This is a genomic window from Curtobacterium sp. 9128 (genome assembly GCF_900086645.1).
In the GTDB taxonomy this organism is placed as follows: domain Bacteria; phylum Actinomycetota; class Actinomycetes; order Actinomycetales; family Microbacteriaceae; genus Curtobacterium.
On record NZ_LT576451.1, the window covers coordinates 1,988,067 to 2,043,110 of the forward strand.

Below are 55,044 nucleotides of genomic sequence, written 5' to 3' on the forward strand. Positions count from 1 at the left end.
CCGAGCATCCAGGCGGGCAGGTCGATGCCGAACTGGCCGACCAGGAACCCGACGTAGCCGGAGATGCCGATCGCGACCACCGCCACGATCGCGGTGTACTCGAGCAGCAGGTCCCAGCCGATGAACCACCCGACGATCTCGCCGAGGACTGCGTACCCGTACGTGTAGGCACTGCCCGCCTTCGGGATCATCCCGGCGAACTCGGCGTAGGACAGCGCCGCGGCGGCGCTCGCGACCCCGGCGACGAGGAACGAGATCAGCACGGCCGGACCCGCGATGCCGTGCGCGACGGTGCCGGCGAGGGTGAAGATGCCGGCGCCGATGATGCCGCCGATGCCGATGGCGGTGAGCTGCCAGAGGCCGAGGTGGCGTTTCAGGCCGTCCTCGCCCCCGGTCTCGTCGTCGATCTGGTCGATCGGCTTGCGGCGGAAGAGCGAGGGCTGCGGCGTCGTTGTCACCCGGCCACTCTGCACCCTGCGGCGCTCCTGCGCGCGCACTGCGCGCCTGGCCTGCCAGGGGGCGGTCACGTGCGCGATGCCGGACGGGAGGCTCGTGGCGGGCCCGCCACGAGCCTCCAGGCCGTCAGCCGGCCAGGTACGGAGCCCAGGGTGGCGGCGGGACCGCGCCGTGGGTCGCGATGGCCAGCATCTGCCACACCAGGGAGATGAGACCGGCGCCACCGATCACGATGCCGACCCACGCCGCGATGCGTGGCCCGATCCGCCTGCCGGCGATGGCGATCGCCCGCCACCCGCTGAGGACCGCCACGATGCCGAACACGGCGCACAGCACGACGTGACGGACCATCGACTCGGCCGGGATGACGACGCCGAGGTAGGCGGTGACGAGGCCGAGGACCACGGCGACGAACGCGGGTGCGGCTGGTGGCTCCTGATCGCGGGTCCGTGCAGCCATGTCCTGACCGTACCCGGGCTCTCAGACGTCCGGGAGACGCCGGTTCAGGGGGTACCACCGGGCGTCCGTCCATCGAGACGGGCATGCTGGGTGCATGCGTTCCTTCGTCCGTGTCCTGCTCGGTCTCGCGCTGGTGTTCGCCGGCACGTCCCACCTCACGTTCGCGCGGCAGGAGTTCCGTGCGCAGGTCCCCGAGCTCGTGCCGATCGACGAGGACACCACGGTGTTGGCATCCGGTGTCGCTGAGATCGGCCTCGGTTCCGCGTTGGTGCTGGCCTCCCGCCGTCGTCGGCTCGTCGGGACGGTCGTCGCGCTCTTCTTCGTCGCGGTCTTCCCCGGGAACATCGCGCAGTGGCTGAACCGGCGGGACGGCTTCGGCCTCGACTCCGACGAGAAACGCATCGCTCGTCTCTTCGGCCAGCCGCTGCTGGTCGCCGCTGCGCTGTGGTCCACGCGTGGCGGGTCGCGTCAGCGGTCGTGATCGCCGTGCCCGTGCAGTCCGGACTGGAGGCTCGGCATCAGTTGACGGGTGGCCGTCGCGTCGCGGACATGGTCGCCACCATCGCCGTCCTCACCATCGCGACGGCGGCTGCGGTGGTCGCGGGGTGGGGGATCGTGTTCCTCTCGCTCGCGTTCCACTCGTGCACCGCACCGGGGAACCGGTGTGACGAGACGCTCGGCGGGGTCGTCGTCTACGCGGGGCCGGTGGCGGTCGCGTTGGTCCTGGTGCTCGCGATCCTCTTCTCGGTGCTGCGGATGGTGCGACGACGCCTGGCGTGGCCGATCGCGGTGATCGGCTTGGCGGCGGTCGTCGCGGCGTTCTTCGCAGCGCTGCTGCTCGTGGACAGCGCCATCTCCCACGGGATCTGAACCGGTTCCTCCACAGGGGGTCGCTCTGCTCGGTCCGTCCACCGGGTCCGATCCTGGCGCCCTGCTCGGGGCCTCGTTCCGCGACCGTTGAGCCATGCCAGACACCGACGTGCTCGACCGACTCGAGCGAACCGCAGTCCGTACCGATGACGACGTCGTCGACCTCGTCGTCGCGCTCCTCGAACGCCCGCACCGCCGACAGTGCTGGGTGCTGTTCCTCGGCGCCGATGCCGTGCCGATCCGTTTCGTCATCCCCATCGGGGACTTGCCGTACCAACCGGACGACCACGTCGAGGACTTCGGCGCCCTCGTGGCGGACATCGTCGAACAGGTCGGCGCGGCAGATGTGATCCTGGCCTGGGAACGGCCGGGGGCCCTGCATATGTACCCGGTCGACTGGGAGTGGGTCGACGCGATGGCGTGCACGCTCGACGAACACCGGGTCCGGGTCCGCGGGCAGGTCGTGGTGCACGACGGCGGCGCGGCGTTCGTGGAGCTCGACGAGGACGAGGTGACCGAGGCCGCCGCGTGACGGTGGCGGTGACGTCAGCCCTGCGGAGCGGTGTCGGGGACGGTCTCGCCCGTCAGACCCTCGACGACCTGCTTCGCTGTCGGCCAGAACTTCGCGTAGTGGTCCGGGTCGGCGTTCACCTGCACCGCGTGCGCCATCTGCGTCGGCGTCATCGTCTTCCAGCCGGGGACCTTCACGAGCTTCGCGTAGAACATCGACGCCGCGGTGTACGGGTCCATCCGCTGTTCGTAGGTGCCCCAGGCGCCGTTGTCCCGCTGCTGGAACAGTCCGCGGCTGTCGGGCCCGACGGCGTCGCCGTGGTCCAGGTTCTGCAGCCCGGACTCGCCGATCGCGGTCATCACGCCGACGGCCTGCGTGTGCGGCCCGATGCCGAGTGCCCGTGCGGCCTCGATCACGGCCGCTGCGTTGACGAGCCGGTCCTGGCAGTACCCGGCGACCGGTCCCTCGGGCACCGCGATACCGCCGACCGTCTTCGTGGCGGCGGCCGGGCAGGTCACGGCTCGCGGCGTGGACGACGAGCCACCGATGCCGGACAGGGAGTTCACCGCGATGACCACGAGCACGACGACACCGATCCCGACGGCGACGATCCCCGCACCGAACACGGACGCCAGGGTGATGCCGACGCGGTGCATGCGGGGGTCCTCTCGTCCGGGTGCCTGAACGAGGGTACGAGGGCGACCTGGGAAGCGCCGCCCTCGTACCCGCCCCAGTTCGGGTCAGTTCCGGTGGTCTCCCTCGTGCGAGCCTCCCTGCGCTCCGTCGTGGACCACGCTCGTCGGTTCCGTGACGAGGCCGGTCGGCGCCTTGTCGGCCTGCTTCCTGCCGTGCGTGAACCACGTCACGATCCACAGCAGGATCCCGAGCGCGAGCAGGGCCCCGGCGATCTGGTACTGCTCGATGTCACGTCCGGACGAGAACGGCAGGACGAGCCACAGGCACGTGACGACACCGATGACCGGGATGACGACGCCCGCTCGGAAGTGCTTGTGCCCGACCTTGTCGCGGCGCAGCACCAGCACGGACAGGTTTACGACGGCGAACACCGAGAGCAGCAACAGGGACGTGGTGCCGCCGAGCACGACGACGATGGGGGAGTCCGGGCTGAGCGAGACCCAGCCGATCAGCGCCAGCGAGATGAGCGTCGTGAAGACGATCGCGGTGGACGGGGTGCGACGGGTCGGGGAGACCTTCGACAGGAATCCGGGCAGGACGCCCTGCTTGCTCATGCCGTACAGCAACCGGGACGCCATCATCATGTTGATCAGGGCGGTGTTGGCGACGGCGAACATCGAGATGAACGGCAGCAGGTCCGCGATCGGGAAGTCCGGGGCGGCGGTCTGGACGACGGTGACCAGCGGCGTCTCGTTGCCGGCGAGCTGCCCGATCGGCACGACGGCGACGGCGCAGATCGACACGAGCACGTAGATCACCGCGGTGATCCCGAGGCCCGTCAACATCACCTTCGGGAAGATCCGGGACGGGTCCTTCGTCTCCTCGGCCATGTTCACCGAGTCCTCGAACCCGACCATGGCGAAGAAGGCCAGCGACGTCGCGGTCGACACCGACAGCAGCAGGCCCTTGTCTTCGGGAGTGTCGAACATGACCACGCGCGAGAAGTCCGCGTTGCCCCCGGCGATGGCCCAGAACCCGATCATGATCACCATGACGAGACCGCTGAGCTCGACGAGCGTCAGCACGACGTTGGTCTTCACGCTCTCGCTGACGCCCCGGAAGTTGACCGCCATCACCAGGAGCATGAAGCCCATGCCGATGAGCATCACGACCACGTTCGGCAGTTCGAGCCCGAAGCCCGCGCCGAGGTTCGCGGCGAACGCGCGGGATGCCGTCGACGCCGAGGTGATCCCCGAGCACATCACGATGAACGTGACGATGAACGTGACGAAGTGGATGCCGAACGCCTTGTGCACGTACAGCGCGGCTCCCGCGGTCTGCGGGTACTTCGTCACGAGTTCCAGGTACGAGAACGCGGTGAGCAGGGCGACGGCGAACGCGATGAGGAAGGGGAGCCACGCTGCTCCGCCGACCTCGGCCGCGACCTGACCGGTGAGGGCGTAGACGCCCGTGCCGAGGATGTCCCCGACGATGAACAACAGCAGGAGTTTGGGGCCGATGACCCGACGGAGCTCAGGCTGCTCCTGCTTCGGGGCCTCGGTGTTCGTGGTGGTCATGCACCACCCTCTTCCGGGGGACAGCATCCTGTCCGGCTTCACAGGGTTCTCCCCGCCGATCGCAACACGAACGTGTCCTGCTCGAAACCGGGCAGACGGCGGACCGCACGGATACGCTGCGCACCATGTACGACGAGTCGAACACCACCGAGGAACCCGTCGAGTTCGCCGACTTCAACGCGAAGCTGCTCGTGCTCGACGTGCTCTGCTACGACCTCGACGTCATCGAGTCGTACGACGGGGAGTCCGCTGACGAGACCGAGGAGGACCTCGACGTCGAGGGGCAGGACGACCGGGCCCGCGAGTACTACGACGACCTCGACCTGCTGCCCTCGCACCTGTCCCTCGTCACCGAGGTCACGTTCGACCCAGACCTCGAGATCCTGCAGGACGTGCACCCCGGGTGGGACGGGTCCGACGACCGCTACGACCCGCAGAACTGGGACGACCTGCTCGAGCTCCCCGCGCTCACGACCGTGTACGCGACGACGAGGCTGCCCGCGCACGTGGCGGATGCTCTCGCCAGCAAGGGCGTCGAGGTGCAGTCCGCCTGACGCTCCGGTGTCGCCGAGACGCCCCGGAGTCGCCCGGACGCCGCCGAGTCGCCGAGACGCCGCTGGTTTCGGCGGCGTCTCGGGAGCACGGAGGTGTCTCGCGGGCAAGGAGGCGTCTCGCGAGCAGGGAGCCCGGCACGACGGCGGCCCGCGGGCCGCCCATCAGCGGTTCAGCGCCGCGAGCTGCTCCGTGAACTGCGTCGCGCCGCCCTGCGCCGGGTGTCGGACCGCGATCGCCTCGATGCCGGCGAGCGCGAGCGCCCCCTGGGCCTTCCGCCCGACGGCGATCACGCGCGATGCCCCGAGCGCCTCGATGAGCGCGAGCGCGACGGGCGCGCCGTCGCGGACCTCGGCCGGACGCGGCGTCCGGTTCGTCAGCCGGTCGGGTGCGACGAACGGGTGGTGCGGGAAGATCGCCCACGCGACGGGCAGTGGTCCATTCCAGCCCGCGAGCGCCGCGTGCACGACCCGCGACGACGCCTCCCACGGCGCGGTCGGCTCCGGCGGCATCTGGTAGGTCGGGCCGAGTTCGCGGACGCTCGTGAACGGCACCCCGGTGTTCGTCATGCCGCGCCACCCTGGGGCCTCGGCGACGAGCAACGTGTCCGCGCCGGTGCCGACGTCGGACAGGTACCGCGACAGGTTCGCTCGGCGCAGTCGCCCCTCCGCGGTACGGACGTCGTAGAGCGCCTCGGCGTCGTCCGCCACCGGCACCGCGTCGAGCGCTGCCCAGAAGCCGTCGAGGTCCGGTGCTGTCACGAGCGACCGAGCACCCGACGGTAGACGTGCTCGAGCCCGGCGGCCGAGCGTTCCCAGCTCAGGTGCTCCGCGTGTTCGCGCCCCGCTGCCGACAGCTCGGCTGCGTACGATGGCTCGGTCAGGATGCGCTCGATCTCCGCGGCCCAGACCTCCGGCGCCCGGGACTCCAGCACGACGCCGGTCTCCCCGTCGACCACCGCCTCGCGGAGCCCACCGGCAGCGGCGGCCACGACGGGCACACCGGACGCGGATCCCTCGAGCGCGACGAGGCCGTACGTCTCCGAGTGCGACGGGACCAGCACGGCTGCCGCGCCACGGAACAGGAACGCCAGGTCGGCCCGTGACTGCGGTCCGATGAAGGTGACGCGGTCGGCGATGCCGTGCGCGGCCGCGAGCCGACGCAGTTCGGCGAGGTAGTCGCCCGCTTCGCTCGAGGAGTCCCCGGCGATGACGAGGGTGGGACGGGCCTCCTGGCTGATGCCGGCGATCGCCTCGATCGCCAGGTCCAGGCCCTTGAGCGGCTGGACGCGCGCCGCGGCGACCACGTACGGGACGTCGGCGCGGCGGGCGCCGGCGGCAGCCGGTCGGAACACCGAGCCGTCGACGCCCGGGGGCACGATCCACAGGCGGCCGGGGTCCCCGCCGAGCCGGGTGCGGACGGTCTCGGCCTCGGACTCGCTGACGACGACGACCGCGTCGGACTCGCGTGCGAGCATCGCTTCGCCGGCCATGCGACCAGCGGACTCCGGCCGTTCGCCCTCGGACAGCGGGGTCGCGGAGTCGGCGGCGATCGAGTGGAAGGACTGCACGTGCGGGATGCCGCGGTCTCGGGCGACTGGCAGTGCGGCCGCGCCGGAGAACCAGTGGTGCGAGTGCAGCACGTCGAACGGCCCGAGCGCTGCGAGTCCGTGCCGGAACGGTTCGATGAACGCGTCGTGCTCGCCCTTCGGCACGGGTTCGGCCGGCCCGGCGGACAGGAACCGCAGGCAGACACCGGGCACGAGCGACACGGAGTCCGGCTGCGCGGGTGCCGAGCGGCGGGTGATGATCTCGACGTGGTGGCCGCGGTCGGCGAGGGCCTCCGCCTGGTGCCGGACGACGACGTTCATGCCGCCGACCTCGCCGGAACCCGGTTCGTCGCCGGGGGAGGTGTGCAGCGAGACGAGCCCGATGCGCAGCGGTTCGGTCGTCGTGCTCACGACTCCAACCCTAGCCGCGGGCGCCGTTGCGACTCACGGGCCGGGGCCACGACCACCGGCTTCCGGCCCGCCTCGTCCACCGGGTCGGACGGGAGGCTCCGATCACCTCCCAGCACCTGCACCCGTTGGTCGCCGTGCCGGTCCCAGAACGCGGCCGTCCAGGCGCACAGCACGCCGTCGAGCAGGTCTTCCCGGTGCTTGTGCGTCGGACCGTGCAGCACGGACGGGTCGGCGAGCGCAGCCGTCAGCGGGTGCGAGTCGAGGGCGAGGGGTGGGTCGAGCGGCGTTTCGCGAAGTCGTCGCACGAGGTCGTCGAACGCCTCGGCCCGCCGGGCCCTGGCCGTCGCGGGCGGGATCCTGGTGTCGAGGCGCTTGTACCGGGGGCGTTCGTCGTCGTAGCCGAGCTCCTCGATCCCCACGAGCGTCGTGTAGGGGTAGCACTCGAACAGCACGGGCGTGGTCCGCGCGTGCATCCCCGCGGTGTCCGAGACGTACCCGACGCCGAGCGCGGTGAGCCGGTCGAGCAGCCGGGCGCCGGCGCTCGCCGCTGATGCAAGGTTCGTCGGGTTGGCGGCGACCTTCCACCGGCCGTAGCGCTGTCCGACCTGTCGTTCGGCCTCGCGGATGCCCGTCGCGTTCGTCACGACGAGCGAGGCGTCCACGCCGATGAGGGTCCGAGGGCCGAGGTGTTCGACGACCCACGCGGTCACGGCGTCCACGCCACGGGCCCACCCGGCGTCGAGGACGTTCCCGTGCTCGTCGAGCGCCGCGAGCCCTGTCTCGTTCGCAGCTCGCCGTTCGGTCCCGAGCCCCCACGCCAGGTCCACTCCGAGGTACGCGCTCACACGCCCATCCTCTCGCGCGCCGCTCCCTCGCGGGCGTGCGGGGTGTGGGCGTGGGAGTCGGTAGGCGCGGCCGGTGTAGGTTCCGCTGCATGGCGAGCGAAGCGACGACGCTGACCGTTCCGGGCCCCGACGGCGACCGGGAGGTCCGACTGACGAGCCCGTCGCGCGTGCTCTGGCCGGACGCCGGCGTCACGAAGCTCGACCTCGCGAACTACCTCGTCACCGTGGGAGACGCGTTCGTCCGGGCGAACGGGGACCGCCCGGTGTCGCTGCAGCGGTTCCCCGGTGGTGTGGACGGCGAGCAGTTCTTCTCGAAGAACCCGCCGAAGGGCGCGCCCGACTACGTCCGCTCCGTGACGGTGACGTACCCGAGCGGTCGGCAGCACCCGCAGCTCGTGCTCGACGAACCGGCCGTGGCGGTGTGGGCAGCACAGATGAACACCGTCGTGTTCCACCCGTGGGCGTCCAGGGCCTCGGACAGCGACCACCCGGACCAGCTCCGGATCGACCTCGACCCGCAGCCCGGCACCGACTTCCACGACACCGTCCCCGTCGCCGAGGAGCTGCGGAAGGTCCTCGACGAGGTCGGGCTCACCGCGTGGATCAAGACGAGCGGGAACCGCGGGCTGCACGTCTTCGCACCGATCGTCCCCGAGTACGAGTTCCTGGACGTCCGGCACGCCGTGATCGCCGCGGCACGCGAACTCGAACGGCGGATGCCCGACCGGGTGACGACGGCGTGGTGGAAGGAGGAACGGGGGAGCCGGGTGTTCGTCGACTTCAACCAGGCGAACCGTGACCGCACGATCGCGGGTGCCTACAGTCCTCGGGCGTTGGCGCACGCCTCGGTCTCGGCACCGATCACGTGGGACGAACTCGCGGATGCGGACCCGACCGCGTTCACGGTGTTGACGATGCCCGACCGGCTGCGGGGAACAGGGGACCCGTGGGAGACGATGGGCGCGGAGTCGGCGTCGATCGCGCCACTGCTGGCGTGGTGGGAGCGTGACCTGGAGAACGGTCTCGGTGAGCTGCCGTTCCCGCCCGACTTCCCGAAGATGCCCGGCGAGCCCCCGCGCGTCCAGCCGTCCCGGGCGAAGAAGGCCTAGAGCGCGGAGTCGTCCGGGAGCACGTCCTCGACGCGGGTCGTGTGCATCGGCAGCACGATCGTGGCGGAGTGCAACCGCGCCAGCTTGGACCACGTGGGGCGGTGTGCCTCGCTGATGCCGTCGACGATCATGCGCCGAGCCCCATCGTGACGAGTGCGAGCGCGGTGGCGGTCACGCCGGCGATGCCGCTGACGACTGCGCTGAGCTGCAGCATGCGCTGGTGACGTGCTTCGCGGACCTCGCTCAGCGGGCTGCGCTGGGTGTGTCGGACGAGAGTTGCGTTGCTCATGTCGGTCCGCTCCGATCCGTGGTGGCACCCCTGGTCGGCTGCCGTGATCCGATCATTCCACGAAGTTACTAGTTTGACTAACTAGTTCGGAGATCGGACATCACGAAGCGGCAACACCGTCAGGACAGCACGTCGCGCAGGTCGTAGGCAGCGGGGACCTCGAGCTGCTCGAAGCCGCACGACCGGGCATCGCGGTCCGGCCGCCAGCGCTCGAACTGCACCGTGTGCCGGAACCGCGCGCCCTCCATCTGGTCGTACCGGACCTCCAGGACCAGCTCCGGCGACAGCCGAACGAAGGACGTGTCGCGACCCGACGAGAACCGCGACTTCTCCCCGTCACCGGTCACGGGCCTCCCGTCCGCGTCGCGGAGGACCACCGGGTCGAGCTCCTCGACCAACGCGAGTCGACGCTTGTCGGAGAAGGCGGACACGCCACCGACCTGCCGGAGCTCGCCGTCTTCCCCGTACAACCCGACCAACAGCGAGCCGACCCCGCTGCCGCCCTTGTGCACGCGGTACCCGATCGCGACGACGTCCGCCGTCCGGTGGTGCTTGACCTTGAACATCGACCGTTTGCCCGGCTCGTACGGTCGGGCCCGGGGCTTCGCGACGACCCCGTCGAGCCCGGCCCCCTCGAACGTCGTCAGCCACTCGCGCGCCAGGTCCACGTCGAGGGTTGTCCGTGTCACGAACAGCGGGTCGGCGAGCTCGTCGGCCAGGGCCTCCAGCCGGGTACGCCGTTCGTCGAACGGCAGGTCCACGAGCTCCTCGCCGTCCGCAGCCAGCAGGTCGAAGGCCACGAACTGCGCAGGGGTCTCCGCACTGAGCTTCCGGATGCGGGACTCCGCCGGGTGGATGCGCTGGGACAGTGCTTCCCAGTCGAGCCGTTCGTGTCCGGGCTCGCCGGCGCGCAGCACGACCTCGCCGTCGAGGACCACCGGGTGGTCACGCCCGCCGAACTGGGTGCGGAACGCCTCGACCAACTCGGGGAAGTACCGGGTGAGTGGCTTGGCGCCACGACTGCCGATCTCGACGTCGTCGCCGTCGATCGTCACGATGCCCCGGAACCCGTCCCACTTCGGTTCGTACCGGAGGCCGCCCGTCACACGGTCCGGTTCCGGTACCTCGGGGACGGCCTTGGCGAGCATCGGTGCGATCTCCATGAGTCATGTGTACGCGCTGTCGTGCACGCGGCCTGGAGGCTCGGGTCATCCGGGTGCACCGGTCCGGCTCGCTAGGGTGGCCGGGTGACGACCGTTCCACCGGCTGCGCCGAGTCCGACGCCGATCAGTCCCGTGCAGGCCCGGGCGCTCGCCGAAGGGGTGCTGCCCCCGGTGGAGGAGATCCGCCCCGGCGTCTGGACGCTCGCCGTCCCGTTCCGGTTCGGTGTGCCCGACGCCACGCTCGTGTACGTCGTCGAGGCCACGGACGGCTCCCTGGCGCTCATCGACCCCGGGTGGAGCGACGACGGTGCGCTCGACGTCCTGGACGCCGGACTCCGGTCGATCGGCCGGTCGGTGCAGGACGTCGGACTGGTCGCCGTGACACACCTGCACGCCGATCACCTCGGCGCCGCGACTGCCGTCCGACGGATGTCCGGGGCGCCCATCGCGATGCACGCCGCCGAGGTCCGGGCGCTCGACCACGAGCGCGACGACGCCGCAGCGCACGAGGCCGAGATCGCCACGTGGGGCGTACCGCACGAGCTGCGCGACGGACTCACCGCAGCGTGGGGAGCTGGTCGGCACATCGGGCTCGGCGCGATCGAGCCGCCGTACGCCGACGTCCTGCTCGATGACGGGGACCTGCTGCCGATCGCCGGGCGGACGATCCGGTCGCTCTGGACGCCGGGCCACACCGCAGGGCACCTCTGCTTCCTCGACGAAGCCGACGGGCTGCTCTTCACGGGCGACCACGTGCTGCCGCGGATCAACTCCGGCATCGGGCTCGGCGGCCGCACCGACTCGAACCCGCTGGGGGACTACCTGGCGTCGTTGGCGAAGCTCGACCCGTACGTGGACCTCGAGGTGTGCCCGGGGCACGAGTACCGGTTCCGCGACGTGGTGTCCCGCGCCCGCACCCTCGCTCGGCACCGGGAGGAGCGGAGTCGCCACGTCGCCGAGGCGCTCGACACGCTGGACGCCCCGACGCTGTTCGAGGTCGCGTCGCGCGTGCCGTTCAGTGGCGGCATCGATTCGATGACGGGGTTCCTGCTCGCGAGCGCGCTGACGCAGACGGCGTTCCACGCCGACCTGCTCGGGCGGGCCGACGAGATCCGCCCCACCTGAGCCGGTCAGACGACCGTGGTCAGACGACCGTGGTCAGACGACCGTGGTCAGACGACCGTGGTCACACGACCGTGGTCGCGAGGCGCTCCAACGTCGTCTTGGCGTCGTGGAACTCGGCGGCCGCGTGGTCGGCCAGCGGTGCGAGCGCCGGGAGCCGGTCCGCGAGCGTGGCGCTCACCGTGATCGGGTACTGGCGCATCCCCAGGGCGGTCCCGAGGATGAGCTCCAGCACGGGCGAGCCGTGGTCCCAGTGCTCGGTCGGCGTGCCGGCGTCGTAGGTCGCCCCGCGGCTGACGATCGTCACGACGGGCTTGCCGGCGAGGGGCTGTGCGTCCCCGTCGAACGCGGGTGCGAGGACTCCCGGCACGTGGATGCGATCGATCCAGGCCTTGAGCGACGACGGCACCGTGTAATTGTAGAGCGGCGATCCGACCACGACGGCGTCCGCGTCGAGCAGCTCGTCGATGATCTCCTGGCGGAGCGCTTCGGCCTCGGGAGCGACGGACTCCTCGGCGGTGCGGTCGGCGGCTGCCCAGTGCAGTGCCGAGCTCTCCAGGTGCGGGAGCGGTGCCGTGTGCAGGTCCCGGTGCACCACGGTGTACTCCGGACCCCGAGCGCGCCACGCGTCGGCGAACGCAGCGGTCAGCGCACGGGAACGGGAGTGGGAGAGGCCGGCGGACGAGTCGATCTGGAGCAGCGTGGGCATGCCCCAACGCTATCGACGTCCGCCGTCCTCCGGCGGGCGATCAGGCAGTCGGCGGTGCGTAGAACTGCAGGTCGTTGCCCTCCGAGTCCTTGAACGGGGCGATACGACCCCACTCGTGGTCCGAGATGCCGCCCGTGAAGTCGACGCCCGCGTCGCTCAGCCGCTCGACCTCGGCATCGATGGTGCCGTCCGGCTGGAAGGTGATCACCGCGCCGCCGTCGACGGAGCCGGAGGCGTCCTCGCGGCCGTTCAGCCCGATCATCAGGCCGTTCGCGTCGATTTCCGACCAGTCGGCGTCCTGGCTCGTCACGGTGAGACCGAGGGCGTCCCGGTAGAAGGCCACCGCCCGGTCCATGTCGGTCACCGGTACCCACACTGCTGCGACTCCGCTTGCCATGTGCACTCCTCGGGTCATGGGCGGGCCGAGGGCCCGCCCGCTCGGGGCCTCCCGCATCCGCGGCGACCCGTTCCGAGTGTGCGCTGCCGCACCGGTGTGTCCTCACGGCTCCGGCGCTGGTCGCGGCCACAGGACGGACGGGAGGCTCCTACCGGACTCCGGCAGGAGCCTCCCGTCCGGACCGTGGAACGCGACAGCGCCGGTCGGCCTGGACGGTCGACCGGCGCTGTGCGGATCAGTGCCGGGTGCGGATCAGCGCTGGGTGCGGCGACGCAGCGCGCGCAGGCCGACCAGGCCGGCACCGGCGGCGAGCATCGCGAGCGCCCACGGCAGGGCGCCGGTGGCGTCCGAGCCGGTGTAGGCGAGCTGGCCCTTGGCCGTCGTCGGCGTGACCGCTGCGACCGGGGCCGTCACCACGGTCGGGTTCACCGTGACGGGGAAGGAGACGGAAAGCCCGTCCTCGGCGACCGTCAGCACGTGGGTGGACGCGTGCGGGAAGGTGACCTTGGTCGAGAACGAGTCGTCGTCCCAGGCGATCTGGTCGTCCGCGTGGTCGCTCGTCACGGTCGCCATCGGGAAGTTGCCGTCGTCGTCGAAGTCGACCGTGCTGTTGCCGAACTCGTCCACGGGGGAGCCGTCCACCCACAGCGAGCCGCCCTGCTGCACGGTCGGCTGTCCACCGTCGGTGATGATCGGCTCGGCGTCCAGGTCGGCCGGGAAGGAGATCGTGGTGATCGCCCCGTTCGGCTCGATGATCCACGAGTTGGTCGGGTGGACGCCGTCGAACGCGTCCTGGGCCGAGGTGTCGGTCGCGGAGGCCATGACGCCCACCGCGGCACCCGGGTCGACGACGACCTCGACGTACTGCGTCGCGGTCGAGGTGCCGTTCGAGGCGACGACCGTGAAGTCGAAGGTGCTCGCGGCCGTGACCTCGCCGCGCAGTGTCGCGGTCGCAGCGTCGAAGACGGTGTCGTACGGCAGGTAGGACTCGGGCTGGTCGTCCGGGTCGGTCGGGTCCGAGCTGTCCGGGTCGGTGTAGCCGATGGCGTACGTGACATCGCCGCTGCCCGTCGACACGGCGAAGGTCTCGTCGAGCGTGTCGCCCGCCGTGACCTCGATGGTGCGCGGTGCGTCGGCGGTCGTCTTCGTGTCGTACGCGACGTCCTCGGTGACGACGTCGCTCTTGGCGGTCGCGGTGTTCCCGTTCCCGTCGGTGACCAGGACGGAGATCTGCTTGCCGAGGTCAGCGGTCGTCACCGGGTAGCTGGACGAGATCGAGGCGACGGTCTGCCCGCCGTCGGTCGACCACGCGTACTCATAGGTGCCGCTCAGTTCCGGGGCGTCGACGCGGAGGGTGCTGCCGACCTTGGCGTCGCCGACGATCTTCGCGTCGGATGCCACCGCGGCCTTCGGCGAGACCGCCGAGTCCGTGGCGGTCGACGAGGTGGTCGGGGCCTGCTTGCCTGCCGAGTCGGTCTTGTCCGTCGTGGTCGATGCACCCGGGTCCGTCGACGGCGCGGGGACGGTCGACACCGGGGTGGTGGGCTCGGCGCCGGGCTCCTCGGTGCCGGACGCGTCGGCGGCGGGCGTCGTCGGCGTCTCCGGGGTGACCGGCGTGGTCGGGTCGGTGTTCGTCTGCGCGTTCGGGTCGGCGGGCGCGGAGACGGCGGGCGTCGAGTCGTCGGCGTACGCGGCGGTCGCGGTGACCATGCCGAGGCCGGTGGTCAGGCCGATGAGTGCGATCGTGGTGCCGACGGCGCAGGCGCGTCGGACACCGGAGGTGCTGCGGTGCACGGGTTCCCCCAGTGTTCGGGTCCGGACGGGTGCCGGATCGTAAGAATCCGCCGAGAATCTCAGGCGTGCTCGGATCGTACTGATAGGCGCGCACCCGCAGGAACACGGCTGTCCGGAATGTGACCCGGGTTGGGGGTGACGCGACGCGACGGGGCGGGTCGCCCGCCCCGCCCCGTCGTGTCGTGCCGTGCCGTCGGAACGGTGTCAGGCGCGGCGTCGCCGTGCGCGATGCACCAGGAGTGCGCCGCCGGCGGCGAGCAGTCCGAGCGACCAGGCGATCGGGCCGGTGGCATCGGCACCCGTGTACGCGAGCTGGCCCGTACCGGACGCCGGCTTCGTCGCGACCACGGTCGTCGCCGTCGGGGTCACGTCGATGGTGAACGAGATCGACAGGTCGCCGTGGGTGGCGGTGATCACGTGCTCGCTCGCGTGGGCGAACGTCAGGTGGGCCGCCCCGGCGTCCAGGGCCCCGGGGGACAGCGACGTGTCGAACGAGTCCCCGGCGACCGAGGAACTCCACCGCACACCGCCGTCCTCGAAGAGCACCGTGTCACCGAACGCGTCGGTCCCGGCGACGTCGAGGTCGACCACCGCGGTCTGGGGGACCCGCAACGGCGTGGCCGGATCGCCGTACCAGTCCTGCGGGTTGCTCGTGTAGCGCGTGGACCCGTCAGGGGCGATCTGCCACAGGTCGTACGGACGGTCGTCGGTGGATGTGGACGCCCACACGCGCATGGAGACCGCCGGGGCGGCCTCGGTCGTGAAGAACACCCGCATCGCGGTCCCGCCGTCCGGGTGCCTCGACGTCGAGACGTGCACCCAGAGCATGGTGTACCCAGCAACGGTCGGTGTCCCGGACAGCGTCCCGTCCTGGCTGAACGACACACCCGCCGGCAGGACGCCGGGGTCCGAGGAACCGCCCGGTTGGTCGTTGACGAAGTACTGCAGGCCGTCTCCCTCGAACGCGGCGAGGCTGACCGAGAACGGTTCGCCCACCCGTGTGGGTACGTCGCGGATGGCCAGGGAGCGGAAACCGGTCGGCTCGTCCGCGATCGGGGCGGTCGCGGCGCTGGTGACAGTCGTCGGGTCCTCGCCGGGAGCGGTGCCCGTCACGCGGACCTGCACCGTGCCATTGACGTCCTGCGGGTCGACGACGTAGGTGTCGGTGGTCGCTCCTGGGACGTCGGTCGTTCCGTCGCGGTCGGTGAACACCCACTGGTAGGTGAACGTCGTGTCCGCCGGCCAGCCGTCGGTGGACGCCGTGAGCGTGTGGAAGATCGTCGTCGTGCCGGTCACGGCGACGGTGCCGGCCGGCGTGACGGCGTCGGTCGTGGCTTCCGGGGCGGCCTCGGTCGACGTCTCGTCCGTCGGCACTGCGTCATCTGCCGGCGCCGCGTCGTCCGGTGTGGCCGCGTCGTCTGCCGGCGCTGCGTCGTCCGCGGGCGCCGAGTCGTCCGGTGTGGCTGCGTCGTCCGCGGGCGTGTCGGTTCCCGCCGGAGCCGTGTCCCCGGCCGGCTCGTCCGCCGGGACCGGTGCGGTGGTGCCGTCGGTCGGCGCGGGGTCGTCCGTGGCGGTCGGCATCGGGGCCACCTCGGGCGTCGCCGAGCCCCCCGGAGTCGTGCTCGCGGCGCTCGTCGTGCTCGTGGCGCTCATCGCCGCAGCAGCCTCGGGCTCGGCGGCCGACGCCGTGGTCGCGCCGAGCCCGAGGCCGAACGCCGACGAGCCTGCGACGATCGCGACGGCGGTGCCGACGGCCGCGTACCTGCGGACCCTCGACGTGGAGTGTGTGGTCATCGTTTCCCCCCAGAGGAACGTGTCGGAAGTGGCGGTCCGGAGTGGCCGCTCAGCAGTGAGCGTAGGGTGAGCGGGCGCTCAGGAACCGCCTGGTTCGATCACGATCCGGCAACGGAAAAAATCCCGCAAACCTTGTCATGATCGGGGATTTTCCGACATGGAGCGCTCAGGAGCGCGGGGCTGCTGCTGCCCGTTCGAGGGCGTCGCGGAACGCCGAGACCGCCGGGGACTCGGCGCTCGCGATGCGCTGCGCGGTGAAGAGCGTGCGACGTGCCGGATCGGGCAGCTCGAGCAACCGGCAGCTCGTGGACCGACCGGCCCAGACGAGGTCGGGCATGAGTGCGACGGCGTTCCCGGACTCGATGAGCCGGATCTGGGCCTGCAGGTCGGCGGTCTCGTAGCGGACGTCGGGTTCGAAGCCCGCGCGGCGGCAGGTCTGCTCGGCGAAGTGCCGTGATGCGGCCCCTCGTGGCTCCATGACCCATGGGAGCTCTGCGGCCTCGGCGAGGGACGACACCGGCCAGAGCGCCGTGTCCTCCGGCGGGAGGGCGAGCCGCACGGGGTCCGTCGTCAGGTCGCGGCTGTCGAGCCCGGGGAAGCGCGGAGCCGCGTGCGCCGGGTACTGCTCGGCGACGACCATGTCGAAGTCCCGCGCCCAGGTCTCCCCGAGCGCCGTCTCTGGTTCGCGCTGCACCATCTCGACGCGGACGTCGGGGTGCTCGATCGCCATGGTCCGGAGGGCGCTCGGCATCAGGGCCAGCGCCGCCGACTGGAACACCGCCACCCGGATGCGTCCCTGCACCGTGGTCAGCGTCGACTCGACCGACGCCTGGGCACGCTCCAAGGTGTCGAGGACGTCGCTCGCCGCGGCCACGAGGACCTCCGCCTGCGGGGTGAGCTGCAGCCGCCGTCCCGCCTTGCGGAGGAGCTGCACGCCGGCTTCCCGTTCGAGGACCGCGAGCTGCTGCGACACCGCCGACGGGGTGAAGTTCAGCGCCTCGGCGACGGCAGCGACGGTGCCCCGGATCGAGAGTTCTCGGAGGAGGACGAGACGGCGGACGTCGAGCATGCAGAAAGGATAGGTGAACTGAACGGATTCGATCAGAAAGAGTTGCTTCCGCTACCGAAACGCGGAGCAGCACACTGATGCCATGACCGACGTCCAGCCGCACGCCGACGCTGCGCCCACGACCGACCACGACCTCCTCGCCGACGAGTCCGTCGCGCTCGTCAGACAGTGGCTTGCCGAGGCGGAGACGTACCCGGTCGACGGGTCCGCGAAGCAGCTGGCCGGCGTGCTCGCCGACCCGAAGGGTCTGGCGTTCGCCGTCGGCTTCGTCGACGGCGTCGTCCGTCCGGAGGACCTCGGCGTCGCAGCACGTCGTCTCAAGCAGATCGCGCCGGACGCACCCGGGTTCCTGCCCAGCGCGCTCCGCGGACTGGTGCGCCTCGGTGGCGGACTGGCACCGAGCCTCCCGGGTGTCGTCGTCCCCATCGCCCGACGCGTGCTGCGGAACATGGTCGGCCACCTCATCGTCGATGCGACCGACGCGAAGCTCGGTCCGGCCATCGCGAAGATCAAGCAGGACGGCGTCCGGCTCAACGTGAACCTGCTCGGCGAGGCCGTGCTCGGTGAGCGCGAGGCGTCTCGACGCCTCGACGGCACGCACAAACTGCTCGCGCGGGACGACGTCGACTACGTGTCGATCAAGGTCTCCTCGACGGTGCACCCGCACTCGCCGTGGGCGTTCGACCACGCGGTGGACGACATCGTCGACAAGCTCCGCCCGCTGTTCTCGCGGGCCGCGGCCTCGTCGCCCGCCAAGTTCATCAACCTCGACATGGAGGAGTTCAAGGACCTCGACCTGACGATCGCGGTCTTCACGAAGCTCCTCGACGAGCCCGCGTTCCTCGGGCTCGAGGCGGGCATCGTCCTGCAGGCGTACCTCCCCGACGCACTCTCCGCGATGCAGCAGCTGCAGGAGTGGTCCGCCGCTCGTCGCGCCCGTGGCGGTGCCGCGATCAAGGTGCGCCTGGTGAAAGGCGCGAACCTGCCGATGGAGCAGGTCGAGGCCTCGGTGCACGGCTGGCCGCTCGCCACCTGGCACACGAAGCAGGACTCCGACACGAACTACAAGCGGGTGCTCGACTGGGCGCTCACCCCGGACCGGATCGCGAACGTGCGGGTCGGCGTCGCCGGGCACAACCTGTTCGACGTCGCGCACGCCTGGTTGCTCGCCGGGGAGCGCGGTGTCCGCGACGGCATCGAGTTCGAGATGCTGCTCGGGATGGCGCAGGGACAGGCCGCCGCGGTCCGTCGCACGGTGGGATCCCTGCTGCTGTACACGCCGGTCGTGCACCCCGGTGAGTTCGACGTCGCGATCGCGTACCTGATCCGTCGGCTCGAAGAAGGCGCCTCGCAGGACAACTTCATGTCAGCGGTGTTCTCGCTGCAGTCCTCGCCGACGCTGTTCGAGCGGGAGGAGTCGCGGTTCCGCGCGTCCCTGGCGCCGCTGTCGCTCCCCGGTGGGCTCGCCGCGCCGGATTCGCACCGCGTCGCCGACCGGTACGCCGCCGTCGGCCGCCCGGCACCAGGCCACTTCGAGAACACGCCGGACAGCGACCCGTCGGTCGCCGCGGTACGCGAATGGGGTGCGGCGATCACCGCTCGGGTCCCGTCGTCGACGCTGGGCGAGTCGGCCGTCCGGGAGGCTCGGGTCGGGTCGGAGTCGCAACTCACGTCCGCCCTGGAGCGCGTCCGCGCCGCTGGTTCCGTCTGGGGGGCCTGGTCCGGTCCGGCGCGTGGCGCGGTGCTCCACGCCGTCGGAGACGCGCTCGAGGCGAACCGCGCTGCCCTCGTCGAGGTGATGGCGTCCGAGACCGGGAAGACCATCGACCAGGCCGACCCCGAGGTCTCGGAGGCGATCGACTTCGCCCACTTCTACGGCGAGCTCGCGGCGTCGCTCGACGACGTCGACGGTGCGACGTTCTCGCCGGCCGCGCTGACCCTGGTCACGCCGCCGTGGAACTTCCCCGTGGCGATCCCCGCCGGGTCCACGCTCGCCGCGCTCGCCGCCGGGTCGGCCGTCGTGCTGAAGCCCGCGCCGCCCGCTGCCCGGTGCGCCGCCGTGCTGGCTTCGGTGATCGACACGGCGCTCGACGCGATGGGCGCGCCGGCGGACGTGCTCGCGTTCATGGACGTGGACGAATCGTCGTTGGGGGCGTCCTTGGTGTCGTCCCCGCTCGTCGACCGCGTGATCCTGACCGGGGCGTACGAGACCGCGTCGCTGTTCCGGTCGTTCCGGAAGGACCTGCCGCTCCTCGCCGAGACGTCTGGAAAGAACGCGATCATCGTGACGCCGTCGGCGGACCTCGACCTGGCCGTGAAGGACGTCGTGGCGTCGGCGTTCGGGCATGCGGGGCAGAAGTGCTCGGCGGCGTCCCTCGTGGTGCTCGTCGGCTCGGTCGCGAAGTCGCGGCGCTTCCGGTCGCAGCTCCTCGACGCGGTGTCGTCGCTCACGGTCGGGTACCCGACCGACCCGACCTCGCAGATGGGGCCGGTCGTCTCGCCGGCCGAGGGCAAGTTGCTCGAGGGGCTGACCACGCTCGAGCCAGGGCAGAACTGGGCCGTGCAGCCTCGGCAGCTCGACGAGTCCGGTCGTCTCTGGAGCCCGGGGGTCCGTGGTGGCGTTGCGCGCGGTTCCGCCTTCCACCGCACCGAGTACTTCGGCCCGATCCTCGGCATCATGACCGCGTCGTCGTTGGACGAGGCGATCGACATCGTCAACGAGGTCGACTACGGGCTCACCTCGGGGCTGCACTCGCTCGACCCGTCGGAGATCGGCACGTGGCTGTCGCGCATCGACGCGGGCAACCTCTACGTCAACCGCGGCATCACCGGGGCGATCGTGCGCCGGCAGCCGTTCGGCGGGTGGAAGAAGTCGGCCGTCGGTGCCGGGACCAAGGCCGGCGGCGTGAACTACCTGTTCGGGCTGGGCTCCTGGGCGCCGGCTCCGGCCACCGCGGGGGCTCCCGTGTCGGCAGCGGTGTCGTCCTTCCTGCGGGCGTCGGGTGTGTCCTCCGCGTCGGTCTCGCGTGCGGTCGCGTCCGACGAGCTCGCGTGGACGTCGTTGTTCGGCGTCGCGGTGGACGTGTCCGCGCTGTCGGCGGAGCGGAACGTCGCGCGGTACCTGCCGTACCCGGGCGTGCACGTGCGGTTGGCGTCGTCGTCCGCGTCCAGGTCGTCCTCGTCGGACGATCTGGTTCGTGTCGTCGCTGCTGCGCTCCGAGCGGGGACGACGATCGACGTCTCCTCGGTGGGCGACGTGCCGGCCGCGATCGCCGCGCTCGACTGCGTGCGGTCGGTCACGTCGTCGGAGTCCGACGCGGCGTTCGAGGCCCGCGTGGCCGCCGGCCCGTCGACCCGGGTGCGGCTCATCGGCGGCTCTGCTGCTGCGCTGTACGAGGCCGTTGACGGTCGCCCCGACGTCGCGGTGTACGCCGAGCCGGTAACCGAGGCCGGGCGCATCGAGCTGCTGCCGTTCCTCCGCGAACAGGCGGTGTCGATCACCGCGCACCGTTTCGGCACGCCGAACCACCTGACGGACGCGCTGATCTGACGCCGGGGCCGGCTCGTCCCTCGCGTCTGCTGCCGAATCGCGCCCCCGTGTGGACATCGCGCCCCGTCCTGGCGGGGCGCGATGTCCGTACCGGGGCGCGACGTGTCTGCGGTTCGTGGGGGACCCGTCGCGATGTCCGGTCGGCGCGCGGGCACGGGGCGCTCCGAGGCGCCGGGCGTTGGATCGGGCGCATGACAGAACCGTTCGCACGACCGTCCGCACTGGCCCACGTCCGCGTCACGGTGACCGACATCCACCGCAGCAAGGCGTTCTACCAGCAGCTGCTCGGCACCGACCCGGCGATCGACTTCAGCGACCAGGTCGACGAGCCTGGCATCCGCGAGGACCGCGAGCGCTTCTACGGCGGCAGTGTGTTCCGGCTCGGTGACCAGGTGTTCGGGCTGCGTCCGGTCGCACCGGCTGGGCAGCGGTTCGACCCGGACACGGTCGGACTCGACCACGTGAGCTTCGTCGTCGGCTCGGTCGACGAACTGCACCAGGCGGCCGCGCGACTCGACGCCGCGGGGGTCGAGCACGGTGAGGTGACGGACCTCGGCGACGCCGGCATGGTGATCCTGTCCGTGCAGGACCCCGACGACATCAACCTCGAGCTCGCCGCGCTGAAGGCCTGACGGCCGCGGACGCGGTCAGGCGTCGACGGACACCATCGTCGACGTGACGAGCGCGCGGAGGGACTCCGGCAGGGGGATCGGGCGGCGGGCACCCTCGCGGTCGATGATGACGTGCGCGAACTCACCCGTCGCGAGCAGCGCGCCGTCGGACTGCCGGAACAGGCCGAACTCCCACGACAGGCTCGTGTTGCCGAGGTGCTTGGAGCGCATCCCGACCTCGATGACGTCCGGCCACACGGCGGACTCGACGAAGCGGCAGCTCGACGACACCAGCACGGCGATCCACTCCGACGTGAACGGGTCGAGCCCGGCCTGCTCGCGGAACCAGTACGTCGCGGCGTTGTCCATCGCGCTGTAGTAGATCGTGTTGTTCACGTGCCCGAACATGTCGTTGTCGTTCCAGCGCGTGGGGTAGTGGCGGCGGAACGGGTACTCGTCGATGGTCATCGGTCTCCGATCGGTGTCCCTCATCCTCTCGGAGAAAGGTCGAGCCCGTCGTCAGCCCACGCCATGACGGTCGGGTCGTGCGTTGCCACGACGATGGCGGCGCCGTCATCACGGAGTTCGGAGAGCCGAGCGAGGACCTCCGCGCCGGTGGTCACGTCGAGAGCCGCGGTGGGCTCGTCCGCGAAGACGACCGGCGGCCGTCGGATGAAGAGTCGTGCGAGTGCGAGGCGTTGACGCTCACCGCCGCTCAGGGTGTGTGCCTTCGCTCCCTCGGCACGGTTCAGCCCGACGGACGACAGGGCGGCACGTCGGAGGAGCGCGCGGTCGGGGCGCTTCGTCGATGATCCGATGAACGCGACGTCGAGGTTCTGCCGGACCGACCAGTTGTCCTCCAGCGCGCTGTTCTGGAACAGGTGACCGATCGTCGAGCGGTACAACGCCGAGCGCTGCCGCCCGCGGACGCTCGTCACGTCGTGACCGCCGATCTCGATCGCGCCGGTGTCGAGCGGCGACAGGAGCCCGAGGCAGCGCAGCATCGTCGACTTCCCGCTCCCGCTCGGCCCGGTGATCGCGAGCGAGCTGCCGCCTGGCACGGCGAACGTGACGTCGGACCACAGCACTGTCCCGCCGTGCGCCTTGCCGAGTGACGTCGCACGGACGGCTTCGTTGCTCATCGCAGTTCCTCCTTGTGCAACCGTCGGGCGATCGTGACCGACACGAACAGGATGTCGACTGCGGCGCTCGCGAACACCGCGGGCGCGCTTGCCTGTGATCCGGCGACGATGTGCGCCACGGTCGTCGCGGCGATGATCGTCAGTGGGAGTGCAAGGACCGGGGCTGCGGCGACGGAGAGCCGACGGCCGTGCAGGAGCCCGATCATCGTGCGACGACTGTGGATCATCGTGATCGCGCGACCGGTGAGCGCGGCGGACCACAGGAGCACGAGGAACACCACGACGAGCGCCGCGACCGCGTACCGGAGTTCACGGTCGATCACGGCGGATCGGTAGGTCACGAAGTCCCGCAGCGGCTCGATCGTGGCGACACTGCGGGTCAGCCCGTGCGCCTCCAGGTCTGACCGCAACGCAGCTTCGTCGGTGAAGACGATCTCACCGGTCGTCATGTTCGAGGTCAGGTAGTTCTCCGACATGGAGACCGTCGCAGCCGGGAGGACGGCGATGACGGGGGACTCGAGCGTGCTGGTCGCCGCGATGTCGTCCGTGGCGTAGTCGAACACCCGGCCCTGTTCAACACGGACCTCGTCGATGTCGATCGTGGTCGGGATCGCTCCGGGGTCGGTTGAGTTCTCGCGCTGGAACGACAGGAAGTCCCGCCACGCACGACGCTCGCCACCCGTCAGTCGCACGCCTTCCGGGACGAGCAGGGTGAGCGCCTCGGGATCGAGCTGCGACGGGATCACCCGGCTGACAGTGGGTGAACGCACGGGCTGTTCGCGCAGGTACTGGGCGTTCACGATGAGGACGTTGCCGTCGTCCGGACCGTGTTTCCCCGGATCCGGTGACGCTAGGTGGTCGGCGAGGATCGCCGACCCGGTGGCGTCCAGACGCGTGTACACGCCGGCCAGTCCGACCTCGGCCGCGTCCAGCTCGGCAATTGACGACTGGAACCGCAGCTGAACGTCGTCGAGCGATGTGCGCCACATGCCTCGCTCCGACGCGTCGTGTCGTGCGAGCTCGACGCTGCGCCACGTGGAGGCAGCTGCACCGGACGCCAGCGCGAGGGCGACGACGTTTCCGACCATCGCGACGGAGAGCAGGGTCCGCCACGGACGCTCGCCGGCGATGCTCCGCGTGATCGAGCTGGCCGGGACCACCGCCGCGGTGAGCGTCGCGAACGCCAGGACCACCGCGGACGCGACGATGCCGAGTCCTGCGGTGACGACGAACGTCCCGAGTCGAGCCCCACCGTTGACGATCGAGAGCACCGTGGCCGCGAGGCCGGTGCCGACGAGACCGCAGACCATGGCGCGTGCGGCGATCGCGACGGCATCGAGGCTCGCGGATCGCAGGACGCCGCGGCCGTGGGAGGCGGCGATCGCGACGGCGTTGCGGCGTGACGCCTGCCACCCGGCGACACCGATCACCATCGCGACCACGAGACACCCCGTGAGCGGGATCGCGGGGACCTCGCTGACGATCCAGAGCGAGACGAACAAGGGCGAGAGCGGGTTGACCGTCACTACGACACCAGAGTCTGACAACGATGTGGCGAACGCCCGCGCGGACACACTGCCGGCATCGGTGACGTACATCCCGTTGATCTGGTTGTCGGGCAGGGCCGTGAGCGGTCGGAAACTGGTGATGAGGGTGGGGTCGAATCCCGAGACCTCCTGGTCGAGGGCGCCGAATCCTTGAGCGGCTCCGCGGTTCGCGACGTACTCCGTTCGCCTGACCCCGGTTCCGGAGTCCGTCCGCTCTTCCTTCAGGACGGTCATGTCGTGCTCGGCGGCGGCGTCACGGACAAGGCGCTGGAAGGCGCCGTCCTGCGAAGCGTCGGAGTCCCACACGGTGATGATGTCGGTCGCGGCGGGTGCCAGGTCGTCGATGACTGCTGTGACGAGGAACGCGAGCCCGATGACGAGCGCGACGGTCCCCGCGATGAGTGTCCGGAACATGTCGGCGGAGCGGCTCCCGGATCGTCACCGATCCGGGAGCCGGGTCCTGATCGGCCTACTTGACGAACCGGTAGTAGGCGTTGTTGCCGGCGAAGGTCTTCGTGATGGACGACTTCGCCGTCGCGCCGCCCGCGGTGTCCGGACTCCGCGCCATGAGGCCCCGGCCGTTCTGGACCGACGATCCGTGCTTCCGCGACGGGTGGTAGAAGAACGAGTAGACGGTGTTGTTCGGGCCGTTCGTCCCGTACGTCCACGAGCCGCCGCCCTCCGGCGTCACCGTGTAGTTCGGTGCGATGGAACCGACGGACGGCATCGCCACGCCGTGTTCCTCGAGGACCGGGTTCGCGGTCGTCGGCGCTGCGACCGGAGTCGCGCTCGCGGCGGTCGGTACCGCGAGCGCACCCGCTGCGGCGAGAGCGAGTGCGGCCGTGATGAAACGAATTCGCATGATTCCCCAATCAGGTGGCGTCATCGCTGACGTGGACGGACCCCCTGGCCGGTACTGGGAAACGTAGCAGAAAGAATGCGTCCGCTGATACGTCAGATACGCAGCACGTACGAGAAGGTCGCTCGGGCTCGTGCGGGGTCGGGGGTCTCGCCGGAGATGAGGTCGGCGTAGGTGAACGACTCGGAGATCCGCACGAGTAGCCGCGCGAGCTCCTCGGCGGACAGCGGGGACGGGTCGAACGAGTCCGCCACCAGCGCCGTGATCGCGGTGACGAGCCGGCCCTGGACATCGCTGTCCGAGGTGGTGAGGAGCCGCAGCGCACGGGCGGGTTCCCTCGTGAGGAATGCCCGGAAGTACGGCGCGGCGATGAGGTCGGCGGTGAACCGGTCGAGCACGTCGACGACCCGCTCGGCTCCGGACGGCGCCGCCGATCGGGAAGCGGCGTCGAGCGTCGGGACGGCGAGGGACCAGAGGATCTCGGACAGCAACCGGTCACGGTTGCCCACCCACCGGAACAGGGACGTACGGTCCACGCCGAGCGAGGCGGCCAAGGCGCCCATGTCGATCCGGGACCCGGCGATGAAGGTGTGACGAGCCTCCCGGAAGGCGCGCAGCGCAGAATCCGACGTGTACACGCGAGCCTCCCTTGCAACGTTTCCGAGAATGATGCATCGTTGGTCCCATGTCAACGACGACGCCCACCACGACCCTGCTCGAATCGGACTTCTACGGCTTCGCGCTGCAGCTGACCGACCAGGAGCGGGCGTCGATCGGGCGACTCCGGGAGTACCTCGAGCGCGACGTCGCGCCCATCGCCGACGAGTACTGGGCGCGCGCCGAGTTCCCGATGCAGGTCATCACGCCGCTCGCGGAACTCGGCATGTACGGGCCGGGCGTCTCGCTCGTGCGGCAGTTCGAGAACTCGGCCGTGTACCGCGGGTGGGCGGCGCTCGAGCTCGGTCGCGTCGACGCCAGCGTGGCCACGTTCATCGGCGTCCAGTCCGGCCTCGCGATGAACTCGATCGCCGTCGCCGGCAGCGACGAGCAGCAGCAGGAGTGGTTGCCGCGCATGGCCGCCGGCGAGCTGATCGGGGCGTTCGGCCTCACCGAGCCGTACTCGGGCAGCGACTCCGCGAAGGGACTGCGTACCACCGCGCGGCGCGAGGGTGACGAGTGGGTCCTCGACGGCGAGAAGCGCTGGATCGGCAACGCCACGTTCGCGGACGTCGTCGTGATCTGGGCGAAGGACGTCGCGGACGGGCAGGTCAAGGGCTTCCTCGTCACGACGGACACCCCCGGCTTCACCGCGACGAAGATCGAGGACAAGATCGCGCTCCGCGGCGTGCAGAACGCCGACATCGTGATGCAGGGCGTCCGGGTCCCCGAGTCCCGCCGGCTGCAGCGTGCGACGTCGTTCCGCACCACGGCCGAGGTGCTCCGCCTGACCCGCACCGAGGTCGCGTGGCAGGCGGTGGGCATCGCGGTCGGCGCGTACGAGGCGGCACTCGCGTACGCTCGCGAACGGATCCAGTTCGGCAAGCCCATCGCCGCGCACCAGATGGTGCAGGACCTCCTCGTGAAGTCCCTCGCGAACATCACGGCGTCGATCGCGCTCTGCACCCAGGCATCGGCGATGCAGGACGCCGGCGTTGGTGGCGACGAGCACTCGGCGCTGGCGAAGGCGTTCGCGACGGCGCGGATGCGCGAGACGGTCGCGTGGTGCCGCGAGGTCCAGGGCGGCAACGGCATCGTGCTCGACAAGGGCGTCGCGCGGTTCTTCGCCGACTCCGAGGCGATCTACTCGTACGAGGGCACCCGCGAAGTGAACACCCTCATCGTCGGGCGCGCGATCACGGGCCAGGCCGCGTTCGTCTAGCGCGCGGCCCAGAACTCCGCGATCCGGTCCGCGATCGCGGATGCCTGCGCGCGACCGGCCTCGGCGCTCGGTCGCTGGGTCGACAACGACAGCGAGTTCGCGCCGAACGCCTGCGTCGAGGCGCTGTCCGCGACGACGACCTCGACGCTCGACCCACCCGCGCGGAGCGCCTCGACGGACTGGTCGAGCCACGGCCCGAGCGGAGACGGAGCCTCGGGGCCGCAGGCGATGACCAGGACGCGCTCGTACCCAGCGGCGACGTCGGCGTTCGTCGCCGAGCGCATCCCGCCGTCGATGTACGGCCGCCCTTCGATGTGGACGGGTGACCACACGAACGGCACCGAGCAACTCGCGGCGACGGCGCGGGGGAGCGGGACACCATCGGCAGCGGTGAGGACGTGGAAGGTGCCGTCGGTCGCGTCGATGGTCGTGATCGCGAGCGGGCGGTCCGGCCACGTGGTCGACGGCAGGGTCTCCGAGAACGTGGCGGCGCGCTCGTCGTCCGACTGCCCGGCGGTCACCTGCTGCGCCGCGTGGCCGAGTCGTGCGCGGCCGTCCTGCTCGGAGGTCGCGCCGGCGAGCACCTGCCCGATCTGCTGCTGGATCGCCTCGCCGTCGATGACGCCGGGCTCCTCGTAGCTCGTCGGTAGCGGCGCGATCTGCTGCTCGAACGCGCCGCGGACACTCCCGCTGCGCACGAAGGTCCCGACGACGCTGCCGGCGCTGGTGCCCACCACGAGGTCGGCTGCGGCGAGGTCCACGCCGGCGTCCTCGAGTGCCGAGAGGACCCCGAGCTCCCACGCGATCCCGGCGACTCCACCACCTCCGAGGACGATCGCTCGGGTTCCGGCAGCGGGCGGCACGAGTTCGCTCATGCACCATGCTTACCAACCCGCGGGGCCCACGACCGGCGAGCGGGCGAAATACCCGGGTGGGCATGCGTGCCGACCCTGGTATTTCGCCCGCCCGCGGGAACGCATGCCGCCGCCGGAATGCTGATCAGGGCGGGCGGCGCGGCGGACGGGGCCACGGACGGACGGGAGGCACGGTGCGGGCCCGCACCGTGCCTCCCGTCCGACCTGCGGTCGCGTCGGACGACGCGACCCGGCCTGCCGACTACAGGCCCGCGGTCTGGGCGATCCAGTCGCCGCTCTGCGACAGGATCGCGTAGTTCGACCCGGCGTTCGTGTTCGAGCCCGGGTCGGCGACGTCACCGGTGGAGCAGACACCGACGACCTCGCCACCGACGATGAGCGGCCCGCCGGAGTCGCCGTGGTTCGACGCTCCCGAGATCCCCGTCACGTGCTGCGCGTCGCCGGAGTACGCGTCCGTGGAGTGCCCGGAGAGCGACACGCTCGCCTGGTAGAGCCCGTCGGTCGGCTCGCTGTCCGCCCGGTTGCCGTAGCCCATGATCGTGCCCGTGCCCGACGTCTTCGTCGTGTAGCCGAGGTCGAGCTGCGCGTACGAGCTCAGCGTGACCGGGGTGGAGAGGTGCACGAGCGCGATGTCACCCTCGGGTGCGCTGTAGAGCTCGTCGGCGGCGGTCGCCGGGCCCCGGTCGGCGGTGCTGTTCGAGTGGTAGACGTTCATCGCGGTGGTGCCGTCGACGCAGTGGTTCGCGGTGAGGACCCACTCGGCGTTGAGGGCCTCGCCGGTGCAGCCGTAGCTGGCGGTGCCGCCCTGCTGGAAGACGAGCTGCACCTCCCACGGCGTGTTCGGCGCCTGCTCGCCGCCGATGACCTGCGGAGATGCGGTGGCGGCGTTGGCGGTGGTCGCGCCGAGGGACCCGCCCACCAGGGTGAGGGCGGCGGCTGCGGTGATGGTGAGTGCTCGGAGAGCGCGATGCTGCATGACGATTCCTCTCATCGAATGTCATGCCATCGTGCTGCGCCCCCTGTTCGAGGGACAAGTCGGGTCTGTTGTGGACCCGGTGTGTCACCCGTCCGCCTGGACGGTGGCTCCGTTCGACCGGGCCGAGCGGGCGAGGGCCTCGAGTTTGTGGCTCAGCTCGAAGCGCCGTTCCTCGCGCCGGTGCACCAGGTACTCGGCGTGCACGAGGGCGTGCAGGAGGCGGTACGCCGTGGGGAGCGGGAAGCCGAGGACCTCGGCGATCTCCTTGGCGGTGGCGCTGCCGCGTTCGGCGACCGCCTCGAGGATCGCCAGGGTCTTCGCGACGGTCTGCACGCTCGAGTCACGGGCGGGTCTCGGGGCGGCCTCGTGGGTGGTGGAGCCCGGGGTGACGGGGTGGAGCGGATCGACACTGATGCGCATTGGTCGATGCTCCACCCATCACACCCGCGATGGCAAGAAGGTGCCGCTACTCCGGCTGCACGTCGATGAGCACCTTGCCGACCGTGTCCTGCTCGACCGCGTCGTGTGCCCGAGCGGTGTCGGCGAGATCGAACCGGGTGATCGGCAGTCCGGCGTCCACACCGACCGGCAGGACTCCGTCGTGGAGCGCCTCGGTGACGTCCTCGGCAGCAGCCGTCAGGGCCTCGTCGCCGATCGTGTAGAGCAGCAGGAACTGGTACCGGGCGTTGACGCTCATGTTCGGGCGGATCGGGAGCGTCGCCTCGTCGCCGCCGTTGTTCGCGTAGATCGACACGACGCCGTGGTTCGCCAGGACGTCCGCGACGAGTGCGGCGTTCTGCGGGATCGACACCTCGACGATGATGTCGACGCCGTCCGGGGCGATCTCGCGGATCCGCGCGGCGGCGTCGTCCTGCCGGTAGTTCACCGTGTGGTGCGCACCGGCGGCCGTCGCCAGCGCGGCCTTCTCGTCGGAGCTGATCGTCGAGATCACGGTCGCGCCGGCCCACCGTGCGAGCTGGATCGCCGCGTGCCCGACCGCACCGGCACCGCCCGCGACGAGCACGGTCACGCCGTCGAGCGCGCCGGGTCCGAGGCGCGAGGGGCCCTCTTCGTGCGTGGTCAGTGCCCGGTGCGCCGTCATCGCGGGGACGCCGAGCGATGCGCCGACGTCGAACGAGACCCCGTCCGGGAGTCGGACCGCGCGGGCCACCGGGACGACGGTGTACTCCTGCGCAGTGCCGGTGGGGCGACCGGACGCGGACATGTAGAGCCACACCCGGTCACCGACGGCGAGTTCGTCGACCCCGGGACCGACGGCGTCGACGATCCCGGCGCCGTCCTGGTTCGGGGTGATCTCCGGGAACGGCAGACCGTCGCCGTAGGTGCCGCCCTGTCGGGCCTTCCAGTCCGTCGGGTTCACGCCGGAGACGACGACGCGCACGCGCACCTCGCCGGCGCCTGGATCCTGCGGCTCGCGGTCGGCGAGGGAGAGGACGGACGAGTCACCGGGCTTCGTGTAGACGATCGATCGCATGCCTCCACGCAACCACGTCAGCGCCGGGGAGATTCCGAACGTGCGGTGTCGTACTCGTCACGCGCGACCTCGACGTCGGCCATGTGCGTCGTCGCCCACCGCTCGAGCGGCTCGAGCACGGAGCGGAGCGATCGCCCTGCGTCGGTCAGCTCGTACTCGACGTGCGGCGGGATCTCGGGGAACACCGTCCTGGTCACGAGCCCGTCACGCTCGAGGGCCCGCAGGGTCTGCGTGAGCATCTTCTGCGACACCCCCTGTACGCGATTCGCGATGACGGAGTACCGCTGGGGTCCGTCCGCCAGGGTGCCGATCGTCAGCACGCTCCAGCGGTCGCCGATCCGGTCGAGCAGCTGCCGGCTGGGACAGTCCGCCGCGTACGGGCTGTACTCGAGTGCACTCACGACGACCTCCGTTACGCACCACGAGGTGCCTACTTACCAAAAGAGAGTAACGCCCCTAAGGTGAGTCGAGCAAGCACGCACCACCACGAGAGGAACACGCATGTCCACCATCGTCGTCTTCGGAGGCACCGGGTACGCCGGCTCCGCCATCACTCGCGAAGCGCTGTCCCGCGGCCACCAGGTCGTCGCCGTTGCCCGCGACACCACGAAGCTCGAGCCCGCCGAGGGTCTGACCCTCGCGCAGGGCGATGCGTTCGACGCCGCCTTCGTCGCCGAGGTCACCAAGGGCGCCGATGTCATCGTCGTCGCACTCCACGCGGTGCAGGCCGACGGCAGCGAGCTCAAGGACCGCTTCCAGCCGTTCGTCGACGCCGCAGAGGCCGCGGGGGCACGCCTCGGGATCGTCGGCGGTGCCGGGTCGCTGCTCGTCGCCGACGGTGGCCCCCGACTGTTCGACACGGCCGAGTTCCCGGACGCGTTCAAGGGCGAGGCGAAGAGCCACGGGCAGATCCTCGACGACCTCCGTGCATCCGACACGTCCGTGGACTGGTTCTACGTCAGCCCGGCAGCGGCCTTCGGCGGCTACAACCCCGGCGAGCGTCGTGGCACCTACCGGACCACCGACGAGGTGCTCCTCACCGACGCCGAGGGCAACTCCGACATCTCGGGCGAGGACTTCGCGATCGCGTTCGTCGACGAGATCGAGACCCCCGCGCATCACCAGGCGCGGTTCGGCGTCGCCTACTGAGCGTCGCGCCCGCGTACGAACATCGCACCCCGTCCTGACGGGGTGCGATGTTCGTTTCGGAGTGCGAGCCGGGACGGGACGACGGATCGGACGGGAGGCCCGGTGCGGGCCCGCCACGAGCCTCCTGTCCGTCAGCGGTGCCCGACGATCGCCGGGAGCGGCACGTGGTGCCGCATCCGGACGCCGAGGTGGAACCCACCGCGACGGGCGAGCACCAGGCCGATGACGGCCGCTGCCGCGGCCGGCACCCCTCCGGCAACGACCATGCCGACATGGGCGCCGAAGTGGTCGACGACCTGACCCATGAGCGGTCCACCGATCGCCTGTCCGCCGAGGAGCACGAGGATGTAGAGCGACATCACGCGGCCGCGGATCGCGACGTTCGACGACAGCTGCACGAGTGAGTTCGAGGCCGTCTGGAAGAGCAGCTGTGACATGCCGACCGCGACGAGCATCACGGTGAACGGCGCGATCACGGGGATGCTGCCCGACACGACGAGCAGGATCCCGGTCCAGAACACGCCGCCGACGATGGTGCGCAGCCGGACCACGGCGCGACGCGTGGACAGCAGGGCGCCGACGAGGGCGCCGACGGCGATCGCCGAGTTGAACACGCCGTAGCCGCCGGCCCCGACGTCGTACACCTGGGAGGCGAAGGCCGACAGCAGGACCGGCATCGTCAGCGCGAAGACCGAGAAGAACGCGACGAGGACGACCGGGACGATGATCGTCGGCTTCCCGATCGCGTAGCGGAGCCCCTCGACGAGCTGGCCCTTCGCGCGTGGTGTCGGCGGGGTGCGGTGCAGCTCCGAGACGCGCAGGAACCCCAGCGTCACGACGACCGCGGCGCAGGCGACCGCGTTCACACCGAACGACCACCCGGCACCGACGGCGACGAGCAGCGCCCCGGAGAGCGCCGGGCCGATCATCCCGCCGAGCTGGAACACCGAGGAGTTCACGCTGATGGCGTTCCTGAGATGTTCGTGGCCGACGATCTCGGTCACGAAGACCTGGCGAGCCGGGTTGTCGATGACGGTCACCATCCCGACCACGAACGCGATCGCCCAGATGTGCCACGCCTGCACCACCCCCGCGAGCGTCAGCACCGCGAGCAGTGCCGACAGCACCGCGAAGGCGCCCTGGGTGATCATCATCAGCGCGCGCTTCGAGAAGCGGTCGACGATCACCCCGCCGAAGAGCCCGAAGAACAGCATCGGGGCGAACTGGCACGCGACCGTGATGCCGACCTGCGCGACCGAGCCGGTGAGCTGCAGGACGAGCCAGTCCTGCGCGATGCGCTGCATCCACCCGGCGGTCATCGCGACGAGGTTCGTCGCGGTGAACAGCCGGAAGTTCGGGACCGACAGGGCGATGAGCGTGTGCCGCCAGGGCGGTCGGGTGGCCTGGATCGGCAGGGGTTCGGTCGGCGGGTAGAGGGTCGTCGATGACGCGCTCACGGGGTGGGGTCTCCGGCTGTCGGTGGCGGAATCGGTACCCCATCGAAACTACTTGTGACGAACCCATTCGATCCCCGTATGGTTGCTATCACTCCATTGCGATGTCGAATGAGGTACGCGTGCTCGATCCCGTCCTGCTGCAGACCTTCCTCGCCGTCGCCGAGACGCAGAGCTTCACCCAGGCGGGGGCGCGACTCGGCATCAGCCAGCCGACGGTGTCCCAGCACCTCCGTCGGCTCGAGACGGCGGTGTCGCGGACCCTCGTCGCGCGGGACACCCGCGGCGTCAGCCTCACGGACAACGGGGACGCGATGGCCGGGTTCGCGCGGACGATCCTCGCGGCCCACGCGACGGCTGATGCCTACTTCTCCGGGTCGGCCACACGCGGGCGGCTCCGGTTCGGCGCGGCGGACGACCTCGCGATCACCCAGCTGCCGCGGATCCTCCGGGACTTCCGGCGACTGCACCCCCAGGTGAACCTCGAGCTCACGGTGAACCAGTCGTCACCGCTCCTGCGTCGGGTGCACGCCGGACAGCTCGACCTGGTGTTCATCAAGCAGACCGCGGGGGAGTCCGCCGAGGGCACCAGGGTCGCGACGGACCAGATGGTGTGGATGGCGCAGGACGGCATCGCCGTGGAGCGGGACGAGCCGGTGCCGCTCATCGCGTACCAGGCGCCGAGCATCAGCCGGCAGATGGCGATCGACGCGCTCGAGGCCGCCGGTCGCACGTGGCGGATCACCTGCAACACGCGTGACGTGAACGGGGTGCTCGCCGCCGTCCGGGCGGGGATCGGTGTCGCGGTGTTCCCGCACTCGCTCATCCCCGCCGACCTCGTGAAGGTGTCGCAGCGGTTGGGGCTGCCCGACCTGCCGGCGGTCGACTACGTCCTCATCGCGAACCCGACCGTGCAGCGCGAGCCGATCGACGCCCTGACGAACGCCATCCTGTCCCGGGGTGTCGTCCGCGCGGTCTGACCGAGTTCGTGCCCGCCTGGTCGCCGGGTCGGGGGCATCGAATGCGCGGAAGTGGTGGGCGCGAGGGGCGAGAGGTCCCCGTTTCGGCACACTCGATGCTCCCAGAGGGGCGCGGGGGAAACGAGTGCGCGGAAGTGGTGGGCGCGAGGGGCGGGAGGTCCCCATTTCGGCGCACTCGATGCTCCGACAGGGGCGCGGGAGCCGGAGCGGGCGCGTTAGGGGACGAGGGTGGGGGTCAGACCCGAGCCGGTGAGGTCCGGCAGGGTCACGCCGGCCATCGGGAGGACGGCGGTCGCGACGGCCCAGAGCAGCGCGAGCGTGCCGACACCACCGAGGACGGCCCCGAGGAGCGCGACCGGCCGCTGCCACGTCGCCGCCGGGTTCCGCAGGGTGGCGATCGAGAGCACGACGCCGAGCAGGCCGATCGCGACACCCGCCGCGTGCACGGACGCGGGGGCGAGGAACCACCACGCCGCGAGTCCGAGCGCCGCGATCCCGGCGACGGCGCCGAGGACCGCACCCGGCGTCGCGCCGAGCGGGCGGCGCGCGGTCCGCTTCGTGGTCGCCTCCGCGTCGGACGGGAGGCTCGGCTCGGCCTGGGCGTCGACGGTCACCTCCGCCTCGTCACGGGTCGCGGCGCGGGTCGACTCGGGAGCATCCGTGACGACCGGGGCCGGAGCGGCCGCGGGCCCGGCTGCCGGGGCCAGGACGGCTGGTGCCGATGCCTCGGACATCGGGAGCGCCTGGGCGACCTGCTGGTGGGTGACCTGCTGGTGGGCGAAGCGTGCGGGGGTCCGGTACCCGACGGGACCGACGGGAGCCGGTTCGGACCCCGCGACGACGACGTGCTCGAGCCCGGGCACCGAGAACCGCGGCTGCCCTGCCTGCGGGACGACGGGTCCGGCGGGCGCGGTCGGACGGGGTGCGGGCGCACCGACGAGCACGGGCGCGTCGACCGGGGGGACGGGCGCAGGGGAGACGGGTGCAGGGGACGAGGGGTCGCCGACGAGCTGGTCGAACGGCACGGTGTGCACGGTCGGCGACGTCGGGGCCGGCGGGAGGTGCTCCTCCACGGGTGGGTAGTCCGGCGCGACGGCGTCCGGATCGAGCACCGCGGCTGCGTCGGGAGGGCTGGACGGAGCCGGCGTCGAGGTGGCGGCGACCTGCGGCGGGGTGGGCTCGACCGTCTCGGGGACGGGTGCCGAGGCGGCGGACGCGGGTCGGGCCTCCTGATCGGCCGCGCCGTCGACGAACGGGGTCGTCACCCAGGCAGGGACGGGACGGCGGGGTCGTTCGGAATCGGGTAAGCGATGCGACGCCACTGTTCGGCTCCCTCCGTAGGCTGATCCATCGTCAGTTCTAACGGCAACCGGTGCCGGTGTCGCAGCCCCAGTTCCGGGGACGCCGGTACGGTCGGAGCATGGCAGCGATCGAACACCGTCCACTCGGCCCCTCCGGGCTCGTCGTCTCCACCGTCGGCCTCGGCTGCAACAACTTCGGCAGGCCGGGCACGGTCACCGAGACGCAGGACGGCACCGACGCCGTCGTGCACGCCGCACTCGACGCCGGCGTGACGCTCCTCGACACCGCCGACGTCTACGGCGGGACCCCCGGGCAGTCGGAGTCGATGCTCGGCAAGGCGATCGCCGGACGTCGCGACGAGGTGGTCCTCGCGACGAAGTTCGGCATGGACATGCGTGGCACGAACGGACCGGACTGGGGCGTCCGCGGGTCCCGGCGCTACGTACGGCTCGCCGTCGAGTCGTCGCTGCAGCGCCTCGGCACGGACTGGATCGACCTGTACCAGATGCACCGGCCGGACTCGGTGACGCCGATCGAGGAGACGCTGTCCGTCCTCGACGACCTGGTCCGCGAGGGCAAGATCCGCTACGTCGGGCACTCGAACTTCGCCGGGTGGCAGATCGCCGAGGCCGAGCTGACCGCGTCGATCGCCGGCACCACGGCGTTCGTGTCCGCGCAGAACGAGTACAGCCCGCTCGCCCGCGGCGCCGAGGCCGAGGTCCTGCCGGCGGTCCGCGCGTACGCGCTCGGGTTCCTGCCGTTCTTCCCGCTGTACAACGGGCTGCTCAGCGGCAAGTACACCCGCTCCGGCGGCCCCGCCGACGGTCGGCTGTCGAAGCTCAAGCCGGAACTCCTCGAGAGCGCGCCGTGGGACGTGCTCGAGGAGTACCAGGGCTTCTGCGACGAGCGCGGCGTCACGATGCTGCAGGCGACGTTCGCGTGGCTCCTGGCGCAGCCGGGGCTGACGAGCGTGATCGCGGGTGCGACGAAGCCCGAGCAGATCACGCAGAACGTGGATGCCGGCACCGCGTGGGCGCCGAGCGAGGACGACATCGCCGAGATGACGGTCATCTTCGACGCGGCCTGATCGCGGCGATGGGGCTCACATGTCGCGGTAGCGCTTCGCGTCGGCCACGGCCTGCTCGAGCTCGACGGCTGCGTACGGCTTGACGTAGCCGGGGGTGTCGCGCTGGATGCGCCATCCCTCGGCGAGCGGGCCGATGTCCACCGGGTCGAAGCCGAACTCGTCGAGCAGGTCCGACACGACGCGCTTGGCGTCGGCGTCGTCGCCGGCGACGACGAGGGCACGGCGACCGGCGGTACCCGTGGGCGTCCCGGCCGTCGTCAGGTCGGCGGCCGCGATGTGGTTGAAGGCCTTGACGACGCGGGCGTCCGGCAGGCGGTCCTGCAGCAGTTCGGCCGTGGTCGTCGACTCGTCGTCGAGCGCCGCGATGTGTCCGTCGCGCTGCGGGTAGTAGTTGTTCGTGTCGATCACGACCTTGCCGACGAGGGGCTCCACGGGGATCGTCTCGATCGCCGCGAGGGGGGTCGTCACCACGACGAGGTCCCCTGCTGCCGCCGCTTCGTCCCGCGTGACCGCCCGTGCCCGGTCGCCGAGTTCGGACACGAGGTCCGCCAGCGTCTCCGGTCCGCGCGAGTTCGCGATCGCCACGTCGTACCCGTGCTGCACCGCCAGTCGTGCCAGCTGTCCGCCGATGTTGCCTGCTCCGATGATCCCGATGGTCGTCATGCCTCCAGACAACGCCGTGCCCCTCGGTGCATTCCGAGGCATGATGGCGGCATGGCACACGAGTTCCGCGACGAGGCAGACCGCTCGAGGTACGCGATGTACGTCGACGGCGCGCTGGTGAGCGTGCTCGACTACCGCGAGAACGACGACGCCGTCGCGTTCCCGCACACGTACACGGTCCCGGCGCACCGCGGGCACGGCTACGCCGCCGAGCTCGTCGAGTACGCCGTGGCCGACGTCGAGTCCCGGAACGACAAGCGCATCGTCCCGATGTGCTGGTTCGTCGGCAAGTGGTTCGACGACCACCCGGACAAGGCACCGCTCCTCAGCCGCAGCGTCGCGGACTGAGCCCGACGACAGGACCCACCGTGCGACAGATCGTCCCCTTCATCTGGTACGACGGGCAGGCCGAGCAGGCCGCCACGTTCTACACCTCGGTCATCCCGGACTCGTCCGTCGACCACGTCGAGAAGCTCCCGGACGGGACGACCCTGGTGGTGGAGTTCCGCCTGGACGGCCAGCCCTACCGCGCGATCAACGCCGGCCCGGGGCACCCGCACACCGACGCGATCTCGTTCCAGGTCGACGTGGAGGACCAGGCAGAACTCGACCGCATCTGGGACGCGTTCGTCGACGCCGGCGGTACCCCGGTGGCGTGCGGCTGGATCACGGACGCGTGGGGCGTGTCCTGGCAGGTGACCCCGGCGGACATGGGCGAGATCATGAGTGCCGGCGGCGACCAGGAGGGCGCGGCACGGGCGTACGAGGCGATGCGGCAGATGGTGAAGCTCGACATCGAGGCCCTGCACGCGGCGGCACGGGGCGACTAGCCCGGCTGCGGGTTCGCGCAGACCGTCGGCGGATCGCGCGCTGCTCGGCGGTTCACCGGGGTCCGGAGTTGTACCCCACCGGTATGGTGACGGGCACGGAACGACAGGTTGGAGTCAGGATGGACCACCCGAGGTCCGACGTCCGGGACGCTGACATCGGACGCGCCTACACCGAGCTCTCCCGGATCACCCGGCGTGCGAGCATCAGGGCCCGAGGGGACGACGCCGTGCTGAGCGTCGTCGACCAGTCGCTCGTCGACTTCGTCGTACTCCACCCCGGCTGCATGGCCATCGACATCGCGCGGTACCTCCGCTTGAACCGGTCGACGATCTCCCGGCAGCTCGCCGGGCTGCTCGCCGCCGGGCTGATCCGGACGACCGACGGCGGTACGGGGAACGCGAAGCCGCTCGAGGCGACCGACGAGGGACGCGCGGCACTCGCGCGCTCCGTGAAGCTGCACCGCGACGCCCTCGACGAGCGGATCGCGAGCTGGTCGGACGACGACATCGCCCTGCTCGCCGGGCTGCTCGAGCGGCTGGGCGCCTCGGACGAGGCAGGTCTGCCGATGCCGGCCCGGGCGACGGACACGGACGTGGACCCGGACCTGCCGAAGGCATGACGACCTCGATCGTCCTGCTGTCGGACACACACCTGCCGAAGCGGGCGAAGGACCTCCCCGCCGGGCTGTGGGACGACATCGACGCCGCCGACCTCGTCGTGCACGCGGGGGACTGGGTGGACCTGACGACGCTCGACGCCGTCGAGGCGAGGGCCGCGCGGTTCGTCGGGGTCCGCGGGAACAACGACGGCCCCGAGTTCGACGACCGGCTGCCGCTCGTCGCGCACGTCGACGTCGAGGGGCTCCGGTTCGCCGTCGTCCACGAGACCGGTGCGGCGACCGGCCGCGAGCGTCGTGCGGCAGCGGCGTACCCGGACGTCGACGTGCTCGTGTTCGGGCACTCGCACATCCCGTGGGACACCGTGGCACCAGGGGGCCTCCGGCTGCTGAACCCCGGCTCGCCGACCGACCGTCGGCGCCAGCCGGATCACACCTGGATGCGCTGCACCGCCTCGGACGGGTCGCTCGACGTCGAGCTCGTCCGGCTGGCGCCGAAGTCCCAGGGCATGCCGAGCTCGTAGGGCATCAGGAAGAACGCCAGCTCCCACCGGGTCGACTCGCGGAACGCCCGGGCCATGTCGCCCCGCACCGCCGGCGTGGCCGCGCGCGCGAGTTCCTCGACGAGGTCCGTCGCACGGGCGCTCGACGCCGCGAAGTCCGGGTCGCCGTACGCCGCGATCCAGTCGGCGAACGGGTGTCCGACCGGTGCGGTGCCGAGCTGTGCCCCGACCCACGCGTACACGCGGAAGCAGGGCAGGACGGCGGCGGCGAGCACGGCCACGTCGGGGTGCGTCGCGGCCGCCGCCAGGTGCGCGAGGTAGCCCGCGCACGTCGGGTGCACCGGGTCGTCGGCGTGGGTGCCGGCGAGTCGGCGGTGGTGCAGGGTGGCCGCTTCCTCGCCGCAGCCGGCAGCGGCGGCCTCCCAGAAGGCGGCATCGCTCCCGGTCGCGCGGTGCCCGATCGCCGCGAGGTGCTGTTCGTACGCGCGGAGGTAGTGCACGTCCTGCGCGAGGTAGCCCGCGAACACGTCCGGCTCGAGCGTGCCGTCGGCCATCCGCCGGATGAACGGGGTCGCGATCGTCGCGTCGAGCAGCTCGCGGACGTCGTCCCACCAGGCGTCGGTGAACCGGGGTGCCGGCAGGGCGGCGCGGACGAGCGCCCCGTGGTCGATCGGCCCGTTGCCGCTGCCGACCTCGAGTGCGTCCGCGCCGGCGAGCGCTGCCGTCAGCCAGTCCTTCGCCGTGCCGACGGCGACCTCCCAGTCGCCGTGCCGGGCGACGAGCGTCGCGATCGCGCTCGACAGGGAGCACCCGGTGCCGTGCGTGTTGGTCGTGTCCACCCGCCCCGCGGTGAACACCCGGACGGTGCCGTTCGGTGTGACGAGGACGTCGTCCGACCGGTCGCCGCCGGCGTGCCCGCCCTTCGCCAGCACGAGCACGTCCCACGCGGCGGCCACACCCCGTGCCGCTGCGATCGGGTCCGTGTCGTCGACACCAGCCAACCCGGCGAGCACGGCCAGCTCGGACCGGTTCGGCGTCACGAGGTCGGCCAGGGCGAACAACCCCGTCATCGCCCGCTCGGCGTCCGCGTCGAGCAGCCGGTCGCCGCTCGTCGCCACCATCACCGGGTCGACGACCACGTACGGCGGGCGGTTCGTGCGGAGCCAGTCGGTGACCTCGCCCACGACCGCGGTCGTGCCGAGCATGCCGATCTTCACCGCGTCCACGACGACGTCGTCCGACACGGCGTCGAGCTGGTCGCGCAGGACACGGACGTCCGGCACGTGCACGGACCGGACGCCGCGGGTGTTCTGCGCGACGACGGCGGTCACGACCGCCATGCCGTAGCCGTCGTGTGCGGCGATCGCCTTGAGGTCGGCCTGCAGTCCGGCACCGCCAGTCGGGTCGGTGCCGGCGATGCTCAGCACCCGGGGCGGCCGGCTCACCGCGAGCCGCCCCACGCAGCCACGTACGCCGCGGCCGCGGCGCCGGGGTCCGGCGCTGCACAGATCCCGGAGACGACGGCGACCCCCGAGGCACCCGCAGCGCGCAGGGGCGCCACGTCGTCGAGGTCGACGCCGCCGATCGCCACGCACGGCATGTCCGTCGCGGCGGCGAGGCGTGCGAACCCGTCGCGGCCGAGTGCCGGCGGGTGGTCCGCCTTCGTCGCGGTCGGGTGTACGACACCGACGCCGAGCAGGTCCACGGTTCCGCGGGGGAGTCGTGCGACGACGTCGAGGTGGGCCGTGGTGTTCGCGGTCAGCCCGACGTGGGCGTCCGGCCCGAGGAGCGCGCGCGCAGCCGTCACCGGGACGTCCGACTGCCCGAGGTGCACACCGGCGACCCGGTGCCCGGCGTGCCGAGCGGCGAGGGCGACGTCGAGTCGGTCGTCGACGACCACGGCCGCACGGTCGCCCACCGCGTCGGCGACGGCGGCCGTCAGTGCGAGGAGGTCCCTGGCGCTCGCGCACTTGTCCCGCACCTGCACGATCCCGACCCCGGCGTGCACGGCAGCCCGGACGACGCCGAGCACCCCGTGTCCGTGCCGGTCGCAGAGCGCGCCGTCGGTGACCAGGTAGACACCGAGCCCGGTCATGCGGCGACCTCCTCGGTGATGCGTGCCGTGGCGACGACGTCGGCGGGCGTCAGGGATGCCAGCCGGTCGAGGAACAGCGGCTGGAACGTCCCGGGACCACCGGCGTCCCGCGCGGCGAGCTCGGCGGCGATGGTGTGCACCGCGGTGCCGGCGACGGTCGCGGCGAGCGGGTCGTCCGGGGCGACGGACGTGAACGCCGCGATCACGGCGCCGAGTGCGCACCCGCCGCCGGTGATCCGGGTGAGGAGCTCGGTCCCGTTCGCGATCCGGACCACCGTGCCGGAGCCGCCGGGGGCACCGGTGCCGGCCACCAGGTCGACGGGACCCGACACGGCCACGGTGCCCACGAGCCTCTCGGCAGCGTCGACGGCGGACGCACGCGCGTCGTCGGTGCCGGCCGTGCTGTCGACCCCGCGCCCACCGGCGGAGTCCCCGAGCAGCGCGAGGACCTCGGACGCGTTGCCGCGGAGCACCGTCGGACCGATGCCCAGCAACTCGCGGGCCAGGGCGGTGCGCACCGGGAGCGACCCGACCGCCACCGGGTCGAGGACCCACGGGGTGCCGTGCTCGGCCGCTGCGCGGGCGGCCTCGACGGACGCGGCCCGGGGCTCGGCGTGCGGCGTGCCCGTGTTGACGAGCAGTGCGTCGGCGACCCGGGCGAACGGACCGGCCTCGGTGGGGACGTCGACCATCGCGGCCGAGGCGCCGAGTGCGAGCAGCACGTTCGCGGTGACGTTCTGCACCACCGAGTTCGTGATGCACTGCACGAGCGGTGCCCTGGACCTGACGGCCTCGAGCAGTTCGGCGGAACGGTCGGCCCAGGCAGGAGCGGGCGCAGGAGTGTTCATCGGACGATCCCTTCGCGAGTACGAACTCGAGCAGGTTCGACGGGTGTGATCTCAGCCGCCGGATGCGGCACCCCGTGTCTTCGGACGAAACGGTACACGACCTCCGCGGTCACATGACGGGTGCCGTGTGACAGGCTTGGGGCGTGCCAGACGCGCTGCCTCCAGGTCCGCCGCCAGGTCCCCGCGACCCCGGCGACGCCTGGGCGTACGGACCCGACGGCACCAAGGCGTGGGGTGTGTTCGGTGCAGCCGGCCTGCTCGTCGACGACGGCCGCGGCCGCGTCCTGCTCCAGCACCGTGTCGAGTGGAGCCACCACGGCGGCACGTGGGGCATCCCCGGCGGTGCCCGGCACGAGCACGAGGACGCCGTCACCGGAGCGCTCCGGGAGTCCGCCGAGGAGGCGGGCGTGCCGCTCGACGGCGTCGACCTGCGCCACACGTCGGTGCTCGACCTCGGGTTCTGGACGTACACGACCGTGGTGGGGCGAGCCTCCCGGCCGTTCGAGCCGGTCATCGCGGACCGGGAGAGCCTCGCGCTGTCCTGGGTCCCCGTCGGCGAGGTCGACGACCTGCCGCTGCACCCGGGCTTCGGTGAGTCGTGGCCGGCGCTCCGTTCCGCGATCGGGGTCATGCCGCACGTCGTGGTCGATGCCGCGAACGTCGTCGGCAGCGTGCCGGACGGCTGGTGGAAGGACCGAGCGGGTGCCGCGTCCCGCCTGGTCGACGGCGTGACGGCGCTCGCCGCGGTGGGTGTCCCAGCGCCGCTGCTCGACCTCGGGTTCACGCGGTGGTGGCCGCGGTGGACCGTCGTGCTCGAGGGCGACGCCCGCGGCGCGACGTCGGAGCCGGGACCCGGGGTGTCCGTGGTGCTCGCGGACGGGTCAGGGGACGACGCGATCGTGGCCGCTGCCTCGGCTGTGGTCGCCGCCGGTGATGCCCCCGTGGTCGTCGTGACGGCTGACCGGGAGCTGCGCGCCCGCGTCGAGGCGATCGGCGCGACGACCCGCGGCCCTTCGTGGCTCCGCGACCAGCTGTAGCGTCCGTCCTCGCGCCGCCGTCCCCTCGGGACGCCGCCGTCCCCTCGAGACGCCGCCGAAACCGGGGGTGTCTCGACGACTCGGCGGTGTCTCGACGAGCTGGCGGCGCGGCTACGCCGGTATGTGACGGCGGGACGACGCCAGCACCGCGATCCACGACACGACGCCGAGCGCCACGATCACCCAGAGCACGAGCGGCAGCGCCACGACGTTCGCCACCGCGGCGATGACGGCCGGCGCGAGGAACCCCGCGTACGCGGCCGCGTAGAACACCCCGGTCAACCCGGCGAGGTCCCGAGCGCCCGCGATCCGCTGCACCTCGAGCAACGACGACACGAGCGCGATGCCGATCCCGACGCCGATCACCACGTTCGCCGCGATGCCGATCCACACCGACTGCAGCTCGATCGCGACGGTGACGACCGCGATCCCGAGGGTCATCAGGAACACCGCGGTCGCGATGCCCCGCGCCGACGCGATCGAGTGCACGTGCTTCGCGAGCGGCTGGATCGCGCTCGACACCCCGAGGGCGACGACGGTCGCCGCGGTCGCGAAGACGAGCCCCCAGGTGCCGGTCGCCCCCTCGAGCCGGGTCGGCAGGTACCCGTAGCCGATCGCGGCGGACCCGAAGATCCACGGCGCGCCGACGAGCACCACGCGGGTGAACCGACGGTGCCCGGCGCTCGGGACGCGGAGTTGCCGCCACCAGGGGCCGGCGAGCCCACCGGAGCGCTGGGTCTCCGGCGTCCGCCAGACGATGACGGCGAACGGCAGCGCGACCGCGATGTGGACGAGGAAGGGCAGGACCTCGGGGATCGGGCCCCACTGCGCGATGAGCCCGGCGACGAGTGCACCGGAGGCGGATCCGAGGGTGAACGCGAGCGACGCGCGACGGGCCCCGGAGCCGGCGTCCGCCGTCGGGTCGAACCTGCCCTGCGAGAGCTCCTTCACCCAGCTGTTGCCGACGGCCATCGCGATGCCGACGGTGACACCCGCGAACAGGCGCCCCGCCATCAGGAAGCCGGGGCCGAACGGGCCGAGCGCGAGCAGACCGCTGCCGACGACGGCGGAGGCGATGCCCGCGAGCATGAGCGGGCGTCGGCCGTGCCGGTCGGACAGGGACCCGGCGACGAGGAGCGCCGGCGCGAGCCCGAGCACGTACACGCCGAGGAACACGTTCACGAGCACGGACGAGTAGTGCGCGCGCTGTTCGTACATCAGCAGCAGCGGGCTGAACTGGTTGCCGCCCCACGAGCACACGAACACGGCGCCCCAGACGGCGACCCACGGCATCACGTGGGCGCGGGGGACCGCCAGCGAGCCGGTCGTCGGGATCGACCCGGTGGCGCTCACAGCGCGCCCCGGTGCGACGCGACGTGGGCGCCGAGCACCTCGGCGTAGCGGGCGGCGTCGCCGTCCTCGAGCGCGCGGGCGAGCGCACGGTGGTCGTCGAGCGACGCCTGCAACTGGGACGGCTGCACCCGCATCAGCTGGTGCCGGAGCCGCTGCTGCCGATCGCGCAGCGTCCGGGCGAACAGGACGGCGATCGCGTTCCGCGACGCGCCGATCACGGCACCGTGGAACTCCGCGTCCACCTCGATGAACCGGTCGACGTCGCCGTCGCGGACGGCCGCCTCCTGCTCGGCGAGCATGGCCTGGAGGCTCGGGGCCAGGTCCGCCACGCGGCCGTCGGAGACGACGCGGGTCGCGGCCGTCGACTCGATCGCCTCGCGCATCTCGAGCACGTCCGCCGCCTCGTTCGGGGACATCGGGCGGACGACGGCGCCCTTGCGGGACTCCAACGCGATGAGCTCCTCGGCGGCGAGCCGGAGGAACGCCTCGTGCACCGGCGTCCGGGAGATCCCGAGGTCCTGGCAGATGGCGTTCTCGCTGATGGCGGTCCCGCCGGCGAGGTCCCCGCGGATGATCGCCCGCTTGACGTGGTCGTAGGCGCGGTCGGATGCCGCCTGGGTCGTCGCCGTGCTGTTCACGATCTCCGATCCTACGCCTTGCATGCAAGGCTGCATGCACGCGGGTACCCCGCCGAGGAACCGCACTTGCGCATGCATGCGGATGGATCGCGACATCGCAGCACCGGGGCGGATACGCTTGCCTCCACGCCGGTGCCCGTCAACGGAGGCGATCGCGCCGGCCATGGCACGTCAACGACGACGACCACGACAGGAGCGGGCACTCATGGAGCGCATCACCAAGGCCGACGACCGGGTCCACCGTCCCGCGGGGCCGTGGACGCCCACCGTCCACCGGCTCCTCGCGCACCTCCACGAACAGGGCTTCGTGGCCGCGCCGGAGCCGATCGAACTCGACAACACGCTCGAGACGGTCTCGTTCGTCCCGGGGGTCGCGGGGGAGTACCCGTGGACCGAGGACGTCGCGAGCGAAGCCGCACTCGTCACGAGTGCCCGGATGCTCCGGCACTACCACGACGCCGCGGCGACCTTCCCGCTCGACGAGGACGCCGACGTGTGGTCGCAGACCCCGTCCACCCCGGTCGAGACCGTCGTGCACGGTGACTTCGCGCCGTACAACTGCGTCTACGACGGGATCGCCGCGGTCGGCATCATCGACTTCGACACGGCCCACCCCGGCCCGCGGGTCTGGGACGTCGCGAGTGCGGTGTACCGGTTCGCGCCGTTCACCACCGGAGCCGTCGAGGGTGCGAACGCCCCGACGCTCGACGCGCGACTCTCGCGGGCAGCGGAGTTCTGCCGCGCCTACGGGCTCGACCAGGCGTCCCGGTCGGTCCTCGCACCGACGATGCTCGCCTCGATCACCGCACTCCTCACCATGCTCGAGACCGAGGCGGCAGCCGGGAACCCGAAGTTCGTCAGCGACCTCGAGCACGGCCACGCCGACCTGTACCGCGCCGACGCGGCGTACATCGAGCAGCACGCCGACGACATCACCAGAGCAGTGGTGTGACCCGGTCGCCGACCCCGGCGGCCCTCCGCTCGATGCGCCTCGCCGCACAGCGCATCGGCGTGCGGGGCGGAACGGCGCTCGACGTCGTCACCCACATGACGGCGTTGCAAGGGCAGGACCTCGGCCAGTCGCTGTGGGCGATCGGCGTCAGGGCCCTCGGCCTGACCCGGGCGGACGTGCACGCGGCCTTCGACCGGGGGGAGTTCGTCCGGTCGTGGCCGATGCGCGGGACCCTGCACGTGCTGCGTGCCGACGACCTCCGGATGCTCCTCTCCCTGACCGCGACCAGGACCATCCGCCAGACCGCCAGGCGCGCGGCGGAGCTCGGACTCGACGAGGCCACCGTCGACCGTGCCCGGGCGCTCACCATCGCGGCACTCGAGGGCGGCCGGTCCCTGGACCGCGACGGCGTGCTCGGCCGCTACCGGGACGCCGGGATCGACCCCGCCGGCGGGCGCGGCTACCACCTGCTGTTCCGGTTGGCGCAGGAGGGGCTCGTCGCGTGGGGCCCGATGAGCCGTGTCGGGCAGGACCTCGTGCTCCTCGACGAGTGGGCACCGCGGGCGTCGCCCGTCCCGGACCGTGACGAGGCCCTGCGCCGGACACTCCTCGGCTTCCTCCATGGCAGGGGACCGGCGACCGAGGTCGACGCCGCGAGCTGGACGAAGCTGCCCCTCGGGGACGTCCGACGTGGTGTCGCGGCAGCGGGCGACGCGATCGAGGACCTCGGCGGCGGCCTCCTCGCGCTCGCGGACCGGCCGGAGCCGGGCGGCATCCCGACCGGGCAGCTCCTGCCCGGGTTCGACGAGTACCTGCTCGGGTACGCGGACCGGACCGGGCACCTCGACGCGGTGCACGCCGACCGTGTCGTGCCGGGCGGCAACGGCATCTTCCTGCCGATGGTCGTGCACCGCGGGCAGGTCGTCGGCACCTGGAAGCGCACCGAACGCACGCGGGACGTCCGCGTCACCGTGACGTCGTTCACGCCGCTCACCCCGGCAGTGCGCCGCGCCGTCGAGACGGCAGCGACGGCGTACGCCCGGTTCGTCGGCCTCCCACTCACCCTCGACGTGGGCTGATCGTTCCAGCGACTGCCCAGCATCCGTGCGGCTGCTCCCGACGCTCCCTCGGGTAATGTTCCAAGGCCATGACCGACAGCCCGGCCGACGCCACCCCCTACGAAGTCCTCGGCGTCGCCGCGACCGCCGACGACGAGGAACTCCGCCGCGCCTACCGCCGAGCGGCCCGCGAGACCCACCCGGACCTCGGCGGTGACGCCATCCGCTTCCGCCGGGTGCAGGTCGCATGGGAGCGCATCGGCACACCAGCGGCGCGACGCGCCTACGACACGGGGTCGCGCCCGACGTCCGCCCCGTCGGCTCCGTCCGGCAGCTCGTCGTGGAGGCCCGGTTCCGGTCGCGACGAGTACGCACCACCCACGGCGCGTCGCGACTCCCGCCCGCGTGCCCGCTCCCACGGACACCCCGGCGGTCGATCCCGTGAGGTCTTCCTCGCTGCCGAGCGCGAGTGGGTCGGACTCGGCGACCCCATCGAGGACCCGTACGCCCCGTCACTCATCCGATCAGCCCCCCGGTTCATCCGCCGGCTGCTCGGTGAGGCGCTCGCCGAGGAGGCGACCGCCTCGATCGTCGCCGACATGGGCATCGGCGTGACGGTCTGGCACGACCTCGATGCGGGTTCGGAGGGCAAGCTCGACCACGTCGTGCTCATGCCGAGCGGGTTGTGGGCGCTCGAGTCCATCGACTGGGGCGGGCCGGTGCGGATCGACCACGGCGAGATCGTCGGCGAGACGCTCGAGCCGGGGGAGCGCCCCGTGAAGGAACTCGTCCGCGCAGCCCGTGCCGTCCAGAAGCAGACGCGCGTGCGGTTCACCGGCCGGCTGCTCGTCGTACCGGACTCCGCGGTCGACCACGACGTGCAGCTCGTCGGCTCCCCGAAGAAGCCGACCGCCTACGTGGTCCGGCGCAGTGCGCTCGGGCAGGTCCTCAACGGCGTCTGGTCCCCGGAGGGCGCCGTCGACGTGTTCGAGATCCGGGACCGCCTGCAGCAGACCGTCCGGTTCGTCTGACGCGCTGGACCGTCCGGGCGATCAGTAGCCGCGGAGCTTCTCGAGGTCCCGGCGCTCCCGCTTGCTCGGGCGTCCGGCGCCGCGATCGCGCATCGGGACGAAGCCGGCCTCTTCCTTCGGCAGGCGCGGCGGGGTCCTGTCGTCGAGGTGCTTCGCCGCCTCGGTGGCTCCGACGCGCTTCAGGATGATGCTCTTCACGACGACGATGCGGTCGAACCCGGCCTGACGGACACGGACCTCGTCACCGGGGCCGACCGGCTGCGACGGCTTCGCCCGCTCGCCGTTGACCCGGACGTGTCCGGCCTTGCACGCGGTCGTCGCTGCGGACCGGGTCTTGGTGATCCGGACCGCCCAGATCCAGCTGTCCACCCGGGCCTTGTCCATCCCCCCACCCTAGGCGTCGCGTACCCGCCCGCGGCAGCCCGTAGGGTCGGGTGCGTGGGAGCGGACGAACAGGGGCGGATCGCACGGGCACTCGCGCTCGGGGTGCTCGCCGACGTCGAGCTGGGGACACGCGTCGTCGTCCGGGCGCACCACGGCGACGGCGCGACCGACGCACTCGGAGACCTCGTCGCACGCACACCGGACACCATCACGATCGACACCCGCCGCGGCCGGGTCGAGGTCGCCCTCACCGACGTCGTCGCCGCGAAGCGCGTCCCTCCGCCCCCGCCACGTCGTCCTCGCTGACGAACCGCGCGGTCGCGGCGAGCCGTCGCCTGGCAGGCCCTCGTGCCGTCGTAGCCTCTGGCCATGGCAGTCCCCGTCCCACTCGGCACCGAGGACCGCACCGCCCGTGTGACGCTCCGCCGCCCAGACTCCTGGCGACGCGAGGACGCGTCCCACGCGGACCTCCGGCTGAGCGGCGACGACGTCGTCCTCACCGTCCGGTCCCGCCCGAGCGATCGCGGCATCGGGGACGAGAACGCCTCGCTCATCGAACGACTCCCCGGGTCCGTCGACGGCCTGCTCCTCGTCGGCTGCGACGTCTGGGGCACGGTCGGCGCACCCGCACGCCTGGTCGAGTACGTCCGCCCCGGCGAGGACGGCGACGAGGACCACGAATCGACCTCGATCGTCGGCGCCCACCTGCTGTTCGTCACCGGACGGCACCGCGTCGACGTGACCGTCGAACGCCCGCTCGCGCGACTCGACGAGACCGACGACGTCGTGTTCGCCGTGCTCGACTCCGTCCGCGCCGTCGGCCCCGTCTCCGCGTCGTCGCCCCGCGACCTCGAGGAGCTGCCGGCCGCGCAGCCCGCACCGGAGCTCGACGGACCGCGCCTCGCCCCCGGCGCCCTCACCACGCTGCAGAGCATGGCCGGGAAGCGCTGGAGCCCCACGCTCCTGCGCAGTCCCGGCGGACGCGGACTCGTCGACGCCGGCCTGGTCGGACGGTTCGGGACGGTCTCGCCGACGACCCAGACCCTCATCGAACCGTGGGCCGGCGACGTGCAGCCGACCACGCTGGAACAGCACCTGCCCGACGGGCGCGTGTCGCGCCTCCAGGCCTGGTCCGGCACCGTCGTGGACGGGACGGACGACGCCGATTCCGTCATCACCCGGCTCGCGCCGGAGCGCGTGGTCGCGATCGCGGCCGGGAGGCTCGGTGTCGGTCCGGCATGGACCTTCCCGTTCCGCACGGAGTCGCTCCGGGCCGACCTGCTCGGCAGGCGGCTGGCCGGTGGCGACGCCGCTCCCGACCTGCCGGCGTCGATCGTCGAGGCCGACCCGCGGCTCGCCCGGTTCTGGGCGGCGCCGTGGACGGTGTCGTACCTGCGTCGGCCGGGGAAGCCCCGACCGATCACGATCGTGCACGCCGAGGGACGGGGCTTCGCGCGCGTCGGACGCACGGAGGCCGGCGCCTCCGCGTTCTGGGCGGAGTCGCCGGCCAACGTGTACCGGTCCTTGGTGCGTGCGTTCCTGTCTGCTCCAGCTGAAGAGGGCTAGGCGGCAGGGCCCGCGGTGAGCGTCACCGTGACGGTGCTCGCCGTGCCGGCGCTGTTCGTGTAGCCGACGGAGACCTTGTCGCCGACGGACTTCGACTGGATCACCTGCGTCAGCTGGTCCGAGCTCGTGATCGCGGTGCCGTCGATCGACGTGATCGTGTCACCGGCAGCGAGGCCCGCTGTCGCTGCGCCGGATCCCTCGACGGTCCCGGCGACCGCGACCCCGCCCGTGGTGGTGGACGTGCCGCTCACCTGGACGCCGAGGAACGCGGGCAACCCGATCGTGATCGTCCCGGATGCGTCACCGGCGAGGATCTTGTCCGCGATCGCCTTCGCCGTGGTGATCGGGATCGCGTAGCCCGTCACGTCGGCCGAGCCCGAGGACGCAGCGGTCGCCATGCCGACGACCTCACCCTCGCTGTCGAGCACCGGACCGCCGGAGTCGCCGGAGACGATGTCCGCGGCGATCTCGATGAGGCCGGTGAGGGACTCGGTGCCCGTGCCGGACTCGCTCTGCACCTGGATGTCCTGGTCGGTCGCGGTGACGGTGCCCTCCGCGGCGACGAGGTTACCCGTGCCCTCGGCGTTGCCGACGTCGGTCACGGCGTCACCGGTGCTCGGTTCGCCGTCGTCGTCGAGCGTGACGGTCGAGAGGCCGGACGCGTTCTCCAGCTTGAGGACCGCCACGTCGTTCGTGGCGTCGGCACCGACCACGTCGGCCTTGTACTCCTTGCCGGTGGTCTCGTCGGTGACCGTGATGCTCGTCGCACCCTGGATGACGTGGTTGTTCGTGAGGATCGTGCCGTCCGAGGTCAGGACCATCCCGGTGCCGGCGGCCTGCGACGACTGGTCGTAGTTCAGGATCGTGTTGATCGTGACGACGCCCTTCTTCTGGGCTGCCGTGGCCGCCGTGGCGGCGGACTCGGTGCTGGTGCCGGACGAGCCGCTTCCGCTCCCGCTCCCGTCGCCGGGCACCGTGAAGCCGTTCGTGCCGCTCCCGCTGCCGGTGTCCGGCGTGGTCGTCGTGCCCTGGGACTGGCTCGACGTGGTCTCGGTGCCGACCGACGAGAGCCCGAGTGCCGTCCCGCCGGCGGCGCCGACGATCGCGAGGGCGGCGATGCCGGACCCGATCACCAGCCCGAGCTTGCGCTTCTTCGTGCCGGGGCGCGTGCCGGGGCGCGTGCCGAACGCACCGCTCCACCCCTGCTGCGACGGGTACTGCTGCGACGGGTACTGCTGCCCGTGCTGCGCCGCGTGGGCCCAGCCCTGGTGGACGCCGGCGAGGGCGGGGCTGCCGATGAGGTACGGGCCACGACCGTCGTGCGTGTAGGCGTAGGGGCCGGAGCCGTCGGGTGCGTAGAGGTACGGACCGGAGCCGTCGAACGCGTAGGCGGGACGGAGTGTGGACGCGTCGGCGTGCGGGGCCTCCCACGTGGAGCGGGGTGCGGCGTCCTGTGCGTCGATCGGGGTCGTGCCCGGTTCGGCGTCGGGGTTCGGGGTCTCGTTCATCGGTGCTCTCCGGTCGCTCTCGACGACCCGGTCGGGCGTCGATGGATACGAGTACAAGCCCGTTTCCCATGACGAAGCTATGAGCGAGCCCTGCGCCCGCTCACGACTCGCTCGGGGATCGCCGAGGGGGAGTGCGGGGGTCGTCGCCGCCCGCGAGACGTTAGGGTTGCCTTACTCCTCATGCGTTCCCCGTCACCAGCGCCGCCCGCGCCCCGTTCCGTGCCCCGCCTCGTCGGTGCGACGGTCCTCGCCGTCCTGGTGCTCGCCGTGGCGGTCGCCCTGAGCGTCGCGTTCGGGTCGCGGCCGATCCCGCTCGGGACGGTGCTCGACACCGTGCTGCACCCGGGCCGGAACGACGAGATCGGGCTCATCGTGCTCGGCAACCGCGTCCCGCGCACCCTCGTCGGGTTGCTCGCGGGTGCCGCCCTCGGGGTCGCCGGCGCCGTGATGCAGGGGGTCACCCGCAACCCGCTCGCCGACCCGAGCATCCTCGGCATCAACTCCGGCGCGGCCCTCGCCGTCGTGACGGGCATCGCGGTCTTCGGCATCAGCGGGACGGCCGAGTACCTGCCGTTCGCCTTCGCCGGTGCCGCGCTCGCCGCACTGCTCGTCTACGGCATCGCCGCGGTCGCCAGGCGGGGGCTGACGCCCGTCGGCCTCGCGCTGTCCGGGGCCGTGGTCGCCGCGGCGCTCGCGTCCATCTCGACCGCGGTCCTCGTGACGAGCCAGAGCCTCCTCGACCAGCTGCGGTTCTGGCAGGTCGGCGCGCTCGCGGGCAAGGACCTCGGGACCGCCGGGGTCGTCACGATCCCGGTGCTCGTCGGACTGTGCATCGCGTTCGCCCTCGGTCGTTCGCTCAACACGCTCGCACTCGGTGACGAGCTCGCCGCGTCGCTCGGCCAGCGCGTCGTGCTCGTCCGGGCGGTCGGTGGACTCGTCACCGTGCTGCTCGCCGGCTCGGCGGTCGCCGCTGCCGGGCCCATCGCGTTCGTCGGGCTCGCCGTGCCGCACGCCGTCCGCCGGCTGAGCGGCCCCGACCACCGGTGGACGATCCTGCTGTCCGCGATCGTCGCGCCGGCACTGCTGCTCGTCGCCGACGTCATCGGCCGGGTCGTCGCGTACCCGGGAGAGCTGCAGGTCGGCATCGTCACGGCCTTGATCGGTGCGCCGGTGTTCATCGCCCTGGTCCGGTCGAAGGCGGTGACCGGGCTGTGAGCACCGTCGACCACACCCGGGCCCGGACTCGGCCCCGGCTCGGGGCGGCGCGTCGTGAGCTCGTCGTGCTCGGCTCCGTCCTCGTCGTGCTGGTCGGGCTCGTGCTCGTCGGGCTCGGCGTCGGCGAGATCCCGCTGTCGCCCGCTCAGGTCGTCCAGGCGCTGTTCGGGCACGGGGACACGATCTCGGACTTCGTGATCGGGCAGCTCCGCGGGCCGAGGACCCTCGCGGCGCTCCTCGTCGGGGCCAGTCTCGGCGTCGCGGGCGGCATCGTGCAGAGCGTCGTCCGGAACCCCATCGCCAGCCCCGACGTGATCGGCATCACCTCCGGCGCGAGCGCGTCCGGGCTGACCGCGATCGTGCTGTTCGGGGTCTCCGGCATCGGACTGTTCTGGACGGTGCTCGTCGGCGCCCTCGTCGTGTCGCTGGTGATCGCCGCGCTCGCGTGGCGCAGGGGCATCACGGGCAACCGCGTGGTCCTCGTCGGCATCGGGGTCGCGGCGATGTCCCTGAGCGTCACCGGCTGGATGCTCACGAGCGGCTCCGTGCAACAGGCAGGGACGGCGCTCCTCTGGCTCTCCGGCAGTCTCAACGCGGTCGACCGGGGTGTCGTGGGTGTGCTCGTGGTGGCGTTCGTCGTGCTCATGGTGCTGGCGCTCCTGCAGTCACCGCGACTGACCGTCCTGACGCTCGGCGACGACGTGGCGGCCGCACTCGGCCTGCGACCGAACCGTGCGAAGCTCCTGCTCCTCCTGACCGCCGTGTGCCTCACCGCGGCGGCCGTCGCGACCGCGGGGCCGGTGTCGTTCGTCGCCCTGATGGCGGCGCCGATCTCCAGGCGGCTCGTCGGGGGCGGTCGTGTGGCGCTGGGTGTCTCGGCCGCGGTCGGCGCCGTGATCGTGCTCGCGAGCGACCTCATCGCCCAGTTCGCGATCCCCGGGAACGCCCTGCCGGTCGGCGTCGTCACCGGCGTCGTCGGCGCCCCGTACCTGCTCTGGTTGCTCGCGCGCGGTCGCTGACGACCGCCTGCTGCGCACGCGTGCCGTGAGCGGCCGTCGCGACGTCCTGCCGCGACGTCCGTGGCGGAGCCGAGCCGAGCCTCCCGTTCGGCCTGCCGCGACACGCGTTGCACAGTGCGATGACGGGGTCCCGCGCGGGATTGCGGAAACCCGCAAAGCACCCTCAGAACCCCCCTTCCGGGTGTCTGCACGCCGATTCGTGTCCCCCTAACGTCGGACACGACCCCGGACTCCCGACAGCGTTCCACCCCGAACGAACGCTGGTCCGGTCGAACGAAGGACACCCATGCCCGAACAGCATGACGACGCGCCCGTGCGCCGTCGGCAGTGGGGTTCCGAGCGACGTACCCGCCCGCTCGACACCCTCCACGAACGCCCCTCCGACCGGAAGCTCGTCTCCGGCAGGATCGCCATCATCCTCACGATCGCCTTCTGGATCGCGTACGTCGTCTACACCGTGATCCGCCAGTTCCTGGACTACGGCACCGAGAGCTTCCGGTTCACCACCGAAGCGCTCTCGTACCTCGTCGTCGTCACCTTCCTGACCTTCTCGGCGCTCATGCACCTCATCGCACGGCAGGGTGCGATGGAGCGTTTCGCCACCCACGTCCGCGTGCCCCGCGCCGAACTGGACCGCCACTTCGGCACCGGGCACGAGTCGCCGCTGACGGTCCTCGTCCCGAGCTACGCCGAGGAGCCGGACGTCGTCGCGACGACGCTCTGGTCGGCGGCGCTGCAGGAGTACCCGTCGCTCCGCATCGTGCTGCTCGTCGACGACGCACCGTTCCCGACCGACCCGGAGACGCGCGCGAAGCTCGAGCGGACCCGCGCGGTCGCGACGACCATCCAGACGCAACTCGCGCCGGCTTCCGAGCGCTTCCAGGAGGCCCTGCTCTCCGCCGAGGTCGAGGCGTCGCACACCCCGTTCGCCACCGTCGACTCCCTGCGCACGCTCGTCGAGCACCACCGCTGGGCCGATGCCTGGTTGCGCCGCCACGCCCGCGAGCACGACGTCGTCGACCACGTCGACCACTTCTTCCACGACCAGGTCCTGGTCGGGCTGGCTGACGAGTTCCGGCTGACGTCGGAGGCCCTCGAGGCAGCGATCGTCGACGCGCTCGACACCGCGGCGAGCACGCCGTCCGTCGAGGGCCGCACCACCCCGCTCGACGGCTCGACGCTGACCGAGATCACCTCGGCCCGGGTCGTGGAACTCCAGCGCCGTCTCGCGTGGACGTTCACCGCCGAACTGACCACGTTCGAGCGGAAGCGCTACGCGAACCTCTCCGACGAGGCGAACAAGGCGATGAACCTCAACGCCTACATCGGCCTGCTCGGCGGCGCGTACGCGTTCGACGAGACCGCGTCCGGCACGATCCTCCGCACGGTCGCCGACCCGGCGGACGCCGACCTCGTCGTCCCGGCGTCGGACTACGTCCTGACGCTCGACGCCGACTCGGTGCTGCTCCGTGACTACTGCCTGCGCCTGGTCTACTTCCTCGAGCAGCC

General features: G+C 71.7%; 60 protein-coding genes and 1 riboswitch (2 of these 61 running past the window's edge). Of the genes, 25 read left to right on the plus strand and 35 right to left on the minus strand.

Annotated elements, in window-relative coordinates:
- Positions 1-458: the 5' portion of an amino acid permease gene (locus QK288_RS09605; protein ID WP_281264100.1), read on the minus strand. It extends 967 nt beyond the left edge of the window; 458 of the gene's 1,425 nt are visible here — the first part of the coding sequence; the start codon lies at positions 456-458; its stop codon lies beyond the left edge, outside the window.
- Between the two features lie 124 nt (positions 459-582).
- On the minus strand, positions 583-915 hold the full coding sequence (locus QK288_RS09610) for a hypothetical protein (protein ID WP_281264101.1): 333 nt from the start codon (positions 913-915) through the stop codon (positions 583-585).
- Positions 916-1,009: 94 nt separating this feature from the next.
- Here QK288_RS09610 and QK288_RS09615 point away from each other — a divergent pair, with 94 nt between their 5' ends.
- The 3 genes from QK288_RS09615 to QK288_RS09625 all read left to right on the plus strand — a co-directional run bounded on the left by QK288_RS09615 (position 1,010) and on the right by QK288_RS09625 (position 2,317).
- On the plus strand, positions 1,010-1,396 hold the full coding sequence (locus tag QK288_RS09615) for a hypothetical protein (RefSeq protein WP_281264102.1): 387 nt from the start codon (positions 1,010-1,012) through the stop codon (positions 1,394-1,396).
- Between the two features lie 68 nt (positions 1,397-1,464).
- Entirely contained in the window at positions 1,465-1,785 is a 321-nt protein-coding gene (locus QK288_RS09620) for a hypothetical protein (protein WP_281264103.1), read from the plus strand.
- Positions 1,786-1,879: 94 nt separating this feature from the next.
- Positions 1,880-2,317: a hypothetical protein gene (locus QK288_RS09625; protein ID WP_281264104.1), complete on the plus strand. Its 438-nt coding sequence runs from the start codon at positions 1,880-1,882 to the stop codon at positions 2,315-2,317.
- 14 nt (positions 2,318-2,331) lie between these two features.
- Here the strand turns inward: QK288_RS09625 and QK288_RS09630 are convergent, their stop codons facing one another.
- Together QK288_RS09630 and QK288_RS09635 are read right to left on the minus strand one after the other, a co-directional pair.
- Positions 2,332-2,952 carry a hypothetical protein gene (locus QK288_RS09630; protein WP_281264105.1) on the minus strand — a complete coding sequence of 207 codons (621 nt, stop codon included), beginning with the start codon at positions 2,950-2,952 and terminating at the stop codon, positions 2,332-2,334.
- 84 nt (positions 2,953-3,036) lie between these two features.
- On the minus strand, positions 3,037-4,509 hold the full coding sequence (locus QK288_RS09635; protein ID WP_281264106.1) for an APC family permease: 1,473 nt from the start codon (positions 4,507-4,509) through the stop codon (positions 3,037-3,039).
- Positions 4,510-4,634: 125 nt separating this feature from the next.
- Between QK288_RS09635 and QK288_RS09640 the strand changes: the two genes are divergently transcribed.
- On the plus strand, positions 4,635-5,063 hold the full coding sequence (locus QK288_RS09640) for a hypothetical protein (protein ID WP_281264107.1): 429 nt from the start codon (positions 4,635-4,637) through the stop codon (positions 5,061-5,063).
- A gap of 162 nt (positions 5,064-5,225) precedes the next feature.
- Here QK288_RS09640 and QK288_RS09645 read toward each other — a convergent pair whose 3' ends face one another.
- From QK288_RS09645 to QK288_RS09655, 3 genes are read right to left on the minus strand one after another with little or no spacing between them, the layout of a single operon-like run.
- Complete coding sequence (locus QK288_RS09645; RefSeq protein ID WP_281264108.1) at positions 5,226-5,822, minus strand: uracil-DNA glycosylase; 597 nt, start codon at positions 5,820-5,822, stop codon at positions 5,226-5,228.
- A complete protein-coding gene (locus QK288_RS09650; protein WP_281264109.1) occupies positions 5,819-7,021 on the minus strand; it encodes a glycosyltransferase in 1,203 nt (400 codons plus the stop codon). The genes QK288_RS09645 and QK288_RS09650 overlap by 4 nt, the downstream gene beginning before the upstream one ends.
- Positions 7,018-7,866 (minus strand): DUF429 domain-containing protein, encoded by an 849-nt coding sequence (locus QK288_RS09655; RefSeq protein WP_281264110.1) that lies wholly within the window; start codon positions 7,864-7,866, stop codon positions 7,018-7,020. Before QK288_RS09655 ends, QK288_RS09650 begins: the two co-directional genes overlap by 4 nt.
- Positions 7,867-7,955: 89 nt before the next feature.
- On the opposite strand from QK288_RS09655, the gene ligD reads away from it, so the two are divergent.
- The gene (ligD, locus tag QK288_RS09660; protein ID WP_281264111.1) at positions 7,956-8,975 is read left to right on the plus strand and encodes a non-homologous end-joining DNA ligase; all 1,020 of its coding nucleotides are present in this window, start codon (positions 7,956-7,958) and stop codon (positions 8,973-8,975) included.
- Here ligD and QK288_RS09665 read toward each other — a convergent pair.
- The 3 genes from QK288_RS09665 to QK288_RS09675 all read right to left on the minus strand — a co-directional run bounded on the left by QK288_RS09665 (position 8,972) and on the right by QK288_RS09675 (position 10,427).
- A complete protein-coding gene (locus tag QK288_RS09665; RefSeq protein WP_281264112.1) occupies positions 8,972-9,106 on the minus strand; it encodes a hypothetical protein in 135 nt (44 codons plus the stop codon). The genes ligD and QK288_RS09665 overlap by 4 nt on opposite strands.
- Positions 9,103-9,264 carry a hypothetical protein gene (locus tag QK288_RS09670; RefSeq protein WP_281264113.1) on the minus strand — a complete coding sequence of 54 codons (162 nt, stop codon included), beginning with the start codon at positions 9,262-9,264 and terminating at the stop codon, positions 9,103-9,105. The genes QK288_RS09665 and QK288_RS09670 overlap by 4 nt, the downstream gene beginning before the upstream one ends.
- Positions 9,265-9,383: 119 nt before the next feature.
- Positions 9,384-10,427, minus strand: coding sequence for an ATP-dependent DNA ligase (locus QK288_RS09675; protein WP_281264114.1), 1,044 nt, complete (start codon positions 10,425-10,427; stop codon positions 9,384-9,386).
- Positions 10,428-10,511: 84 nt separating this feature from the next.
- Between QK288_RS09675 and QK288_RS09680 the strand changes: the two genes are divergently transcribed.
- Positions 10,512-11,552, plus strand: coding sequence for an MBL fold metallo-hydrolase (locus QK288_RS09680; protein ID WP_281264115.1), 1,041 nt, complete (start codon positions 10,512-10,514; stop codon positions 11,550-11,552).
- Positions 11,553-11,613: 61 nt separating this feature from the next.
- On the opposite strand, the gene QK288_RS09685 is transcribed toward QK288_RS09680, so the two are convergent.
- The 5 genes from QK288_RS09685 to QK288_RS09705 form a co-directional block, all read right to left on the minus strand.
- Positions 11,614-12,258 (minus strand): NAD(P)H-dependent oxidoreductase, encoded by a 645-nt coding sequence (locus QK288_RS09685; RefSeq protein ID WP_281264116.1) that lies wholly within the window; start codon positions 12,256-12,258, stop codon positions 11,614-11,616.
- A gap of 40 nt (positions 12,259-12,298) precedes the next feature.
- A complete protein-coding gene (locus QK288_RS09690) occupies positions 12,299-12,655 on the minus strand; it encodes a VOC family protein (protein WP_281264117.1) in 357 nt (118 codons plus the stop codon).
- Positions 12,656-12,907: 252 nt separating this feature from the next.
- Positions 12,908-14,449: a hypothetical protein gene (locus QK288_RS09695; RefSeq protein WP_281264118.1), complete on the minus strand. Its 1,542-nt coding sequence runs from the start codon at positions 14,447-14,449 to the stop codon at positions 12,908-12,910.
- A gap of 204 nt (positions 14,450-14,653) precedes the next feature.
- The gene (locus QK288_RS09700; RefSeq protein WP_281264119.1) at positions 14,654-16,243 is read right to left on the minus strand and encodes a hypothetical protein; all 1,590 of its coding nucleotides are present in this window, start codon (positions 16,241-16,243) and stop codon (positions 14,654-14,656) included.
- Positions 16,244-16,409: 166 nt separating this feature from the next.
- Entirely contained in the window at positions 16,410-17,312 is a 903-nt protein-coding gene (locus QK288_RS09705; RefSeq protein ID WP_281264120.1) for a LysR substrate-binding domain-containing protein, read from the minus strand.
- A gap of 82 nt (positions 17,313-17,394) precedes the next feature.
- Here QK288_RS09705 and QK288_RS09710 point away from each other — a divergent pair, with 82 nt between their 5' ends.
- Positions 17,395-20,862: a bifunctional proline dehydrogenase/L-glutamate gamma-semialdehyde dehydrogenase gene (locus tag QK288_RS09710; RefSeq protein WP_281264121.1), complete on the plus strand. Its 3,468-nt coding sequence runs from the start codon at positions 17,395-17,397 to the stop codon at positions 20,860-20,862.
- Positions 20,863-21,053: 191 nt separating this feature from the next.
- Positions 21,054-21,494 (plus strand): VOC family protein, encoded by a 441-nt coding sequence (locus tag QK288_RS09715; protein WP_281264122.1) that lies wholly within the window; start codon positions 21,054-21,056, stop codon positions 21,492-21,494.
- A 15-nt stretch (positions 21,495-21,509) separates the two neighbouring features.
- On the opposite strand, the gene QK288_RS09720 is transcribed toward QK288_RS09715, so the two are convergent.
- From QK288_RS09720 to QK288_RS09740, 5 genes are all read right to left on the minus strand, one after another.
- Positions 21,510-21,941 (minus strand): thioesterase family protein, encoded by a 432-nt coding sequence (locus tag QK288_RS09720; RefSeq protein ID WP_281264123.1) that lies wholly within the window; start codon positions 21,939-21,941, stop codon positions 21,510-21,512.
- 20 nt (positions 21,942-21,961) lie between these two features.
- Positions 21,962-22,615 (minus strand): ATP-binding cassette domain-containing protein, encoded by a 654-nt coding sequence (locus QK288_RS09725; protein ID WP_281264124.1) that lies wholly within the window; start codon positions 22,613-22,615, stop codon positions 21,962-21,964.
- Positions 22,612-24,576, minus strand: a complete 1,965-nt coding sequence (locus tag QK288_RS09730; RefSeq protein WP_281264125.1) for a hypothetical protein — start codon at positions 24,574-24,576, stop codon at positions 22,612-22,614. The genes QK288_RS09725 and QK288_RS09730 overlap by 4 nt, the downstream gene beginning before the upstream one ends.
- 55 nt (positions 24,577-24,631) lie before the next feature.
- The gene (locus QK288_RS09735; protein WP_281264126.1) at positions 24,632-25,024 is read right to left on the minus strand and encodes a lactococcin 972 family bacteriocin; all 393 of its coding nucleotides are present in this window, start codon (positions 25,022-25,024) and stop codon (positions 24,632-24,634) included.
- A gap of 92 nt (positions 25,025-25,116) precedes the next feature.
- Positions 25,117-25,659, minus strand: coding sequence for a QsdR family transcriptional regulator (locus QK288_RS09740; protein WP_281264127.1), 543 nt, complete (start codon positions 25,657-25,659; stop codon positions 25,117-25,119).
- A 47-nt stretch (positions 25,660-25,706) separates the two neighbouring features.
- Here QK288_RS09740 and QK288_RS09745 point away from each other — a divergent pair, with 47 nt between their 5' ends.
- Positions 25,707-26,900, plus strand: a complete 1,194-nt coding sequence (locus tag QK288_RS09745; RefSeq protein ID WP_281264128.1) for an acyl-CoA dehydrogenase family protein — start codon at positions 25,707-25,709, stop codon at positions 26,898-26,900.
- Here QK288_RS09745 and QK288_RS09750 read toward each other — a convergent pair.
- The 5 genes from QK288_RS09750 to QK288_RS09770 form a co-directional block, all read right to left on the minus strand.
- The gene (locus QK288_RS09750; protein ID WP_281264129.1) at positions 26,897-27,775 is read right to left on the minus strand and encodes a patatin-like phospholipase family protein; all 879 of its coding nucleotides are present in this window, start codon (positions 27,773-27,775) and stop codon (positions 26,897-26,899) included. The genes QK288_RS09745 and QK288_RS09750 overlap by 4 nt on opposite strands.
- Before the next feature lie 241 nt (positions 27,776-28,016).
- On the minus strand, positions 28,017-28,751 hold the full coding sequence (locus QK288_RS09755) for a S1 family peptidase (RefSeq protein ID WP_281264130.1): 735 nt from the start codon (positions 28,749-28,751) through the stop codon (positions 28,017-28,019).
- Between the two features lie 84 nt (positions 28,752-28,835).
- A complete protein-coding gene (locus QK288_RS09760; protein ID WP_281264131.1) occupies positions 28,836-29,171 on the minus strand; it encodes a helix-turn-helix domain-containing protein in 336 nt (111 codons plus the stop codon).
- Positions 29,172-29,217: 46 nt separating this feature from the next.
- A complete protein-coding gene (locus QK288_RS09765) occupies positions 29,218-30,246 on the minus strand; it encodes an NADPH:quinone reductase (protein ID WP_281264132.1) in 1,029 nt (342 codons plus the stop codon).
- A gap of 17 nt (positions 30,247-30,263) precedes the next feature.
- A complete protein-coding gene (locus QK288_RS09770) occupies positions 30,264-30,647 on the minus strand; it encodes a helix-turn-helix domain-containing protein (RefSeq protein WP_281264133.1) in 384 nt (127 codons plus the stop codon).
- A gap of 100 nt (positions 30,648-30,747) precedes the next feature.
- Between QK288_RS09770 and QK288_RS09775 the strand changes: the two genes are divergently transcribed.
- Positions 30,748-31,395 (plus strand): NAD(P)H-binding protein, encoded by a 648-nt coding sequence (locus QK288_RS09775; RefSeq protein ID WP_281264134.1) that lies wholly within the window; start codon positions 30,748-30,750, stop codon positions 31,393-31,395.
- 131 nt (positions 31,396-31,526) lie between these two features.
- Here the strand turns inward: QK288_RS09775 and QK288_RS09780 are convergent, their stop codons facing one another.
- Positions 31,527-32,852 (minus strand): MFS transporter, encoded by a 1,326-nt coding sequence (locus QK288_RS09780; RefSeq protein WP_281264135.1) that lies wholly within the window; start codon positions 32,850-32,852, stop codon positions 31,527-31,529.
- A 119-nt stretch (positions 32,853-32,971) separates the two neighbouring features.
- On the opposite strand from QK288_RS09780, the gene QK288_RS09785 reads away from it, so the two are divergent.
- The gene (locus QK288_RS09785) at positions 32,972-33,829 is read left to right on the plus strand and encodes a LysR substrate-binding domain-containing protein (RefSeq protein ID WP_281264136.1); all 858 of its coding nucleotides are present in this window, start codon (positions 32,972-32,974) and stop codon (positions 33,827-33,829) included.
- A 215-nt stretch (positions 33,830-34,044) separates the two neighbouring features.
- Here the strand turns inward: QK288_RS09785 and QK288_RS09790 are convergent, their stop codons facing one another.
- Positions 34,045-35,094 (minus strand): hypothetical protein, encoded by a 1,050-nt coding sequence (locus tag QK288_RS09790; protein ID WP_281264137.1) that lies wholly within the window; start codon positions 35,092-35,094, stop codon positions 34,045-34,047.
- A gap of 155 nt (positions 35,095-35,249) precedes the next feature.
- On the opposite strand from QK288_RS09790, the gene QK288_RS09795 reads away from it, so the two are divergent.
- Positions 35,250-36,218 (plus strand): aldo/keto reductase, encoded by a 969-nt coding sequence (locus tag QK288_RS09795; RefSeq protein WP_281264138.1) that lies wholly within the window; start codon positions 35,250-35,252, stop codon positions 36,216-36,218.
- 15 nt (positions 36,219-36,233) lie between these two features.
- Here the strand turns inward: QK288_RS09795 and QK288_RS09800 are convergent, their stop codons facing one another.
- A complete protein-coding gene (locus QK288_RS09800; RefSeq protein WP_348639017.1) occupies positions 36,234-36,923 on the minus strand; it encodes an NAD(P)-binding domain-containing protein in 690 nt (229 codons plus the stop codon).
- A 9-nt stretch (positions 36,924-36,932) separates the two neighbouring features.
- Between QK288_RS09800 and QK288_RS09805 the strand changes: the two genes are divergently transcribed.
- The 4 genes from QK288_RS09805 (at position 36,933) to QK288_RS09820 (ending at position 38,852) form a co-directional block, all read left to right on the plus strand.
- On the plus strand, positions 36,933-37,229 hold the full coding sequence (locus QK288_RS09805) for a GNAT family N-acetyltransferase (RefSeq protein ID WP_281264140.1): 297 nt from the start codon (positions 36,933-36,935) through the stop codon (positions 37,227-37,229).
- Between the two features lie 20 nt (positions 37,230-37,249).
- A complete protein-coding gene (locus tag QK288_RS09810; protein WP_281264141.1) occupies positions 37,250-37,711 on the plus strand; it encodes a VOC family protein in 462 nt (153 codons plus the stop codon).
- A 119-nt stretch (positions 37,712-37,830) separates the two neighbouring features.
- Positions 37,831-38,331, plus strand: coding sequence for a MarR family transcriptional regulator (locus QK288_RS09815; RefSeq protein WP_281264142.1), 501 nt, complete (start codon positions 37,831-37,833; stop codon positions 38,329-38,331).
- The gene (locus QK288_RS09820; RefSeq protein ID WP_281264143.1) at positions 38,328-38,852 is read left to right on the plus strand and encodes a YfcE family phosphodiesterase; all 525 of its coding nucleotides are present in this window, start codon (positions 38,328-38,330) and stop codon (positions 38,850-38,852) included. The genes QK288_RS09815 and QK288_RS09820 overlap by 4 nt, the downstream gene beginning before the upstream one ends.
- Here QK288_RS09820 and thiD read toward each other — a convergent pair.
- From thiD to thiM, 3 genes are all read right to left on the minus strand, one after another.
- Positions 38,759-40,276: a bifunctional hydroxymethylpyrimidine kinase/phosphomethylpyrimidine kinase gene (gene thiD, locus QK288_RS09825; RefSeq protein WP_281264144.1), complete on the minus strand. Its 1,518-nt coding sequence runs from the start codon at positions 40,274-40,276 to the stop codon at positions 38,759-38,761. The genes QK288_RS09820 and thiD overlap by 94 nt on opposite strands.
- On the minus strand, positions 40,273-40,926 hold the full coding sequence (gene thiE / locus QK288_RS09830; protein WP_281264145.1) for a thiamine phosphate synthase: 654 nt from the start codon (positions 40,924-40,926) through the stop codon (positions 40,273-40,275). Before thiE ends, thiD begins: the two co-directional genes overlap by 4 nt.
- Positions 40,923-41,774, minus strand: a complete 852-nt coding sequence (gene thiM, locus QK288_RS09835; RefSeq protein WP_281264146.1) for a hydroxyethylthiazole kinase — start codon at positions 41,772-41,774, stop codon at positions 40,923-40,925. The genes thiE and thiM overlap by 4 nt, the downstream gene beginning before the upstream one ends.
- Positions 41,764-41,859: riboswitch (TPP riboswitch) on the minus strand. It overlaps the preceding gene by 11 nt.
- A gap of 58 nt (positions 41,860-41,917) precedes the next feature.
- On the opposite strand from thiM, the gene QK288_RS09840 reads away from it, so the two are divergent.
- The gene (locus tag QK288_RS09840) at positions 41,918-42,811 is read left to right on the plus strand and encodes an NUDIX hydrolase (RefSeq protein WP_281264147.1); all 894 of its coding nucleotides are present in this window, start codon (positions 41,918-41,920) and stop codon (positions 42,809-42,811) included.
- 111 nt (positions 42,812-42,922) lie between these two features.
- On the opposite strand, the gene QK288_RS09845 is transcribed toward QK288_RS09840, so the two are convergent.
- The gene (locus tag QK288_RS09845; protein ID WP_281264148.1) at positions 42,923-44,164 is read right to left on the minus strand and encodes an MFS transporter; all 1,242 of its coding nucleotides are present in this window, start codon (positions 44,162-44,164) and stop codon (positions 42,923-42,925) included.
- A complete protein-coding gene (locus QK288_RS09850; protein WP_281264149.1) occupies positions 44,161-44,802 on the minus strand; it encodes a GntR family transcriptional regulator in 642 nt (213 codons plus the stop codon). The genes QK288_RS09845 and QK288_RS09850 overlap by 4 nt, the downstream gene beginning before the upstream one ends.
- Positions 44,803-45,007: 205 nt before the next feature.
- On the opposite strand from QK288_RS09850, the gene QK288_RS09855 reads away from it, so the two are divergent.
- From QK288_RS09855 to QK288_RS09865, 3 genes are all read left to right on the plus strand, one after another.
- The gene (locus tag QK288_RS09855; RefSeq protein WP_281264150.1) at positions 45,008-45,754 is read left to right on the plus strand and encodes an aminoglycoside phosphotransferase family protein; all 747 of its coding nucleotides are present in this window, start codon (positions 45,008-45,010) and stop codon (positions 45,752-45,754) included.
- Positions 45,751-46,833 carry a winged helix DNA-binding domain-containing protein gene (locus QK288_RS09860; protein ID WP_281264151.1) on the plus strand — a complete coding sequence of 361 codons (1,083 nt, stop codon included), beginning with the start codon at positions 45,751-45,753 and terminating at the stop codon, positions 46,831-46,833. Before QK288_RS09855 ends, QK288_RS09860 begins: the two co-directional genes overlap by 4 nt.
- 68 nt (positions 46,834-46,901) lie before the next feature.
- Positions 46,902-47,843 carry a DnaJ domain-containing protein gene (locus tag QK288_RS09865; RefSeq protein WP_281264152.1) on the plus strand — a complete coding sequence of 314 codons (942 nt, stop codon included), beginning with the start codon at positions 46,902-46,904 and terminating at the stop codon, positions 47,841-47,843.
- 21 nt (positions 47,844-47,864) lie between these two features.
- Here the strand turns inward: QK288_RS09865 and QK288_RS09870 are convergent, their stop codons facing one another.
- Entirely contained in the window at positions 47,865-48,227 is a 363-nt protein-coding gene (locus tag QK288_RS09870; protein WP_281264153.1) for an RNA-binding S4 domain-containing protein, read from the minus strand.
- Positions 48,228-48,281: 54 nt separating this feature from the next.
- Here QK288_RS09870 and QK288_RS09875 point away from each other — a divergent pair, with 54 nt between their 5' ends.
- Both QK288_RS09875 and QK288_RS09880 read left to right on the plus strand, forming a co-directional pair.
- Entirely contained in the window at positions 48,282-48,533 is a 252-nt protein-coding gene (locus QK288_RS09875) for a hypothetical protein (RefSeq protein WP_281264154.1), read from the plus strand.
- Between the two features lie 63 nt (positions 48,534-48,596).
- Entirely contained in the window at positions 48,597-49,793 is a 1,197-nt protein-coding gene (locus QK288_RS09880; RefSeq protein WP_281264155.1) for a hypothetical protein, read from the plus strand.
- Here QK288_RS09880 and QK288_RS09885 read toward each other — a convergent pair.
- Entirely contained in the window at positions 49,790-51,301 is a 1,512-nt protein-coding gene (locus tag QK288_RS09885) for a trypsin-like peptidase domain-containing protein (RefSeq protein WP_281264156.1), read from the minus strand. The genes QK288_RS09880 and QK288_RS09885 overlap by 4 nt on opposite strands.
- Before the next feature lie 219 nt (positions 51,302-51,520).
- Between QK288_RS09885 and QK288_RS09890 the strand changes: the two genes are divergently transcribed.
- The 3 genes from QK288_RS09890 to QK288_RS09900 form a co-directional block, all read left to right on the plus strand.
- The gene (locus tag QK288_RS09890; RefSeq protein WP_281264157.1) at positions 51,521-52,516 is read left to right on the plus strand and encodes an iron chelate uptake ABC transporter family permease subunit; all 996 of its coding nucleotides are present in this window, start codon (positions 51,521-51,523) and stop codon (positions 52,514-52,516) included.
- Complete coding sequence (locus QK288_RS09895; protein ID WP_281264158.1) at positions 52,513-53,535, plus strand: iron chelate uptake ABC transporter family permease subunit; 1,023 nt, start codon at positions 52,513-52,515, stop codon at positions 53,533-53,535. Before QK288_RS09890 ends, QK288_RS09895 begins: the two co-directional genes overlap by 4 nt.
- A 286-nt stretch (positions 53,536-53,821) precedes the next feature.
- A protein-coding gene (locus QK288_RS09900) for a glycosyltransferase family 2 protein (RefSeq protein ID WP_281264159.1) crosses the window boundary here: on the plus strand, positions 53,822-55,044 show its 5' portion. The gene runs 1,213 nt beyond the window's last position; the window shows 1,223 of its 2,436 coding nt (coding positions 1-1,223); the start codon lies at positions 53,822-53,824; its stop codon lies off the right edge, out of view.

Excerpts from the sequence above, each read along its gene's own strand:
- QK288_RS09710 (WP_281264121.1), top strand. The coding sequence starts at position 17,395 with ATGACCGACGTCCAGCCGCACGCCGACGCTGCGCCCACGACCGACCAC.
- QK288_RS09630 (WP_281264105.1), bottom strand. The coding sequence starts at position 2,952 with ATGCACCGCGTCGGCATCACCCTGGCGTCCGTGTTCGGTGCGGGGATC.
- QK288_RS09775 (WP_281264134.1), top strand. The coding sequence starts at position 30,748 with ATGTCCACCATCGTCGTCTTCGGAGGCACCGGGTACGCCGGCTCCGCC.
- QK288_RS09615 (WP_281264102.1), top strand. The coding sequence starts at position 1,010 with ATGCGTTCCTTCGTCCGTGTCCTGCTCGGTCTCGCGCTGGTGTTCGCC.
- QK288_RS09705 (WP_281264120.1), bottom strand. The coding sequence starts at position 17,312 with ATGCTCGACGTCCGCCGTCTCGTCCTCCTCCGAGAACTCTCGATCCGG.
- QK288_RS09635 (WP_281264106.1), bottom strand. The coding sequence starts at position 4,509 with ATGACCACCACGAACACCGAGGCCCCGAAGCAGGAGCAGCCTGAGCTC.
- QK288_RS09880 (WP_281264155.1), top strand. The coding sequence starts at position 48,597 with ATGGCAGTCCCCGTCCCACTCGGCACCGAGGACCGCACCGCCCGTGTG.
- QK288_RS09750 (WP_281264129.1), bottom strand. The coding sequence starts at position 27,775 with ATGAGCGAACTCGTGCCGCCCGCTGCCGGAACCCGAGCGATCGTCCTC.
- QK288_RS09725 (WP_281264124.1), bottom strand. The coding sequence starts at position 22,615 with ATGAGCAACGAAGCCGTCCGTGCGACGTCACTCGGCAAGGCGCACGGC.
- QK288_RS09670 (WP_281264113.1), bottom strand. The coding sequence starts at position 9,264 with ATGAGCAACGCAACTCTCGTCCGACACACCCAGCGCAGCCCGCTGAGC.
- QK288_RS09610 (WP_281264101.1), bottom strand. The coding sequence starts at position 915 with ATGGCTGCACGGACCCGCGATCAGGAGCCACCAGCCGCACCCGCGTTC.
- QK288_RS09760 (WP_281264131.1), bottom strand. The coding sequence starts at position 29,171 with ATGCGCATCAGTGTCGATCCGCTCCACCCCGTCACCCCGGGCTCCACC.
- QK288_RS09735 (WP_281264126.1), bottom strand. The coding sequence starts at position 25,024 with ATGCGAATTCGTTTCATCACGGCCGCACTCGCTCTCGCCGCAGCGGGT.
- QK288_RS09665 (WP_281264112.1), bottom strand. The coding sequence starts at position 9,106 with ATGATCGTCGACGGCATCAGCGAGGCACACCGCCCCACGTGGTCCAAG.
- QK288_RS09800 (WP_348639017.1), bottom strand. The coding sequence starts at position 36,923 with ATGCCTCGGAATGCACCGAGGGGCACGGCGTTGTCTGGAGGCATGACG.
- QK288_RS09820 (WP_281264143.1), top strand. The coding sequence starts at position 38,328 with ATGACGACCTCGATCGTCCTGCTGTCGGACACACACCTGCCGAAGCGG.
- QK288_RS09730 (WP_281264125.1), bottom strand. The coding sequence starts at position 24,576 with ATGTTCCGGACACTCATCGCGGGGACCGTCGCGCTCGTCATCGGGCTC.
- QK288_RS09685 (WP_281264116.1), bottom strand. The coding sequence starts at position 12,258 with ATGCCCACGCTGCTCCAGATCGACTCGTCCGCCGGCCTCTCCCACTCC.
- QK288_RS09745 (WP_281264128.1), top strand. The coding sequence starts at position 25,707 with ATGTCAACGACGACGCCCACCACGACCCTGCTCGAATCGGACTTCTAC.
- QK288_RS09715 (WP_281264122.1), top strand. The coding sequence starts at position 21,054 with ATGACAGAACCGTTCGCACGACCGTCCGCACTGGCCCACGTCCGCGTC.
- QK288_RS09720 (WP_281264123.1), bottom strand. The coding sequence starts at position 21,941 with ATGACCATCGACGAGTACCCGTTCCGCCGCCACTACCCCACGCGCTGG.
- QK288_RS09700 (WP_281264119.1), bottom strand. The coding sequence starts at position 16,243 with ATGACCACACACTCCACGTCGAGGGTCCGCAGGTACGCGGCCGTCGGC.
- QK288_RS09640 (WP_281264107.1), top strand. The coding sequence starts at position 4,635 with ATGTACGACGAGTCGAACACCACCGAGGAACCCGTCGAGTTCGCCGAC.
- QK288_RS09755 (WP_281264130.1), bottom strand. The coding sequence starts at position 28,751 with ATGCAGCATCGCGCTCTCCGAGCACTCACCATCACCGCAGCCGCCGCC.
- QK288_RS09865 (WP_281264152.1), top strand. The coding sequence starts at position 46,902 with ATGACCGACAGCCCGGCCGACGCCACCCCCTACGAAGTCCTCGGCGTC.
- QK288_RS09855 (WP_281264150.1), top strand. The coding sequence starts at position 45,008 with ATGGAGCGCATCACCAAGGCCGACGACCGGGTCCACCGTCCCGCGGGG.
- QK288_RS09795 (WP_281264138.1), top strand. The coding sequence starts at position 35,250 with ATGGCAGCGATCGAACACCGTCCACTCGGCCCCTCCGGGCTCGTCGTC.
- QK288_RS09885 (WP_281264156.1), bottom strand. The coding sequence starts at position 51,301 with ATGAACGAGACCCCGAACCCCGACGCCGAACCGGGCACGACCCCGATC.
- QK288_RS09805 (WP_281264140.1), top strand. The coding sequence starts at position 36,933 with ATGGCACACGAGTTCCGCGACGAGGCAGACCGCTCGAGGTACGCGATG.
- QK288_RS09620 (WP_281264103.1), top strand. The coding sequence starts at position 1,465 with ATGGTCGCCACCATCGCCGTCCTCACCATCGCGACGGCGGCTGCGGTG.
- QK288_RS09625 (WP_281264104.1), top strand. The coding sequence starts at position 1,880 with ATGCCAGACACCGACGTGCTCGACCGACTCGAGCGAACCGCAGTCCGT.
- thiM (WP_281264146.1), bottom strand. The coding sequence starts at position 41,774 with ATGAACACTCCTGCGCCCGCTCCTGCCTGGGCCGACCGTTCCGCCGAA.
- ligD (WP_281264111.1), top strand. The coding sequence starts at position 7,956 with ATGGCGAGCGAAGCGACGACGCTGACCGTTCCGGGCCCCGACGGCGAC.
- QK288_RS09870 (WP_281264153.1), bottom strand. The coding sequence starts at position 48,227 with ATGGACAAGGCCCGGGTGGACAGCTGGATCTGGGCGGTCCGGATCACC.
- QK288_RS09675 (WP_281264114.1), bottom strand. The coding sequence starts at position 10,427 with ATGGAGATCGCACCGATGCTCGCCAAGGCCGTCCCCGAGGTACCGGAA.
- thiE (WP_281264145.1), bottom strand. The coding sequence starts at position 40,926 with ATGACCGGGCTCGGTGTCTACCTGGTCACCGACGGCGCGCTCTGCGAC.
- QK288_RS09815 (WP_281264142.1), top strand. The coding sequence starts at position 37,831 with ATGGACCACCCGAGGTCCGACGTCCGGGACGCTGACATCGGACGCGCC.
- QK288_RS09690 (WP_281264117.1), bottom strand. The coding sequence starts at position 12,655 with ATGGCAAGCGGAGTCGCAGCAGTGTGGGTACCGGTGACCGACATGGAC.
- QK288_RS09765 (WP_281264132.1), bottom strand. The coding sequence starts at position 30,246 with ATGCGATCGATCGTCTACACGAAGCCCGGTGACTCGTCCGTCCTCTCC.